Here is a 57,671-nt window from a genome sequence, read left to right as displayed (position 1 = left end):
AAATAAGTCAAAGCTTTATTGAGTATGATTTTTTCAATTTTTGAATTATTATCTAAAAACTCAATTATTCGCTTTTCTTCTTTGATATGTTTTATTTCATCAAAACCTTCAATCTCACATATAATTGGTTTGAAGAAAAATTTACCAATATCATAACCGCAATTCTCAAAAAATTTCGCATAAGTACTATATTTATTCTTTGTAGTTTTTAGGTCTTTATTTAGTTTTCTTAATTTTGTTTCTGGCAAACTAATTCTAATTCCACCAGGCGTCATTCGGAATTTAATTGTGTCTTCAAATATTTTGATAAAATCATTAGCAAGTCCAATTCCATTTGGTTTTTTAGTTTTATCATTTGTATTTATAGATATACCAGCGCCAAATAAAAAAGAAAGTCTCTCTCCATTATTGATATTGTTTACTAATACTGACTTAAGACTATCGGTACTGTTTATTTCCATATTTTTTTCTTGCATTAGAGACAACGGTTTTGTATATGGCTCGTAGCGTGTAAATTAGCGATAACTATTCGGTTAAGCACGAGCCGAATTTTTTAATTTTCTTATTACCTTTTTTTTTCAATAAGCCAAATTAAAAAATTTGGCGGACTTCGCAAATATGTCTTAACTTCCGATTAAGCAACTAACTAGCTATGAGATATATACGTTGTTGGCAATAGTTATTTTCTCGGAATTTGATAATTTTGTAAATCATAATAATATGCTCTCATTTCTCCAGAACATTGAATTAATGAATATCTAGCGATGTTTGAATTAAATTTATCAATATTCTCTGCAACAACTAAATCATTTGATAAATGAGATGTGAATGCTAAAATATAAGAGATTCTTTTATTAAATAAATTCTTAAATTCTTCTAGAGATAAATTATCTACATTATGTTTTTTTTCAATAAGTTGCTCGTAAATCTTTTCTAAAATCAATTTATCCTTTGTTCCTAAACTTTCTCTTAATCGACGAGCAGAAATAGTAATTTGATTTGTCAGTTCTCTAATTTTTGATTGAAAGCCATATTTTACGTGAATTAAATACAATTCCTTATTGTCGTAATACATTATATCGCATAATTCTAAACCATCAGCTATAATTGTATCTATTACAATATAGTTTGGTTTTGAGTTGTATAGGAAATTATATTCGCTTTCTCGACTTATTAAATTCTTATCCCAAGGCTCGTGTAAAATATTAGATTCTGCATTATAAGTTTTAAGAATATGTTCCGAACTAGTTTTTAAATCTTCGACAAATGAATCTTGTAATTGATACCACTTTGTATCCACTAAAAATGTTGGTGTTCCATTAACAGAAAATTCCGTTGAGATATGGAAAAGAAAACCGGAACCAATTGAAAGTTTTCCATCTTGATAGCTTGCTATTCTCGCACTTCTAACGAAATTCATAAATTTGAATCTGTCATTTACTCCAAATAATTCCACCGCTCTCGACAAAACAGCATCATAGATTTCACTTCTATCATAAACTATCTTAAATACAGCATAACCGCCTTTGTCAGTTTTTTCTTTTAGTCTAAATTCGTCAGCCTCGTAGAATTTTTCAATATTATTTGGGTCGCAAAAATCGTGTTGGAAGCTTTTATGTGCATTTGATTTACGTCTTCCCAGATTTTCAGTGTCGTCAAAAAGTTTTGTTATCAATTTTTGATGTAGGACATTGTCAATAAAAGCTTTGTCCGTTATTTCTTTGTATGAATCTAAATAATCAGTTGGTGCTATTTCTGAAATTACGACTAATTCTTTTATAATGGAATGTAATTTTTCAAAATCAACATTTTTTTTGACCTTAAATGCTTTACTTACATAAATCTGTATTCTATCAGTAGTTTTCTTTTTTAGAAACTTGAAATGCAAATCTGAAATCTCTTTGCTTAATTTCAAATGAATTTCTTGAGTTACTTTTCCAAACTTGATGTAATCAATTATTCTGTAATTGTCTCTGAATTGCTCACTCAAACCAGCTCTTGAGCCTGTTATTCCTCTAGATTTTATTGAAGCGATTTCATCTTCTCTCGGTTTGATTATTCTAGAGTATATATTAAGACCAAAAGATTGGTCAATGAAAGGTAAAATTATTTGGTATGCATTTCCTCCAATAACACAAAAAAGGTCAAATTCCGATTCTATAAAGAGTATAAGCGATAGTTTTTGCTCTTTAAAAATTTCATCGCCTGATAAGTCTTTAGGAAGAAATTCTTTCCAATTTGATACAATTTCATCTGAATTATATAAATAAAGGTAGTAGGTCAAATTATCCTTTTCGATTGTATTCAGATTTTTTAAATCAAAAGTTGATTTGATACCTAATTTTGAGAATGAAGTATTTAATATTTTCTGGATGACTAATTCAGAAGTCGGTGATTTCTTTAAAAGTCGGTGTTCTAAATCTATCCTATATATTTTCGGATTTTGTGTCATCTAGATTTTTCTCATAATTATTGCCAACGTGTTTGTGTATGGTTAGTTGCGTGGTTAAGCAACTAATTTAGCAAAAATGAACCGAACCAGAGGAAATTCCGCAGGAATTTCCACGTAGGTAAGTCAAAAGCAATTAATTATACACGGTGTTGTAAGCTGGCTTTTTCCGTTCTGCTGATAGCGTTGGCGTTTAAGCTCTTTTATTTTTTCAGTATTGGCAAAAGCAAGGAAAAAAATAAATGTGCTTGAACTTGCGTTGGCTTATTTAATAAATCTAATTTGTAAATTCAGTTTAAAAAATAATTCTCCGTTTTCTTCGTATATCGTTCCAAAATCGTGTCTGCTTGAACTTGCTGTATCTAATTTCGTGTTATTGAATAAGTAATCTTCAAATTCATTTCTGTTGTAAATGTGGTAACACAAAACATCTCCATTTTCTTTTATAATCAAATAACCACCAGTTGCATCATATTGTCCAGTCCAAACTTTAGATGGCATCATTCCTAAAGCAACATCTGTTAAAAATCGCTTAATTTTATATTCGTAAAACTTATGTTCGTTAGAAATATCAAAATCTAAAGGATTTGTTGAAGTTGTTTTATCAACTAAATCTACAATGCTTGAATTTTTGCTAGAATAAAATTCGTAAACTACTTGTGATAAAATCTCTGGTAGTTTACTATCAATAAGAATTAAATTGTTCGAAAATATCTGTCTTTCGGTTTTTGTAAAATTAAATTGTCCTTTTGATTGTAAAACTGAATTAATTCTATCCATTATTTTACTTTTTGAATCAATTGAATTTATTTTTTCAATATCTGATTCGCTTAATTTCGTGTTAGAAATTTTGAAAATAAAGTTAGTCGTTTTTCCTGCGTTAAGTAGAGTAGAAGGACTTCCTAATTGTGATTTGATACTAAATCCTAAAGTTGGTTGTTGATTGGTTCTTTGGTCGTGAACAACAATTGTAATATCTGTTTTTGCTGTTGAACTAGCTTTTAAAGAAAGACAATTTATGGATTTCATAAACGCTTCAATTTCGGGAACTGAAAAAGTTCGTTCTTTATTCGCTTTAATTTTTTCAAGTAAGAATTTTGCTTTTTCTTTAAACTCTGAAATTGCAATTTTTAAAACTTCTTCTCCGCCAGAAATAAGTATAATTTCATCTTGAATAGAATATTCAAAATCGCCATTATTTTCTGTTCTTAAAACACGTAAAATTGGATAAACTATCCCTTCTAGTTTTTCAATGTCTTTATTTCCAAGAAATAATTGTTTGTCTCCAAGTAATTTGAATAGCGTGTAAATTTCACTCCATTCGCCTTTATTTCCTGTAATCATAAAGTTTTAAGTTTTTCTATAATTTTTTTTGCGGTTGCTTGAATTGCTGGAACTGCAACTGAATTTCCAAATTGTTTATATGCTTGAGCATCAGAAACTACGATTTTATAATTGTCGGGAAAACCTTGTAATCTTGCCCATTCTCTAGGTGTCATTTTACGAATTCCTTCTCGGTTTACTTCTCCTCTAATATTTGTAACTGGTGTGAAATCCTTTAATCTAAAATCATAAACTAAATTTCTTTCTCTTCCCATTCCGCCACAAACAACAGCGTTTGCAGTTCCGTTGTTTGGAATAATTTCATAACCAAATCCATTTCCTTTACTTTCGTGTCTAGCTTTATGATTTCGTAAAGTATTTACATAAGTTTCAGATAAATAATATTTTACAGAAACCGTTTCGGTTTCTAAAATATTATCTAATGTTACTTTTTTCTTGACTGGTTTTGGGTATTCAAATTCTGTAATTCCTAAATCTTTTCTAAAACCAACTATGAAAATTCGTTCTCTGTTTTGTGGAACTCCAAATTCTTTTGCATTTAAGATTTGTGGTTCTGGAATGTAATAGCCTAAATCTTCTCGTAAAACATTTAGAATTGTTGCTAAAGTTTTTCCTTTGTCGTGACTTCTTAAACCTTTTACATTTTCTAGGAAAATTGCTTTTGGTTTCTTCTTTTTTATGATTTCTGCCACATCAAAAAATAATGTTCCTCTTGTGTCTTCAAACCCGCCTCGTTTTCCTGCAATTGAAAATGCTTGACAAGGAAATCCAGCACACAAAACATCAAATCCGTCTGGAATGTAATCTTTGGTTGCTTTTTTTGTAATATCTCCAAAAGGAACTTCTCCAAAGTTAGCTTGATATGTTTGTTTTGAATATTTATCCCATTCGCTTGTAAAAACACATTTACCTTTTAAGTTTTGAAATGCTAATCTAAATCCTCCAATTCCAGCGAATAAGTCAATAAACTTAAATTCAGGTTTTTTAGGTGCAGGAAAAGGAATGTCTTCCCGTTGGAAAATTAAATATTGTAAAGCTACTTCGGCTGCTATATTTGAAATGGTTTCTTCTGGAAATTTGTATTCAAACAAGTTTTTAACGTGTTCTATTGCATCGGGTTTATAGAATTGAGAAACTCCATTTCTGTGATTATGTAAATAATGCGTAAAAGCAGCTTCAGTATCTTTTTTAGATTCTACAAGTCTGATTTTGAATTTTTTATCTTCAAAATTTTCAATTGATATTTTTTCCTTTAGAAGCACTTAATTTTGTTTGATTTTTATAATTGCAAGTTATGAAAAAATTCTCATTCAGCGTTGGGAAAAAAGCAATGTGTGCGATAGCACTCTTTGCTTTTGTGCGGCTGGATTCCGCTTGCTTACAACGGTCTTGTATATGGCTCGTAGCGTGAAAATTAGCGATTATTTTCGGATTAAGCACAAGCCAGATTTTTAAATTTTACTATTTATCTTTTTTATTAGAAATCGTCAAATTTAAAAATTTGGAGGACTTGCAAATATGCCTTAACTTTGAATTAAGCAACTGCCCAGCTATGAGCTATATACGATGTTGCCCACCGTTTTTCTCGCGCTAATCCATCCTCCAATTCTTTCTTTTTTAATCCATTTTCCATTGAGAAGTTCATAAATTCTTTCTTCTCCACTTCCACATTTTCCTCCGCAGATTGTTCCGATTTGGACATAAGCTAAATCAAAATTTTCATTAAATATTGGCTTACTAATAGAACAATATCCAAATGTGCAATTTTCGTTTATTAAATCCCAAAATATAAATCCTTCATTTTCCGTTTTATTTCTAAATTCTATGAATTGGGTTTCGGTTAATATGTTTTTATTTGGAACTAACTCCGCTGTGATTTTGAATTTTTTGTATAATTTTGATTGCATTTTATAATGGACAGTATCCGTTATTTTCAAATTCATTTTCACATATTCATCAAAATTTGGAACCGTTGGATGCGAAATCGCTCTTGGCTTTTCTGATATACAACTTGATGATAATTCGCCATCTTTTTCATCTTTTAAAATCTGGGTAATTAATTCCGTCGTTTTTTGAGCGTCTAATTCTTCCAATTTTTTCAAATCAGTTTTATTGTCTGACTTACAACTGAAAGTCAAAACCAGAATTATGAATGATATGTAAAAAGGCGTTTTTTTCTTCACAATCCATTTTGCTGTTTCCATTCCGACAATGTTTTTGGATGCTCATTATCATTTGGGTAATTTTCTTTAATTATCTCAAATTGTTTGTCCGTTAGCAGAACCATTTCGCCACCGTTGTCACACCTTATTGGATAAAATCTGTTTTTACTATTCTGTAATTCAAGTTCGTCATTTAAAATCGAAATGAAATTTGCATAAACAGTTCCCCAATCTTTATCAGTAAACGCTCCATCAAAAGCTACGTATTCTTTCCCGTTCAGTTCGATAGTGTGTTTCCAATAATTTTCAGACTGTTCGTTTTTCTCATTTGCATAATTAAGATTTAAACCCAATTTTTCAAAAGTAGGTTTTACTTTGTCGAGATATTCTGTCAAACCTCCAATTTCAAATAATTCTTCGCAATCAATCCAATAAAATCGTTTGTCGGTAAAATCCATCGTTTCGCCACGCAATGTTCCAGAAAAGAAATTCAGTTCGTCTTTAGATTTGACCATTTCATCTTTTGTTTGCTCCAATTCGGATTGGTCAGTAAGATTGAAAAAATCAAGACTATCAAGTTTACCGACAATTTCATTTCCAGTCAATTCTTGTTTGGTTTTAGTTTTTGGTTTTTCGGATTGTTCATTTTCAATCGATTGTTTTTTATTTGAGTTACAACCAACTAAAATTCCAATTAAAAGCAAAAATTTTAATCTGTGCATAATTTTTTTCAAATGGTGGGCAACGTTTATGTATAAGAATAGTTGCAGGTTTGTATGCGAGGATTTTCCGAAGGAAAATCAGACGTTACAAACACGCAACGACCTTTTGATTAAGCACTAAACCGCAATTATTTTTATACGGTGTTAGCTTTTAGTGCTTTTTATTCAGCTATTTATTTTTTCAGATTTTGAGTAAATTCAGACATTTTTTAATTCCTCAAACTTGCTCAAATTTCTCTATATTCTAAATTCAGATTTTGAGTGAATAATTCCGCAACTTGCTAAATTCGGCACGCAATTCTGTTTTTTATTCAGCTTTCAATTCCACAAACAAGCAAAAAAGTCAACCGTAATTTTCATTCCGTATTTTAATGGGGATTTAGAGTTTTATTTTTCCAATAATTAAAGTATAATTTTCCTACGCCTAAAGTTGAGCCAATCATTAAAAAGTAAATCATTACATAATTTTTTTGAAAAAAACTTTCGGTAAATAAATCGGTAATACTCAAAGTTAATAAAGCAATACTAACAAGCCATAATAATCCGAATATAATTAAATGTTTCTTTGTCGGGTTTGTTAAAAAACTTTCTTTTCTATCTTTCATTTTTCTTTATTTTTAGTTCTGACATTTCTCCAGCATTAAAGCTAACGGTTAGTATATGAAAAGTAGGCGATTTCGAAGCACGAAACTTTCGGTTAAGCACAAAGTGTGATGCGAGCTAAAACCCTTGGTTTTATTACTGTTTCGCCTATTTTTTATATACATTGTTAGCTGCTTTTTTCAATTTGGACTGTTCTTCTTATTGGGAATGGAATAATAATGTTTCTCTCGCAAAGTTTTTCTGTAACGTTTTGACAAATTCGTGTTTAATTAAGAATTGACTTTCATAAGTATCTGATGCAAGCCACACTTTAAAATTGATTGAGGAATCTGCAAATTCATAAAACCTTACTTTTGGTTCAAATCCTTTCGGAATAGAATCATAATGTTTTAAAACTTCAGCCGCTGTTTCAAGTGTAATCCTTTCTACCTTTTCTAGGTCACTATCATAATGTACTCCTACAGGAATATGGAAATACAAATTTTTTTGAAGAGTAAAATAATTAGTGACATTAGCACTTGAAATTTTTGAGTTAGGAATTACAAGAACATTTTCAAGTAAAGTCTTGATTTCTGTGTTTCTCCAATTGATGTCCAGAACATAACCTTCTTCTCCTGAATCCAATTTTATGTAGTCCCCTGGTTTCAATTGTTTAGAAGCGAGCATATGCATTCCCGCGAATAAATTCCCAAGGGTATCTTGAAGAGCAAGCGCAATTGCAAGTCCACCAACACCTAAAGCAGTTAATATAGCTTTTATGTCGTAATCAAGTAAATTCGAAATAACTACACTTGCAAATGCAAAAACTGATATTCTTATTAAAATATGGATTAAAGAAGATGATTTGTTATATTCTTCGTTATTCTTTTTAACGTAAACAAATATCAGAATCTCAGAAATTAGAAATGAAAATGCAATGGTTAGAATGATATCAATAATTACATCCACTCGAGAATTAATGTTAATTTCAAAAGGATAGTAAGTGTAATTTTTAAGAGAAATAGCAGCAAAAATTAAGGGGAACACAAATTTGATAGATTTTCCAAATTGTTCAATTTTGATTTTATAAGTTGGTTCATATTTCGACAATATAAATTTGACTAGGATTTGGACTAAATATCCAAGAATCAAACCTATTAAAACTAAAGTGATATATGCTATAATTTGATTTTCAAATAAGTTTTCCATTAATTAAATATTTTATCAATAATTGAATTGGTGTTGTATTGTCCTGAAACAGGTTGACCATTTTTTGATTTTATAAGGTTTTCAAATTGCAGCTAACGTGTTCGTGTTATGATTAGTTGCGGAAAAGGACGCGAGTCGTTTTCCGATAAGCACTAAAGTTAATTAATTTCGAGGATTTTCCGATAGGGAAATCAGTAGTAATTAATTATACACGTTGTTGTAAGCAGTTTTTTTTATTCGTAATATTCGTATTCATATTTGAAAGTCAATTTATTTTCTCCATTAACTTTCTCTATTTTTTTTGGTAATGAATTTTCATAAAAGAAATAAAGTTTTGTAATTCCATTTCTGTCTTCTGTAGTTTTAGTTTTTATAAACCCATTTTTATCGTATTCAAAATTTTCTGTTTTTGTGTAATATTTTGTCTCGATAACTTGATTTTGATTATTGTATTTACGAGTAGAAATTGTTTCTAAATTATTTGGATTAAAATTCTCAATCCTATTTCCATTATCATCTGTTTTATAAGCAGAATAATCTTCTTCGCTTAATTTAATTCCTTTGAAATATCCGATTTTTTTAGTTCCGCCAACTTTTAATTTAGGGTTAAAGAAGTACTTAAATTCTGAATACAGTCCATCATTATTATATCTTAATTCTCTATCATAAGATTTATCATCGTTTTGAAAAATTACGCTGCTTAATTCCCATTCTTTATTTTCGTTGAAGTCTGAATAGATAGTTATATTCTCATCTTCTAATTCAATAGTTCTTTTCGTGGGAATTGAATCGCCAATTTTATATTCAGTTTTGTAAGGTTTATTATATTTATAATTATAGCCATATTTAAATTCTCCATTTGGTGTGAAAAAAGACAATTTTGTCAGTCTATTTTGTTCATCAAACTCGAATTTTGATTTACTTATAACTTTGTTTGAATTGTCGGTATCTTCAATAACATTTCCAGATTTGTCAAAAAGTAAGTCCGTAACAATTTCGTTTTCTTCATAAAATTTAATTCGTTTAATATTGTTTTCGGTCGCTATTTTTTTAAACGATTCATTACTATTTCTTTCATAATCAGGAACGTTTAAAACTATCACAAAATTTTGTCTCGATTCAGATTGTCCGAAACAGAAATTAGTAATCAGAATTATTAATATTAGATAGTTTTTCATTGGTTTAGTCAAATTGCTTACAACGTTGTTGTATATGGTTTGTTGCGTGTTTTAAGCACTAAAGTTAGCAAATAAAAACCGAATAGAAAATCCGCGAGGATTTTCGTAAGTAGGCTAGAACTAGCAATAAAATATATACGGTGTTAGCATAAGTACTTTTTAGCTCTTTCTCTACATTTCATAATAGCTTCTTCACTTAAAGGTAAAAATACTTTTTCGTATTTCGCTTCTTTTGGTTTTATAAAATTCCAATTATTATTTTTATCTTTTTTAAAATACTTTCCATTTGCTGTTCCCATTTTTCCGCTCAAACTTCTTTTAGCTAAAGTTGTTAATTCTCCAATACTATTTTCAAGTTTATTTGCAGGAATTTTTCTCCAAATTTCCATACTTCTATAAATAGCTAAATCCCAAGTTTTTTGTCTCCAAAATATATTTGGTTCATTATGGACAACTTTTAATTTATACTTTGAAAGAAATTCTGGTTTAATTTCATAAATATATTCTTCTAAATTAAAATCATATATTCTTTCCTTTTTGTAAATCTTTATATTTGGAATCAAGTAGTTCATAGTTAATAGATAATGATTGTCCATATTTTTCAATCGCCCATTCTCGGTTTGCTTTTTTGTCAGCACTTTTACCAAACCACCAGAAGACGTCAATTCCGAGCTTTCTATAATCATTTGTTCTATTTTCTAAATATTCAGTTGTAATTGATGATAATTGTATTTCGTGAGCTACAATCCACCCATTTGGAAAAAGCATTGCAACATCAATAATTCTTTTAATTTCATTTATTGGATACTCAAATCTGATTTCTGCGTTTGAATATTCACTCCAATATTCTTTTATATGTTGAGCAATAAGTTCTTTTCCTAAATTATGTTGTGGACTTTCAGCGTGTCTTTCAAAGTCACTTGTACAATTATTAATATGAAAAAAATGTTTAGCTCTTAATTTTCCGTCTTTAATTGAAATTTTTCCTTCACAAAATTTACAGACTAATCTTTCTTTGTCAATTTCATTTCTCGGATTTTCAAATTTTGTTATATCCAGTTCTTCACCTGTATCTTTGTATTTTGCTGTTAACATTTTTATTGATTAATTTTCGTTTTTCTGACCGGTTTCACGTATTTATGCTAACGTTTATGTATAAGAATAGTTGCGGGTTTGTATGCGAGGATTTTCCGAAGGAAAATCAGACGTTACAAACACGCAACGACCTTTGATTAAGCACTAAACCGCAATTATTTTTATACGGTGTTGTGTGCAGTTTTTTTTATTTCCGATTTCAAATTGTTCCATTCATTCCAAAATTGTCGAAAACCATTTTGGTCAAAATCATCTTTAGGAACTTCTTTTTCATTTATGTCTCCATAAAATTTTTCAACTTGCTCAGTAAATTCAATAACTTGGTTTATATAAATATCAATTGGAATTTTCGTTGTCGCTCCTTTTTCGGTAGTGAATTCAACAATTCCATTTTCGTGTTTAATATTCCAGTCAATTCCGTTATTACATCCACAAATCAGAACATAATCTTTCTCGTCATTCGGAATCATAAAATGTCCACAACAAGGAACTAAATAATTTTCAAAATCGCCTATTTTATAATCTTGTTTTAAAGTCCGAAGCAGATAAAGTCCAGTTGCACTTAAACACCACGAATCAGATTCCGAATCAGATAAAATTTCGTCTCCGATTTTCAGATACAATTCTCCGTGAGAACATAAATCAGCTTTATCGTCCAAACCATCATCTTTAATCCAATGTTGTCTTAAAATCTTTATTTCAAATTCTGTTTTCGTCATTTCTCAAATTGCACACAACGGTTTCGTGTTATGATGTGTTGCGTTGGTAAGGAACTAAGTTAGTAAAAAGTCACGAACCAGAGGAAAATCCGTAGGATTTTCCGAGTAGGCTAGAAGTAGCAATGCGTTATACACGTTGTTGCATGTTGTAGCTTTTTAATTTTCAGACTAAATTTAATTGTAAAAGACGAAGCAAATTAGTTAGATATTCAGTTTTTCCGTAACGAGTCTGATTCCACGTTTGAGTAAATAATTCCGCAATGAGCATAATTCCGTCAGAGTAATTTTCTGCGTTCTATTCCGCTTTTCATAACGCTTATAAATTCCGTTTGAGTGGCAATTCCGTAAACTAGCTCAAACTCCGATCTGTTTTTTTAAAGTATTTATTGAGTGTAAAATTCCGAACGTATCAAAATTCAGATTTCGAGTAAGAAATTCCGCGATTTGTTTGGTGAAATTTAGATGTTTCTATATTCCGAATTGTTTCCGATTGAGTAAGATTCCGCTATTACATGCAACGGTCTTGTGTATGAAACGTAGCGTTTAAAATGACACTAACTTTTCGGATTTAGCACGAGCCGAATTTTTAATTTTTATGTTTAATTTTCTTTTCTAAATATAACCAAATTAAAAATTTGGCGTACTTTGTAAATATACAAAAAACCTCTCGGAAAGCCTATAATAGCTATGTTTTATACACGTTGTTGTGCATAGTGCTTTTCACATTCAGTTTGGTTTTCAGATGTTTCTTGTTTAGTTCAAATGTGAGCGTTGGCAAGACATACTCTTTTGCAATTTTTGACGTAGCGTTGGCTTGAGCGAATTGCAAATGTGTATGGCTTTTAGCGTTGGACTCTTTTTTCTATTAACTTTATTATTTCCTTAAACTCCTTTTTATCCGTTTCGTTTAGAGATTCCATAAACTTTTCAATCCGTTCTTTTGAGTTGTAATCCAAATTAAGTCCATTCCATAAGTTAACTTCCTTTTCCAAACTCTCGGTAAATAATTCAGATTTATTTTCTTTTTCGATACTCAACAATTTCGCGAATCGACAAAACTGTCCATTGTCGAATTGAACATCTAAAATCAGATTGTATTTTCCTTTCGTTAAAGTCTTTTGTCTCTCAATTGCTTCAATTCTTCCATCTCCTAAAGTTTCAAGAAAGACTCTTTCGTTAATTTCAAAACTGTCATTTTCAATCTCTGAAATAGATTTAGTGTTTTTTGTGTTTATAATCTTGTTAAATTCTGCTCGACTTTCGGAAATTTCAAGTAAGCGAATTGAAATTGCATCAATATAATCAAGGTCTTGAACGTTTTTCCATTTTGAAGGAATAATAGATTGTCCGTGTAAAGCACCAATTAAACCACCTGCAAAAGCTGCAATACTGTCTGTGTCAGTTCCGATAGAATTTACAGCTTGCTCAATTCCTTTTAATGGTTCTTTAGAATATTTACAAGCTAAATAAATACCTGCAATTACAGTAGAAGTACCTGAACCTTTCGTCTCGTTATTATAACAGCCCAGTTTGGATAACGCATCAAAATCAGATGAATTATTTGTAAGTAATTTATAGGTTGTTCTTAAATATTCTTGTGTTTCATCAATTATAGATTTAAATAAAATCCTAAAAGGTTCTTTAGCATTTTTATTCCATTCAGTTTCCCAACTTTTTAGTTTTGGATTATCTAAAAAGTCAATCGAAAATTTTTGATGAATGTCTTTTCCTAATTCGGTAAGAAAGTTTTTGAAATCAAAATTTTCGGGATTAAACCTTAATATTGTGTCAATGGAATATCCATAGAGCATAGCTCCTAAAATTGCTCTTGGATGTCCGTGAGTGATTATACTATTACAAAAGATTTCTTCTTTGATTTTATCTTCCTCTCCGAAATTTGCTAATGCAATTGGCAGTATTCTCATTGCCGCACCATTTGCACCACTTTCTCTATAGTCGATTGTAGTTTTACCAGCTTTAAACGTGAAAAAGTTATTATTCCATTTAGCAGATTTTCTTTCTATTTTTCGAGCTGCATTTTTTATTGTTCTTCCTGCACCTCTTGAATAAAGTAACCAATCTGGTAGTTCTTTTTTTGCAAAATATTGTTGGTCGACAAAACCATCTTCGTTAATTGAACGAGCAACTGAAAGTAAAAGTTGAGTATCATCAGAATATGAACCTGAATTAAGCTTATCGACATAACCGTAAAATCTACCTCCAACATTTTTTTTCCAATCGTGAAAAGAATTGATGTAATCAGTTCCAAACTTTTTCTTTAAAGAACTTTTACTTTTTTCAAATTCAGTCATCCAACCTAAAGCGTCTCCAATTGCTGCAAGTTTTAAACTGCCTTTATATTTTGTTTCTGCTTTCATATTGTACGATTTGGTGAAAATATTTCTTTGTCAACTACAAATTTACTTGTATCAAAAGAATACATTGCTCCTTTAGCTGCTGCCAAGTTTTCTTCATTTTCAAAACAAACTGATATAATACTTTCTGATGAAATAATATCTCGGACTAATATTTCTGCTTGAACATTTGTTGGATATTTGTTAGCAATATTGGCTCTTGTTCCATAAGGAATAGGTATGTTTTGAGCAAACAACATTTTAAACTTTTCTATATCTCCTGTGATTCCAATACTTTTTGCTGCTCGAGAAGCTGCATTAGTTACTGAAAACAATGTTTTATCATCATAGATATGTTTTGGATTTATTTTTAAAACACACCAATTTATTGTAAAATCGTCTTTAGTTTTTTGCCTAAACTTTGAAAACAAAAAGGTGTTTGGACCAGAAATAGAAAGGTTTATATAATTTTTGTCATCATAACGGACATCATCAGTAAATTGCACATAATCTAATATGTCGAATTGTTCAATATCCAAATTTTCTAATTTGGCTCTACTCATCAACTTGTTATTTTCTAATATGCTGAATAAATTTCGAGTTGGTGTAAAATGAATTAAACAGTCAATCTGTCTTTTGTCAATTTCTTCTTGAAACTCGGTATAATTAGGTTTTAAATTCATTGAAATTTTTTAAAAAGGTAAGTCATCATCATACGTGCTTCTTGAAGAATTTTTAGGACTTATATCTTCTAATAAACTTGCCTTGATTTCTTTTAAATATCGCGATGGATTTTCTTTATCACTTGAAAAAAGATAAAGGTTGTTTCTCGCTCTTGTCATACAAGTGTATAGTAATCTTCGCTCTGTGGAAATATGGAATTCATCATCTGCATCAATAAATCCTGCTGGAAAAGGGATAATATCGTCATTAAGGTCAAGTATAATTACATTGTTAAATTCAAGTCCTTTTACTGATGACATTGTGCAAATTTTAATGCTATCACTTCCATAATTTACGGGAAGATTAGATTTTACTAATTCCGTTGAAAACCCATTAGCATCTAAAAATTCTTTAATTTGTTTTACACCATTTGTTGACCTATGAAGAACTACCGTACTTTTAAGATTTTTGTTGTTTTTTAAAAGTGTAAGTTGGTCATCAAGATGATTTAATTGTTCATCAAAATCTGAATAGTAAGCTACTTTTGGCTTATCCGTTCCTTTTCTTGCTGCTTTTACTGTCGTAAATTCAGACTTGTCATTCTCCTTATCTAAAAGCGACAGAGCTGCATTGGCAATCGGTATTGTATTACGATAGTTGTTTTTAAATTCTATGGTTCTACCACCTCTTACGTTAATACCAACTTCACTCCAAACAAAACCACTTTTGAAAATGCGTTGTGCTGCATCAGCAATTATTGATAAACTATTTGTTTCATCACTTACTAATTTTGAAATGGTTAGAATCTGTGCTTTATTTAAATCTTGTGCTTCATCAATTATTATGTGTGTATATGGTGGAACAAAGTTTGGGTCATTTTGAATTTTTTTTAGTGCAAGGATTGCATAATCATCAAAATCGACTTTACCTCTGGTTTTTAATTCTTGATTGTATTTTTCATAAACAACCCAAATAACTTCTTTATCAGTTTTTGTAACACGGTCGGAAGTTCCTCTACCTGTTCTCGCAGCTTCAAGATACTCTGTTTTATTTTTAAAAATTTTACCTTTCATCCAAGATATTTCTTCTTGAAAAAACTCCGGACTTTTATCTAAAATGTTTGAAGTACTTGAAGATAATCCGTTTATTATGTCCTCAATGATTTCAATTTGAGTCCATTGCATTATAGTTTGGTTATATTCAATTCCTGCGAAACGGTAAGCCCAACTGTGAAAATTTATTATTTGGACATTAAGTCCATCTGCTGTTTTAGGCTTGATTTCGTCACTATCTTTTTGATAACCTCCATTGATAAAAGGTTTGATAGCTTTTATGTAAGCTGCAAGAGTTTTATTATATGTAAATATTACAATTTTTGTTTCCCTGAAAAGATTGGCTTGTGTCTCAAGCAAATGTTTCGCTCTATAAAGTGCAACTGTGGTTTTTCCACTTCCTGCAACACCTTTTATCTGAATTGGGTTTGTTGGTGGTAAGAATAGTACTTTTTTTTGTTCTCCTTTCAGAGTAATTTTTTTCAGCATTTTAATTCAGTTTGGTGTTGAGCGTTGGCAAAAAACAGCTCTTTTATTTTTTATAGCGTTGGCTTTTCGTGCTGGCAAAAAAATAAATGTGCTGTTTGTGCGGCAGGCTTTTTTAGTTCATATGTTCTTTTTTTAACACGATTTTCGCATTATGCACAACGGTTTTGTATATGATACGTTGCGTGTGTAAGCAACTAATTTAGCAAATAAAAACCGAATAGAAAATCCGCGAGGATTTTCGTAAGTAAGCCTTCAATAGCAATGGATTATATACGTTGTTGTAAGCTGGCTTTTATAATTCATTTAGTAAAAATTTCGATTTATTAGTTGCAATTATTTTTAAATCAGCGTGAACTTTTTTCTCGATTTTTTTATTCCCTCGGATTTGATTTAGTTTAGTTAAAAATGTGTTTCGAGCACTATAAATAAAGTCATCAACATAATTTTCAAACTCGCACTTACTTAATTCAACCAAACCAGAAGTTGTTTTTTCAATATTTTGGTTTTTAATTCCTTCTATGAATTTTAATTTATTAAGGTCTAAAAATTGTCTAATTTCTTTATTGTATTTACTTTTTGTCTTTATTTCAATTTTTCTTAAAAACTGAAAAAGCGATGATATAGTAAAGTTTTTGTTATCTCTTGATTTAAGTTTTTTTAGAAAATCATTCTCGAAATGTTTTAATGCTATTTCTGTATTTATTTTTAGACAAAATTCAAAAGCTTTTAAGAAATCGCCAAAATTTAATTTATGATATTTGAGTTGATTGCCTTTCTGAATTATTAAATATTCATCTAATAAGTTGTACCAAAATAAATCTGAATTTAAATTTTCGTCAATGTAAGTCTTCGATTTAGCTCTAAATAAAACCTCTAATGATTGACTCATATTAAGCTCTTTATTACACATTGATTGAACGAAAATATTCAAATCGGCTTTGTTCAAGGCATTTATAGTCTTTTCTTTATTTATAGCTTTTAATACTCTAAATAAAGAGTCCAATATTGTGAATTTTGAACGATTAAGAATTTTATTTAATAAATCTGTTGTAATTTCATTATCAATCTTTGACTTTAATTCTGGTATATGCAGGACTTTTGGATTAGAATATAAAGTATAGTCATAATCACATTCTAATATTAGTTTATTAATAAAGACTAAAAGTTTATTTTGAGTATTTTCATTAATTGCAACTTCATTTTTTTTAATAAGTTCAAACAGAATAAGTAGAGTGATAATATTGGATTCAATTTTTAATAAGTCATAAAACACTTTAGAGTCAAAAAACTTATTTACTAATTCATAAAATAAATCTTCATTTGAACTAATGATTTTTTTAAGTTCTAAAATACTTGCTGAAATATTATTTATACTTTTTTCCCTTTCCAAAATACTGTAAAAAGTACCATTCTGAAAACTTTCTGTTAATTCTGTTTCTACAAAATCAGGACTTATTGATGATAAATCAGATAGAATTTTTGAAAAGTCTGATAAGTTTGTGGATGCTATTTTATTCTTTAGTGAGAAATGCTTTATTAGTTTATTTGTTACGTCAGTACCAATAGCAATGTCGATTTTTTTTAATTCTCTTAAGGATTTTGTGATTTGTACGGTTTTTAATTTTTGACCTTTTAATGCCAATTCTTGAATATTAATTTTATTAATTATTCCAGTTAATAATTTTTTCGCTAGAGGCGAAGTGTTGAGTTCTGACAACGTGTTAGTAGTGCTAGAAAGAGTTGGTAGTTTTTCAATCATTAATAACCATTCAGGAAAGTGGAACGAATTAAGTATTCTACTAACTGTTTCGGGAAAAGGTTTACTTGAACTAATTTTCATAGTTAAGTCCGAGATAGAATTAATTTTCTCTTTTTGTTTTGGATTTAAATCAACAAATATGTTTCCTAGTTCAATATCCAAAATTTTTGCTAATTGAATTAAATTGCTATATATGGAATAGTCTTTTGAAATAAATAATTCAAGCTTGTGTTTTGTGAAATAATTAGTGAAAAGAGTATAATACTTTACTTGTAAATCATTATCAAGATTGTCAAAAGATAAGAAATAGGCTTTTTGTAATTCAAAAACCTCATAATCTCTAATGTTTTTAGAGAATTTATTTGATAAAAGCTTTAGTACACTATCTTGATTTAATAAAGCACTAACTACTTTTAATTCTTTACCATAAGACAGTTTTATTATTATTTCTGTAATGTTTAGTTCAGATTCTGTTTTAAAGTTTTTAATATATTTCTTTAAATATTTTAAAAGGTCTTTTATTTCTAAATCTCTTTCTTTTTTTAAGGATTGATAAATTAAGTTCGCATAATCTTTATGAGGAAAGTAATAATAGTCACTCGTATTATAATTTAGAATAATGCCTTTCTCTTTTAGTAAATCAAATTCATCTTTTTTTCTTTTTATTTTTAAAAAAGAAATGTCATAACTGTATAAGTATGAATACAAGAACAAAAGTTTTTTGTCTAATTCTTTTAGTTTATGAGTTGTGTAAAAATGTGAATATATTTTTTCATTATTTATTTTTTCAAATTTAAGATTACTTCCTTTTTTAGTAGATGAAATCCAAGTTTCTAATGCGATATTCAATTTTAATAAATTTCTATCTGTATTCTTTAAAACTGTTTGAAAATCTCCAAAATCCCAATTAAATTCGGGAAATTCATCTTTGAGAGATTTAATTCTATTATCAATAATTCCAAAAACTTTTTCTTCAAATTCTATATTTGAATTGTACCTAAATTTTTCAACATCTTTAAAGATGCTTATAATTGAACTCTCATCTTCTTCTCTGTAGGAATTATGATACCTTGAAATATATAGTCCTTTTAACCAAGGAAACCGTTTAATTTTTTGTTGTATTTTTTTAAATAGTTTTATGTTATCGTGAACATTTTCAAGAAGAATTACTGTATGGTAAAAAGATAATTGATTAACCTCTTTTAGTATGTTGATATTATTTAAATCTGGGTCTGAAAGGTCGATATAAAATACTTTGTAGTAAGGTTTTAAGTTTCTAATTATCGCATCAGCAAATGTCGATTTTCCACTACAAGGATTACCTAATATGCAATACTCTTTAATTTTATCTTCGTTAAATAATTTTTGTATTTCTCTTATTTTCTTTTTCTCGAAAGCAGAAAAATAAATTAAATTTTTTGGTGTTGAATATGCTGACTGTTTTTTGTTAAAATAAGGCTCAAATGCAGTTAAATTATTTAAACCGTGAAAGTCAGAGGAAGTTTCTTGTTTTAAAATAACCTCAATTCTTTTTTTTACATTAGGTGATGGAAAACGTTGAAAATCTCCAATTATATCATTTGTAGTTCTTATTTTAATTTGTTTTCCAAAATCTTCTGATAAATCTTTTTCCTTTATCTTTTTTATTGCCTTTTTGTCTTTGACAAAAAAGCAAATAATTCCTTTAATGTTTTTTGTTTGGTGATGTTCTAAAATCTTTCTTATTGTTTCTTTAACTTTTTTTATTTCACCACTTTGTATTGTTGTTATCTGTATCGCAATTCCTTTTTTTTCTGAATATAAATCTATACCTGAAGCATTTGGTTCAGAATAATTAAGATTCTTTAAATCACTCCAACCATATATTTCTTTGAATAATCGACAAAAAATATCTTCAGCATTAATTCTTTCATTGTTCTTATTGAAATTACCTTCATAATATATTTTATCAATATATGTAAATAAGTCATTTTCAATTGAGCTTTGAATCATTCTTTTAAGTTAATCGGTTTCTTGAGCTTGCTTACAACGTTTTGGTATATGGTTTGTTGCGTGGTTTAAACACTAAAGTTAGCAAATAAAAACCGAATAGAAAATCCGCGAGGATTTTCGTAAATAGGCGAGAACCCAGCAATAAATTATATACGGTGTTGCCCACTGGCTTTATTTCAGTTCTATTATTAATTCCTCAACTATTTCTTTATATCCTTCTCTCAAACTAAAATTATCTTTCGTCCAATGATTTTCGGGATATTCATAATTTATTAATTGTCTTAAATAATCTTTTTTTGCGTGTCCTAATTGACTTGATATTAATGCAATAAAATATCCAGCTTGACTTTCATCATCTGCCTCATTCGTTTTGACGAATTCTTTTTTGAATTGTTCTCTTGTAAGGATTTTCTTTTTCAATAACGCTGGAAGTAAAACATTCTTTATTCTATTTGAAGAATAATTTGCTTTTGTAAAATAAGATTTTAGAAGTTCTTTTAATTTTGGTAATTCATATTCTCCAGGTTCGTCAGACATTGCAATTTTAAATTTCTTCTTATTAGATTTTTCTTTCGCAATTTCTTCTGGAATAGTTACTGTTCTTGATAAAATCTCTGCTCCATTAGAAGTTCTAACATAATTTAAAATAATTGCATTAATTGCCATATCAAAGTTAGTAGATAAATATTCAATCATTCTACTTAAAGGTTCTTCTATTGCAAAACCGACAAGTAATAATCTTTGTGATTGATTAATCGTTATTTCGTCAATTTTTATTTCGTCAAAATGCGCTGATAGCTGGTCTTCTAAATTATTTCCTGTAAAAGCGATACAAATTTCACTTAATTTTTCAATGTCCCAAGTTGCCAAGTCAGATGCATAGTCAATTGCTTGAGCTAAAACAAGTCTTGCAAGTTTTTCTCTTTTTAATTCAACTATTACAAGATTTCCGTTATTGTCAATTCCTAAAAAGTCGAGTGGACCAGATTTTGTATAAACTTGTTCTCCAATAATGAGAATATCTTTTCCTAAAATATCAGGTTTGGTTTTTATCCATTGTTCTAAATGTTCAGATTCTTTTCTACCATTTTCGGTAAGTGTTGAACTTATTGGATTCAATTTTCCTTCTATTATTTCCCAAGTTTGTATTTCAGTAGACATTCGTTCTTGTTTAGTTCGGTTTTAGCTTGTGGGCAACGTGTTTGTGTATGATTTCGTTGCGTGTTTCAGCAACTAATTTAGCAAATACAAACCGAATAGAAAATCCGCGAGGATTTTCGTAAGTAGGCTTGAACTAGCAATGAATTATACACGGTGTTAGCTTGCGTTTTTTTTTAGTTCTTCTTTATCTATTAAAATCAAAATTCCTCCAATCAAAAACCCACTTATTAGTCCGCCAAAATGAGCAGCATTATCAATTCCTCCTAGAAATCCAAATAGTAGGCTTACTCCTGCATAAAGTCCCAACAACATCCAAGTCATTCCTCTCATATAATTTGGATAAATTTTAAAAACTGTAAAGGCTAAAATCAGCCCATAAAGTCCAAAAATTGCTCCGGATGCTCCGACACTAACAGTGTTTTCGTACCAATAAATACTCGCTAAACTTGCAAGTATTCCACAAACAACATATATAATTATTAATTTTACTGAACCAAGAATGTTTTCCAATAAACTACTTCCCAGTCCAAGACCTATTAAGTTCATAAACAAGTGTAAAAGCCCACCATGAATAAATATAGAAGAAAGTAATCTCCAATATTCTCCATCCATAACTTCAGATCTTCTATTTCCACCAATTTCAAGTAATTCTTTTGGCGTAGGTGAAACAATATTCAGTCCATCAAAAATCATAACAAGGAAAACAATAATGTTTAGAAGTAATAAAATTGCAGTTGCTTTATTTTCTCCCATTGGATTTAAAAAGCCAATCATATCTTTTAAACCATCTTCTTTTAGTGGTTTATTCTTTTTAAAATCGTTTAATTCCTTTTCGTTAATTTTTGGAATTACTACCATTAACAAAAGAGCTAATGCTCCAATACCAAAAGACCCAAAAATCCAAGGAAATGAATTGCCGAGTCTTTCTTCAAAAACATCATTTTTAGGTACAAGTATTATTTGTTCCTTTTCGTTTAGATTAGCGTTTTTTTCTTTTATTGCTTCTATAAATCCATCTCTGTCGTCTGAATATCCTAGTCGTTCAAAATATTCTACATCTTGAAAATTATAGGTTTTAAATTCTTGTTCTGATTTGTTTAAAAAAGTTCTGTACTCTGAATTTTTCCTTTGTTCATTTATACGATTGCTTAAATTCTTTTTATACTCAACTCCGTACCAAACAGAGCTTGTTTCTTCAAACGGACAAGCGAGATATAAGTAAAAGTTCAGATTCTCATTATTTCGACCAGAAGTTCTAGCAGTTACATATGGAAGACTTGAGTTATGGTCTATATTAAATGAGGTTATTTTAAAATATTTTTCGTTTTTTAATTCTTTAATTTTTGAGATTGAAAATATTTCGTTTAAGTCAAAAGAACTTTTCTCAATGTAGTTTTGACTTATTATTATTGGTACAGCTATTGCTGCTGCCATAGCAAATTGATATCCAAAATATCCATTATCTCTTTTGCCTCTAACATTTAAAATTCGAATTCTTCTTCGTAACCAAATAAGTATTGGAATCCAAGGAAGAGCGAAAGGAATCCAAAAATTCAATAAGTTTTCTTTTAAGGGTAAAATTCCGAGTTTGATATCTAAAGTCCAACGAAATATGTTATAAAAAAGAATAGTTCCTATCGAAACTATTAAAAATGGAATATATACTTCTTTAAGTTTTGTTTTAATATTGTTCAATTCTCGATGTTGGTTTTAAATGCAAGCTAACGGTCCGTATAACCGTCAGTTACGGGATTAAAGTTAATAATTTTCGGTTAAGCACTGACGTTAGCAATTCCGAGTGGATTCGGACGTAGTCGAATCCGCCGTAATTGCGGTTATACATTGTTGGCAATAGTTATTTTTTATTCCGTTTATTCAATCTTTTCAATCGATTTATTTCCGATTTCTTTGTTCGGTTCAGATTTTTAGTCCGAGTACAAAGGTCAGTCGAAAAATATGGTTTAACTTTATTATTCTCGTTATACGTGTTTACTTGTAAATCCGTAATGTATGAGTAAACTAAATGTTCCGAATTCAGGTCAAAATAATTTCCACAATCCGCTCCGCCACCAGAAGTTACAATAGTTATGAAATCCGATTTTTCTTTTCCCTTAATCAGTTCCTTAACTTTGAAAACAAATTCAATTCTGTTAATTTCCCGAACTAAATATTTTCCTTTTTCAGTTGAGCTTGGGATTGAGTCATAAACTTTTCCTTCGTTAATTTCCACAACTTTTCCAGTAAAAATCAAGTCCGAATGTTCAAAACCGTATTTGACACTTGACTTTTCGCAAGAACAAGAATAAACCTTGTTTGCTGAAAAAATCAGAATGAATATTGTAATGATTATCGGGTTTTTCATAATTATTGCCAACGTGTTTGTGTTATGATTAGTTGCGGTTAAAAGTGCGATACACTTTCCGCCGTTGCGGAAAGATAATTAATTCTCGTGAATTTCCGCCGAGGAAATTCCGCAGCAATTAATTATACACGTTGTTGGGCATAGTTATTTATTCCACTTAGAATAGTTCCATAATAATAATAATAATAATTACACCTCCATAAATTACAAAACAAATAAAGTCAAATAGAGTTACTTTTCTATTGTCCCAAATATCCAAAGCACCTCTATTGGGTGCAACTAATTCAATTTTTTGGAACTTAAGTGAGGTTATTCTTAAAAATTGAAATAAAAATAAAAAAATCCAAGTGTATTTTAAAAATTCCGCAGCTGGTCCCCTGGGATATTGAAATTTATCAATATTTACAATTTCAAAATATAAAAAAATATGTAGCAATGAAATTCCTAACCAAATTAACCAAACATTAAATTTTCTCAATGACTTATAATTATACGCATATAGAAAAAGAGGAGTGAAAAATGCATAGCCTAAAATAATTTCTCTTTTAAGGAAATCATATGGGTCAAAATATATTATCAGACTTAGTATAAAATAAATAGTGATAGAGTAGAAATCCCACTTGTCTATACTATCAAAGTAAAATGTGTTTTTGTTCGTCATTCTAATTATGCCCAACGGTCTAGTATAAGAATAGTAGCGGATTTTTACACACTAACTTTTCGGTTGAACACAGACCTTTGTTATTTTTACTTTATTTCGTTTTAGCGAATAAACCGCTATTATTTTTATACATTGTTAGCCACTGGCTTTTTTCGTTCAGCTTGGTTTTCAGCGTTGGCTAAGACATACTCTTTTGCAATTTTCGGCTTGTGTGTTGGCTGGTGCGAATTGCAAATGTGTATGGCTTTTAGCGTTGGCTTTTCGTTCTTTTCATTATCAAACTTCCAATTAATCCAATTCCGACAACTACATCGACAATATTCCAAATTTCTCTTCCAAGTGCTATTTTAAAAAATGGTTGAAAGAGTAGGGCAAGTCCACCGTAAATTATCATTTCAGTTTGTCTTTGTTGTTCATTTGCTTTGTATGCTAAAATTCCGAAACCAATTAAGGCAACAAATCTTACAAATTGGTAAAAACCATATGGCATATCCAATAAACACAAAAACATCAGAATTGCCAATACAACCTTAATCAATACCTCACTATTTTTCATTATCTTCTTTCAGATTGTCTAAAATATCATCATCAATTTCACTTATCAACTCAAATTCATTAGAAATATGAGTGTCAAAGAAATCATCTTGAAGTCTTGATAAATAAGAGTCAGTTATAATATCTTGTTCCAAATAGTCTTCAAAATCAGGATGCTTTTTAAGAATTGGGTCGTTATCAATTTTTAGTTTTGAACGAATTACTTTAAAAAACTTGATTTCGCTATATTCAACTTTTTCGTCTGCTTTTATTGTGTCAATTGCAACTTCAATCAAGTTTAATTCATTTACTTCTGACAATTCAGAAGATGTTAGTTCATCAAAATAATCTCTCATAAATTGATGTCCATCTTTATTGATAGTAATTAAAAGATTGTCCATTTCTGCATTGACATCTAAATCTCCAAAAGTCTTTTTCTCTTTATGCAATCGTTTAATCAGTTTAATTTCTCGCTTGTCAATATCGCCATCACAAGCCATACACGAAAAAGCTGTTTTAAGCAATAGTTTATTGAATTGTAATGCTTCCATATTTAATTGTTTTTAAAACCGATTCTTGGTCGGTCGTTAGTATTTTCTGCTAACCCTTCCATTTTTGCTCTGATAGCGATGTAACTATTTAATTCTTTTAGAGAAATGGAAGGTTTGTTTATCTTGATTGTTTCAAGTAAAATCTCTTTCGAAATTCTTGATTTTAGTTTTAATGCTTTTCTTGATGCTTCATCACAAAGGAATTTAATATCGCTGGAAACATAGTATTCTGTTACTTTTGCAAATTCAGAATAATCCAAACCTATTTCTCTTGGTCTTTTCTCCAAGTATAATTTAAACATCAACTCACGAGCTTCGAGGTCTGGTGGTGGCAAATAAATCACCTTGTCTAATCTTCCTGCTCTTAAAATAGCTGGGTCAATCGAATTTGGTCTATTAGTTGCACCAATAATGAAAATTCCATCTTCACCGCAATTATTCATTTGTGCTAAAAACTCATTAACAGCACTTGTGTTCATATGATTAACACTCGAATTATCACGATTTGGGACAACTGCATCTAATTCATCAATGAAAATTATGCTCGGTGCATTTTCACGAGCTTCATCAAAAATGTTTTTGATTTGTTCCTGTGTTTGATTTACAAACTTACTTTGAATATCAGATGGCTTTAATTGATAGAAATTAAACCCTATTTCTTCAGCCATTCGTTCTGCAAAAAATGTCTTTCCACAGCCTGGTGGTCCATAAAGCAACATTCCGTTAGGAATTGTTAAACCGTATTCTGCATAACGTTCTTTTTCATTTAAAGCATCAATAACATCAAGTTTGATAGTATCTTTCAATTCTTGCATTCCTGCAATAGCTGAAAAACCTTTTCCTTTCTTGATTTCTTTTAGTTTAGGTTTTGAGGTCTGTTGTGGCGAAGACAATTGTTGTACTTCCAATTCACCGTTAATAGCTTTGACAAAATCACTAACATTTTTAAAACGATTATCTGCATTTGGTTGTAAAGCATTGCTGATGATATTTTGGGTTTGTTCATCAGTAATATTCGAGAATCTTAAAGGTTTTTTCCGTTCGCCAATAACAGCATCTTCTAATTTTACGTTATCTGCCTTGTATTTAGAAATTTCTACGAACCAAGGTGGTAGACCTTCTAACAAATGATAATACAAAGCACCAACAGAAAACACATCACTTTGAACAGAGAAGATTTTATTAAATGCTTCATTCGCTTGGTAAAATGGATTTAATCCTTCTTTCAAAAAGTTTTTGTTGGATTGACTTAAAAAACGAGCATAGCCAAAATCAATAATTTTGGGAATGGAAATTTTACCTGATAAATCCAACATTACATTTAAGTTGGTAATATCGTTGTGGATGATTGGATTGTTTAAAGAATGTAAATACTTCAATCCATTTAATACACCTAAAATAATGTCTTTAGCTTCATAAATATTTAGCGACTGCTCACGTTTTAATTTATCTGCCAATGTTTCACCACTAATAAAATCAAGAATAGCATAAGCGTATTTTTGACCATTCAGAAGTAATTCACCACTATCACAGTATTTAACCAAATTAGGATGTTTGATTTCCTTTAAAATCTCTACCTCCAAAACATCACTATTTTCAGTAAACTGTGTTCTATTCAATTTTGAATAACTAAACAGTTTCAAAAGTTTTGTTTTTCCTTCTTGGTCTTTTATACGATAGGTTTCTGCATAACTTCCTTTTTTGAGAAAGAATGTAACCTTATATTTCTCATTAATGGATTGACCTTTGGATAATATGTTGTTTGATTGCTTCATATTTTTATCCAACTAAAACAGAATCGTCTCCGCTTGGTCTTTCCTCCATTGGTAATAAATCATAAAGCGAAACAACAATTGGTCTTAAATCATTGACATTCGGGTTTTCGCTAATCATTTGTAATCCTTTATTTATTAATGTTCTTGCTCTGTTTGAGTCAGCCCAATGTAGTGAGTGAAACTCGCTATCAAATCCTCGAAGAATACCGACTAATTGATAAATCATTGTTAATTGGAAAAAGAAACCTCCAATTTCTTCTAAAAGTACATTTCCAAGTTTAACGTCTTTTGCTCGAATAACTTCCTCCAATTGCGAACGGAATTGATTGACTACTTGATTAGTTTGTTCATTACCCAATTCATTGTTGGCTTTTTCTAATCTATAAAATTCCTCTTTTAATTCTTCCTCTAATTTAGGCCATTCGGTTGTCTCGTTAAGTTCATCAATGGTTTTTAATGATTTTCTTAAGTTGGTCAAAACTTCCTGTTTACCATCAACATCATTTTTGTTGTTCTCAAAAGATTTTTCAATCTGTTGCAATTCTGCTTCGACTTTCTCTAATTGACCATTTTGAGAATTGCCGTCTTGCTTTAATTCAGCAATGCTTCCTTTGGCTTTTCTAATTTCATTGGCTAACCAAGTTGTTTCAATAGATGTTTTCGTACTATCAACTTCTATTTCAGTTGTATAGTCTAAATATGGAAAATATGCTATAACAGTTATTTTCTCTGACCTATCAATGTTTACAGTTAAGTCAACATCACTATTTTCAGGAAGAAGAGAAGGTAAGTCAGCACCACTTATTTTAATATCTGTAACGTGTTCATTATAAATTGCTCTTGTTCCTTCTGAATTATGCTCGCCTTCATACACAGGGATTTTTATAAAGTCAGAATCCATTCCTGGGCGGATTTGCTTTTGAGTTTTTAAACTGTTTCGTGTACCAACTGCTGGGATTGATGAATTTTTCTCAAGCCCTTTTATTGTAGTAAAGCGAACTTTTCCTGTTGTTCTGTCTTTTAATTCAATACCAACATTGTAAGGTAGCGTAGCACTACCAATTTTTGAACCTTGAATTACACTAAAAGATGATGGTTCACATTCCAAAAGGTTTCCTTTGTCATCATAAAGAACAACTTCAAAAACATTGGTTTTACCTTCGTTAAGTTGGATTTCTAATACTTCACCAATCGTGTTAATTTCTACTTTTCCACTTGACCAAGCTTTGTCTCCTCTTGTAACTTCAGCAAATACGACCTCTGGAATATTACCTTCTGTTTTGTCTTCTAAAATTTTAATTGGAACAAATTCTTCTATTTCAACAGTCGAAGCTTCGTGTGCTATTTCAAGTTGGATTTTTGTTTTATCTCTTGTTTGCTCTCTTACTTCTTCTGAAACGTCAACCGTTGAAGCGTATAATGCTGCTCCTTTTGAAACAACTGTCATTGGGTCTGCACTTGTATCAGGCTTACAAATTTGCTCTTCCAACATTTTTCTTAAAACTGGCGAGAATGTTGGACCACCAACAAGAATAAGTGAATCTAAAGATGAACCTTTTAAATTGTTTCTTTCCAAAAGGCTTAAACTTACATCAATTGCTTTTTGAAAAACAGGTGAAACAGCTTTTGTAATATCTGCTTGTGTAACTGTAATGTCCAATTCAAATTCTTCGCCTTCGTCATCTTCTCCGGGAATATCTCCTAAATCCGATAAAATGTTATGCGTATCATTAAAAGAAAGTTTGATTTTAGTTTCTTCTGCATAGAATTTCATTGCGTTACGCAAAATTTGTTTTTTCGTGTCATCTGCTAAAATAGAATCAATCACAAAATTTTCTTGGATGTATGGTAAAATGATTTCATCAACAATAGCAAAATCTAAATTTTTACCACCTAAATAATTATCACCTTCGGTATCAATTACTTTCATAATACCTTCTTCAACTTTTAAAAGTGCAGCATCAAACGTTCCTCCACCAAAGTCAAAGACTAACCAAAATCCATCTTTTTTATCAGAATCTAAACCATAAGCCATTGATGCTGCCACTGGTTCTTGCAGTAATTCAATGTGGTTAAAACCTGCTAATGTTGCGGCTTCTCTTGTTGCTTCTTTTTGGTTGTTTTTAAAAGCCGCAGGAACTGTAATTACAATAGAATTTACATTTTCGTCCTTGACAAAAGATTTGAGTGTTTTTAATACTTCTGCTGACAACTCTTCACTTGATAATTCTTTGTCAAGGTTGGAACTTTGATACTTTTTGTCAGTTCCCATTGTTCGTTTGAACTCAATGAATGCGTTTGATTGAAAATTATCAGCACCTTTCATTGATTTCAATCTGTCTCGCTTTAAAGCGTTATAAGCACTATCGCCAACTTGTATAGCTTTCTTTTTATTGATATAGACACAAGAAGGCATTGTGTCTTTTAAAGTGTCCGTTTTTTTAATGGTTGGTTCTCCATTTTCCATTCTTGAAATAGCGGAATTTGTTGTACCTAAATCTATTCCGTAGTCAATTTTTGTTCTTGCCATTTTGATAATATTTTTTATGCTTCTGTAACTTCTATTTGTGCTGTTTGAATCATTGTTCCCTTGTAATTTACTTGAGGTTTAATGATTCTTGTTATAGTTCTTTTTCCCTCTTCAAAATCTTCATCTTGAACAAAGTTTACTGTTGCTTTCATTCCCTCATTGTATTCTTTCCCAAGCATATCTACTAATTCATAACCGTTAGAAGCAAAGTTGTCTTGAATACGTTTTACAGAAGAATTTAACTGTTTTAAACCTTTTGTTTTTTCATCCATTCTGCTCAAATTCTTTTGAATACGAATGATTTCATCTGCGACTTTAAGAGCTAAAGAATGGTCTGCTTTATCGTTTGAAGCAACTGGTTGAGATTTGCTTGCTTCTTGTTGCAGTTTTAATTGTGTTTCTAAAACTTCTACCAATTTGTTATCCAATTTCACGCTTTCTTCTTCAAGTGAAGCTTTGGTATTTCTAATTTGAGTTTCTACATCTGTTTTGCTTGAAGAGATACGTTTGCCCAACAACCAATAAACTAATCCACCTAAAAGAAGTGTCCCTAAAGTCGCAATAATCCAATACAAACGGTTTTTTTCTACGTTACTATCTAATTCTGCAATTTGAAAATTTGCTTTTTTTTCTGTGTCTTGGATTTTAGTTCCAAGTTCTTCGGAATTAGTTATAATGTTTTGTTTATTGGTTTGAATGAGTTGGGTCAAACTATCAATAGAAGCGTTTAGGCTTTTATTCTCATTTTGCAATATGGAAATGGTTTTGCTTTGCTGACCTACTGTGTAGTTTTGATTGTTCCATTTTTTGGTTAAGGCATCAACCTCTTGTTGCTGCTTTAATAAATCACTTTTTATGCTTGGTATTTCTTTAACCAAAAGTGAATCTTGTTGCTGTTGAGCAAAAAGATTGGTTGCTCCAAGTAAAAGTGTTATAAGTATATGTTTCTTCATTATTGTCTTATTGCTTTTATAAATTGGTCTAATCCTTTTCGGATTATTGAGTTTACAACTTGTTTGTTTTTTAGTTTATCTACTAACCTTGGTGAATATTTATAATAGAATTTGATAAAACTTCTACCAACAATAGTTTTTCTCAAAAAGTCATCTCTAAATTTTCTTAATTCTAAAACTTGTGGATGGTCGTAATCACCATAAGCCATTGTTGCAATATAACAACCTCCTTTATCTGCTGCACTACTAATTGTCGAACCTACTTTTTTAGCTGTTGCAGTTGCTTGTGCTGCTCTTACGTCTTTCCAATAACATATGTGTTTAACTTGATTTATTTGAATTGGACCAAGTTTTTTAAATAGAAAATCAACAAGACGTTTGTATTCAGAAATTTTGTTTTGATTTGAACAGCGTTGAATTATTTCTACGTCATTAACACTGATTCCGTCTCTTATAACATTTGCTACTTTAGACCAATCAAGACAGTTCGCTTTCATTTTGTCAACTTTAGAATAGTTGATACTTTGATTATATGACATTGTCATACTCATTTGGGCAACTTGAGCATCAATTTCACTAATTGCTTTTTCATAAGCCATTTTGATAGAACTTAAAATTGCAATTGCTTGATTCAACTCTCTGTCTTTCATTTCCTCAAGAGTAGCAAGACTATCTTTTGCTCTATCTTTTGTGAGCTTACCAATTGCAATTCTTTCAGCAATCTTTGTGAGTTTTTGAGCTTGTTCCAAATAGTTTTCGGTCGAATTGTTTTCTTGACTTTCGTTGAAATAATCAATACCACATTGCATTATTTCATTGGCTAATTGGTCTGCAATTGTTTTGTATTTCAAGTCAGAAGTACCAAGTAGTGAATTTAAAAGGGATAAATCGTCTTTTGAATCTGTAACTAATCTTAATCCAAATTCATAAGCATTACTGCTATTTGCTTTACGATTCTTTTTGCAGGATTCAATTCGACCTTCTATATTATGTAATGGTTGTTCTGTGAATTTTTTAGAGAGATAATTTTGCGTTGTGCCATTGCAACCACTAAATAATTGTAAAGTTTCTGAACTTGAATATAGCTTATTGAGTTGCGTTAGCAACTCATCAATCAGTTTTTCAGATTGTTTAAACTTGTCAATTGTATAAGTCTGGTCAGCAACTGAATGAACAAAATTTTCAAAGTAGTCCGATTCAATCAGTTTGATTTTGGCTTCAATTCCTTTTTTTATCTCTGTCTTACTTTGGCTTAATAGTTTGTAGGTTCCTAAATTATTAAAGGCAGAAAAGTTCTTTGAATTAACCTCTTTGTCGGTCGTTACCTTTTCCCATATTTCAATAGCTTTTTCTTCGTCTCCATTCTTCAAGTACTCCAATGCTGTATTGTCAAATGGATTTGTATTTAAAAACCAAAATAGCGAGTAATTCACTTTATCTTGGTTTTGTTCAACATTTGAGAATGCTTTATTTACAGATTCTTCTGTTCTGGAAATGCTGTCAAGAATATGAAAGTCGAAGTCAGATTTGATTTCTTTTCCAACCTTTGTGTAGGCTTTTATTTTAGTCTTTTGCTTTTGCAATTCTCTTTCTGTTGCATTTGAGAGAATTCCTGCAATTCGATATGGGTTGTTTTTTATTATCTCCATTTATTTTCGGTTGGATTTCTTTGTTATAAAATTACTTTTCATTCAATTTCTTTCTTTACGGTTTCTCTCATTTCATTCGTTTTTCTTTCAGCGTTGGCAAAAAACAGCTCTTTTGGTTTTTTGAGCGTTGGCTTTTGTGTCGGCAAAAACCAAATGTGCTGTTTGTGCGGTTGGCTTCATAGCTTGTGGCTAACGGTCTTGTGTATGATTAGTGGCGTGTTTAAGCACCTAATTTAGCAAATAAAAACCGAATAGAAAATCCGCTAGGATTTTCGTAAGTAGGCGATAACTAGCCATTAATTATACACGTTGTTGCCAGTAGTTATTTTCGCAGTTTTGCTTTGTAACTCGTGGCTTTTAATTCAAAATTATTTTTTAAATCTTCAAAACTATAAATCAATATTTTATTCTCAGATTTTTGGTTATCAAAATTCCGAATAAAGTACAAATAATAATTCTCAGATAAATTTTCGGCTTGCTTTAATTCGTTCGCAGAAATGTCAAATTCAAATTTTGAGGTTACTGTCGTTTTTACCTCAATAAATTTTTCTTCTCCATTCGGCTGGTAAGAAATTATATCATAACCATTTGCAACATTAGTGTCACTTACCCTTTTTACTTTATCAGCTAATTTTTTCAAATTCAAATCGATTAGCTTTCTTTTTTCAATATTCACAACATATTCCTCTCCTTGTAATCCAATAATTCTGTTTTTCTCTAATTGTTCCCAAAGTTCCTTTTCAGATAGGCCTTTGTTTTTGGAAAGAACTTTCTTTTGTTCAACAATTTCATTTTCAGGGAATAAATATTTTTCATTTCCATTCCAAACGATTAAATGTTTCAATTTATATTGGCGAAGAGCAACTCGGATATTTCTTTTCCATTGTTCTTGACTATTATAATCTGCTAAAGGTAAATTATCGTCAGGTCTAAAATCCGTGTGATTCTTTTCGAATATGGAATAAACTTCTGTAATGTGAAGCCATTTATCTTTTGGGATAAATTCGGACAAAACCTCTCTTATTTTACTCTGACTTGTAATGTCTCTCATTTTTTGTCCTAATTACTGGCAACGTGTTTGTATATGGTTTGTTGCGTGGTTAAGCAACTAAGTTAACAAATAAAAACCGAATAGAAAATCCGCGAGGATTTTCGTAAGTAGGCTAGAACTAGCAATAAATTATATACGTTGTTGTAAAACGTTTTATACACCAACCATATTTCGATAATCAATCGAATCTCCAATCTCACAATGTTCACTATTTTTATAAACAAAGATTGTAGTCCGTTTTTTTATACTCGTAACTTCGTTAGATTTTAATTCAGTTACTATAATTTCAATTTTAGGGAAATTAGAAGCAAATACAATATCTAAATCAATTTCTTCTTTTGGTGCTAAATAATTGTATTTTTCTTGTCTTATAGAGGTTTTATATGGTATTGCTTTGTAGTCCTTAACATCAGCCTCATCTATTCCGAATGTTATGTCATTTTTGAAAGTATGTATTTCGTATTTTAGAATAATGTCATAAGCTGGACTAACTCCATTATTGACAATTTTAAACTTTATTTTCTTATCGATATTTATTTTGGAAAGTCCTCGAATCTGTTCTTGAACTGGGTCTAAATCTCTCATTAAATGTTTGTCCCATTCATATTCAGAATCGATTAATAAAGTCCGTAGAAATAAAATCGGATTCTTGTAAGAAAGTAATGTTTTGTACGTAATGTAAGTGTAAATGGAAGTAACAACAACCAAAATTACAGTAAGAATGATATTTACTACTTCCATTATTAAATGATTTTATTAGATTTATTTTTCCAGTACAAATGTGATTGAATACATATAGCTCGATTCCGAATTAGTAACAACTGGAACTACTTGTTTAACTTTATATCCATCTTCTAAATACTCATTTAGTTTGGTATATTCTTTCTCCGTGAATTTGTCATCTTTATCGATGATGTTTGTGTGGTTACTGTAATTACTTTTTGCATTTGTTTTTGATGTTTGATTAATGTTTCTCTAAATGTTTTACAACGTGTTTGTGTATGATTAGTTGCGTGGTTTAAGAACTAAAGATAGCAAATAAAACACAGATAGAAAGTCCGCGAGGACTTTCGTAAATAGGCTAAAACCAGCAATTAATTATACACGGTGTTACCCACAGTTATTATTCCGATGTTTCTTTAAATTCCATTTTCCGCAATTCTATTTATTTGCCAATTCAATCGTCTTTTGTCAAATTTCGCCATATAAGTTAGCGTACTCGTAAATAGAATTGGTGTTCCAAATAGAAACTCATTTTCCTTTGGTAAGATACTATTCTTATTTTTGGACTTAATAATATCTACACCTAAATTTTTGTCAAATTCAAAATCATAACCAAACCAAACATTTTGCCAACCTTTCGTATTTTCCCATTTGTTAATTCCAAAAAAGTCAGAAGCTCCACTATTGCAAACAATAATAAGCTCTGGATTAATTTCACAAATTATTTTATGTGTCAACCTTAATTGACTAACTAAAAACTGTGGGTCATTTTTTATAAAATCGGCTACTTTTTTTTGATTTGTTTCTCTAAATTGAAATAAGTCAATGTAAGTCCAACTGTTTTGAAAAGCTGTGTTCTCAATTAAATTCGGAAACTTTGAGTAATGTCGTGCATATTCTGTTACTGCTTTTTCTATGTCATATTGATAACTCTCGACTTTAGCGTCTGATGTATAAGATGGATTTATTCCAACAAATAGAACTTTTCCTTTTTTTATTTGAGAACAAACAAAACCTCTATTAATTATTTCTGTATTATTATGTATTTCCGATTTGTAAGAGAAAATTTTACTTAATTCGGCGAAGACAATTTCATCGTTTATTCTGTTATCCATAACAACAAGATTAAAATTAAAAACACAAGCACAAATCCAATAACTAAATAGAACTTATTAAAAATCTTTTTGAATTTTAATTTTTTGTATTTTTTATTGTATTCTTTTTTTATTTTTTCGTCCTCTGTGGATTTTTCCAAAAGTTTGAGTCCGTGTTCAAATTTATTCAAACACTTGGTTAAACTTCTGTTGTTTTCTGTAACTGTTACTTTATTCACACCATCACTCGCATATTTCCATTTATAAGACTTAATTCCAAAATAAATTTCATCGAGATTATTTGTTATTTCTTGAACATTGTTAGAAAATGAAATATTATGAAATGGTGTAAGTTCGTGAGCAAATGATGAAATAATTTCTTCATCATCTTCATTTACTTTCTCATTCCTTTTTTTCTTGCTTTTAGAAGTTCTATTGGCAATTGCTCCTCCAATTGCACCAGCAATAGCAGATTTTCCAATTTCTTTAACCGTTTCGTTTTTAAGAATTGAATTACGAATCTCCTCTCTATTAATATTTAATTTATTTACATCAACTTCGACACTTGGGATTCTGGTTAGCAAAAGTCCTTTTATAACTTGTTCTTTTGTATTTGAATTACTTAAATCTCTAACTGTATTTTCGTCTAATTCAAACACCTCATTTATCATTTTGGGACTGTTTCCTAATATTCCAGTTCCAATGATTGTGACTTTCCATTTTATCATTTATTCCTTTAGTTTATTGGTTTGCAGAATGTTTTTTTTAATTGTGGGTAACGGTGAAGTATAAGCGTAGTGCGGGATTAGAAGCACTTGACCTTCGGTTTGGTGATATGTTTGTTAATATTCAATTCGTTTAAATTTATCGCTTTAGCCCGCATTACGCTTATACAGTGTTGGCAACTGGCTTTTTTTTATCCTTCATACTTATGATATTCGGTTATTGTTAAATAATACCCGTCTGGGTCTCGCAATGAAAATTCTTTTTTTGTTGAATTTGGGTTTATGTGAATTTCTTTCTCTATCGGATAATCCATTTTTTTAATATTTGACCTAATAATATCCAATTTGTCCGTTTTGTAATAGATTATCAGTCCATTTCCTGGTTTGATGTTCGGAATTGTCATAGTTGGATGCTCGTGTTCTCCCCATTTATGAAGACAAATTAAAATTTCTCCGTTTTCGTCTTCGAGTACAGCAAATTCATTTCCTCCGTGCGTTCTTTTGCAATCAAATACTTTTTGATACCATTCTGCACTTTCATTAACGTCCTTTACTGCTATTATTGGGTCAATTTTAGTCATTATTCATTCTAAATTTCAATCACGTATGATGTTATCGATTTTATTTTTGCGACTTTAGCTCCTTTAAATTTATAAAAGTCCGAGAATGCATATTTTTTTCCGTTTTGTATTTTCATAATTCCGTTTGTTGCTCCTTCTTTTCCGTGCGATAAGATTTGGTCAATTATCAATTCGGTCGTTTTTTTGGATTTCATTTTTTCCAATTCTTCTCTAAACTTTTCTTTCCCCTCAATTCTTCTGTCGCCAATTATATCCCAAACAATTTCATCAGTCACACTTTCAGTAATAAATTCCACGTTCCCCTTTGCAAAGGCAATATTGAATTCTTTTAGAAATTCCATTTTTGGTGAGTTTCCACAATTTTGACTTGAAACAATCTTTGTCATATTACAGAATTTTTAATTTCAGCACAATGCTTTTTCAGCTTGTTGCCAACGTTTATGTATAAGAATAGTTGCGGGTTTGTATGCGAGGATTTTCCGAAGGAAAATCAGACGTTACAAACACGCAACGACCTTTGATTAAGCACTAAACCGCAATTATTTTTATACGGTGTTGTGTGCAGTTTTTTTTATTTCCGATTTCAAATTGTTCCATTCATTCCAAAATTGTCGAAAACCATTTTGGTCAAAATCATCTTTAGGAACTTCTTTTTCATTTATGTCTCCATAAAATTTTTCAACTTGCTCAGTAAATTCAATAACTTGGTTTATATAAATATCAATTGGAATTTTCGTTGTCGCTCCTTTTTCGGTAGTGAATTCAACAATTCCATTTTCGTGTTTAATATTCCAGTCAATTCCGTTATTACATCCACAAATCAGAACATAATCTTTCTCGTCATTCGGAATCATAAAATGTCCACAACAAGGAACTAAATAATTTTCAAAATCGCCTATTTTATAATCTTGTTTTAAAGTCCGAAGCAGATAAAGTCCAGTTGCACTTAAACACCACGAATCAGATTCCGAATCAGATAAAATTTCGTCTCCGATTTTCAGATACAATTCTCCGTGAGAACATAAATCAGCTTTATCGTCCAAACCATCATCTTTAATCCAATGTTGTCTTAAAATCTTTATTTCAAATTCTGTTTTCGTCATTTCTCAAATTGCACACAACGTGTTTGTGTATGGCTCGTTGCGGGAAATCCGCGAGGATTTTCCGCCGAAAACCAAAGATAGCAAAATTGCAATGAATTCCGATTAGGAATTCAGCCGCAATGAGCTATACACGGTGTTACCACACGTTTTTATATTCTGCCGAATTCAAAATCGACTATGTTTGGTTTGTCTGCTGTTATTTTAATATGTCTATTTAAAATTCGTCCGTATCTGTTTTTTGAAATTGCAATAATCTCATAATAACCAATTGGTACATCGACACTATAATTTCCAATTCCGTCGACAGTCAAAATGATTTTATCAGGATTGTTTTTTAAATCGTCAACATAATTTTTATAAATGTCTTTTGATATTTCCAACGAGTCTTTTAATTGATTGTATTCTTTTTGTTCTGATTCGGAAGGTTTAACATATTTGCGAATTTGATTTTTTGCGTTTATTGAAATCTCAAAGTAGCGATATTTTGAAATCGGACTTTTTAATGAATCTGATTCTGGAATTTTATTTAGAATAATTGTCGTTCCTGTATCGGCTTTGTATCCTAAATTATCATTAAAAAAGTAAGTGACAACTCCTTTTACGTTTACATTTTTTTGAGAAAAAGAAATAGAAGTGGTAAAGATTAATAAGAGTAAAATTTTTATTTTCATTTGTCAGAATGTTTTAATGAATCTGTTTCTATAATTTTTTTATTTCCGTTTATTGGGTTTTCAAGTTTTTCAATTCTGTTTTCCAAACTTTTAATTTCTGCGTTATTTTCTTTTTTGTTTTTTGCAATGTTCATTGATAATGCTACATAAGCAATAATTAATGAAGCTACAGGAATGAATAGTTGGACAAAATTCCGCAACCAATTTAAGTATATGTCTTGATTTCTATTTATATACTTTTTTTCGGCGAGAGCTGATAATCCGTTTTTATCAATGAAGCAACCCCTTTCTTTAAATTCGTAAAAGTCAATTTCATTGTTTTTATCTAATTCCGATATTATTAATTCTCTTTGTTCTGTGTTTACCTTTAGGAAAGAATCTATCTCTTTAAATGAAAATCCGATTAGGTCTGCTGTCAAATTTGGACTTTTATTGTCGGCTTGTTCTAAAAACTTTTCGGATAGTTTTTTTAGCAGGAAATGTCGTTTTCGATTTAACTTTATTCTATTGAACTGCATTCTTCTCAAATGTGTGGTAACGGTTTTGTATATGAAAAGTAGCGGGTTTTGCTCACGGACTTTTCGGTTTTGTACTGACCATAAATTTACGGAAATCACTTTGATTTAAGCACTTAATCCGCTATTTTTTATATACGTTGTTAGCCACAGTACTTTTTATTTTCCTTTCGAGGTCAGTTGTTCGTTAAAGTCCAATGCAAGTTCAATCCAATGTTCAAAGTCATTTTCTTGTTTCAAGTTTTCTTCTTGGACGTGTATGTAACCTTTGTAATTCCGTCCTCTCATCACAACAGTTGAACATCCTATTTTTTTGACTTCTTGTTCGTGCAATTTAGGGTCAATTCGGCACATCATTCTTTTTGGTCCAGCAGTCAAACACATTTTCCCGTTGACCATAAAAGCCAAACTGCCGAACATTTTTTTTTCCTCAACATTAGCCAAATGTTCGAGTGAATTTCTAATTCTTTGAGCAATGTTTTCGCTGTATGCCATTATTTTTTCGGTGTGTTTTTGTCAAACGTAAGCGTATCGAAATAGATATGCAGTGAAGTCAGTTTACCGTGCTTTGCAGTCCAAAATTCAGCAACATCTCCAGAAATATGCTTTCCATTTGGGAAAATGTAGTCGTAATTGGCAATAACACTTGCATTGTTGCCATCAATTATCATTCTTTTTATTCGTACGTTTTGGTAAAGCCTCGAAAAGCGAGCGATAATGTTAACATAGGTTTCTTTTCCTTTGTTTATATCGTCCTTTTCCATATTGTCGGCTCTGAATTCAAAATCGTCCGAGATTACGGATTCCCAACCTTGCTTTTTTGCAAAGCCTTTGTAATAGGTTTCCAATAGCTCTTTTGTAGTCGTAGAATTTGTCATTTTTCAAATCTTTAATTTAAGTTATTGCATTTTGCAAGTTCTGCAAATGTACAAAAGGTATTGTAAATTGCAAGTGCTTTATTATTTTTGTGGAATGAAAAAAAATAGGTCGGACTGTCCAATCAGTTGTTCATTGGACGTTTTTGGTGATAAATGGTCTTTGTTGATAATCAGAGATATAATGCTCCGTGGAAAGTTGTCTTACAGCGAATTTTTAAAATCGGAAGAAAAAATTGCGACAAATATTCTGGTCAATCGATTGAATATTCTTGAGTCCGAGAATATTCTTTCCAAAAGCGTATCGCCTGATAACAAGTCAAAATTTGTTTATAGTCTAACTAAAAAAGGTATTGACTTACTTCCGATTGTCATTGAAATTATGGATTGGGGTGCAAAGTACAATGAAAACTGTCCGAGAAGGGAAATTGGCAAAAAAATCCAAGTAGATAAGTCAAAAGTCATTTCCGATTATCTTGATAAACTAACTGAAGAATTTGGTTAGTCCGTTCATTTTTTGCGTATTGTGGCTAACGTGTTTGTATATGGTTTGTTGCGTGGTTTAAGCACTAAAGTTAGCAAATAAAAACCAAATAGAAAATCCGCGAGGATTTTCGTAAGTAGGCTAGAACTAGCAATAAATTATATACGTTGTTGGCAAACGTTTTTTCTTTTATTTGACATATTTAATGTTATATTTGTAATATACTAAAGTCGCTATTATTAACTTATAAGTTAAGTTTTTGATAAAATCCTTTATTTTTCTAAAAAATAGTTTAATTTTGACCTTAACTTATAAGTGAATTCAAAGAAGAAAGTTACAATAGAAGTTTTTGAAGAACACGATGAAGTGACCTTTTATTCAATCCGAATTAATTCGAATGAAGATTTAGAAGCGGATGATTTTTTTGGTAAGACTTTTGATTATAAAAAATTTGAAGAAGACATTGGTATAATGTCAAAAGTAATTGATAGAATAGGAGAAAAAGGAGCAGACCCTCGAAATTTTAGGAGAGCTGGGAAATCAGTTGACGATGTTGGTGCGTTACCTGATTATTTATATAGTTCTAAATTAAGACTTTATGCAATTAGATTAAGTGATAATATCGTAATTTTAGGAAATGGAGGTTTGAAAACTACAAAAACCTACAACGAAGACCCATATTTAAACGAATGTGTAGAAACTTTAATGAAAATTGATAGATTTCTTAAATCAAGATTAAAAAACGGATCAGTAACATTATATAAAAGCCAATTATTTGGTAATTTGAATTTTACTTTATAATGAAAAAAAGAAGCGCAGTACTAGATAGAATAAGAAAATTAAGAGCTAAATATATAGATATATTTATCGATAATTCTTTCGATATGTCTCATAGAATTCAACATTTGCTTGAGGTTAATGATATGGATCAGAAAGATTTAGCTAAAAAACTTAATAAGAAAGAATCAGAAATAAGTAAATGGATGTCTGGTTCTCATAACTTCACATTAAAAACATTGGCAAAAATTGAAGATGTTTTGGGAGATAAATTGTTTTGTGTGATTGAGGATGAAATTGTGAAGACAGATAATGATAAAATTGAGATTGTGTTTGTGAATCAACATTATATTTACGATCCAGATTATTCAAAATCAAGTCCGACTCCTCTTAAATCATATTCTTCAAATTATAAAAGAGCAGTTTTTTCTGCAGAGTGCTAGAATTTATGGAAAAGAAGGATTCAAGTGTTGGAATGAAAGTATTAGAAATTAGAGAAATCTCATTTTCTAATAAATTAACAGATTACGTTATCGAAAATTTCCGAGAAGATAAGCTTATTTTTAAGTTAGGGATTTCTGTTAATGGAGTTGAATCAGAAAACATTATTAATTTACTAATCAATGTGAATTATTTAATGCAAGATGAGAATAATCCAAAAAAGCAAATCGAGTTTCTTAAAATGGAAACAGAAACCTCATTTAAATTAGATAATCCAAATGAAAATCATGTGAAGTATAATGATGACGGTAAACGAATCTTTATTCATGATGATTTAATGGCTTTATTTTTGAATGTGGCAATAGGTGCTACAAGAGGAATGTTAGCTTACAAAGTTGCAAGCTTGCCAATTAATTTAGTTCTTCCAATGGTTGATCTTTCAAATTTCATAGACGAAAAGAAAAAAAAGAAAGTGAAAAAGTAATATTTTGATTGAGTGGTCAAATGTTTGCCAACGTTTAGTATAAGAATAGCAGCGGATTTTTACGCACTAACTTTTCGATTAAACACAGACCTTTTTTATATTTACTTACTTTGAATTTAACACTAAAATCGCTATTATTTTTATACATTGTTGGCAATAGTTATTTTGTATTCACTATTATTATTTCTATTCAGGGTGATAAAAATATTCGGTTATATTTTCATTCCCACCAGAATCTTTATAAGAAATTTCATTGTTATTGCTGTCGTATTCGTGCCAACTTTCCATAATACTATCTTTGTAATGTATTAAATTCCCTTTTTCATCATAAGTATGCCAGTATTCAAGATTGCTAGAGTCTTTGTAATGTATTAGATTTCCTTTGTCGTTATATTTTTTTGTGCTGAAATTTCCGTTTGAGTCTTTAAAACTGGTTTCATTTCCGTTTTTATCATATTCATACCAAGTTTCGTTACCTTCAGAATCTTTTATGTGTACTAATTGCCCTTCTTCATTATAAGTTTTCCAGGTTTCTAGCCCAAGATGTTTGGTGTAAATACGGTTTCCCTTTATATCAAACCTATCTATAGATTCATCTCCAATTTTGTAAGTTATTCTTATTTCACTAATTTTCATAATAAATATATGTTTCGCTATTCGTTTTAAGTGATTATTTAATATTAGATTTTAACTAGTTTAGCAAACTCTTTACTCATATCTCTACTTATCCAGTTACAATACAATTGGTATTGTGTATTTTTATCTTTAAAAACACCTTTTTTATTATTTAAGCACTCAAAAGAATTTATATCAATATTATTAACTATTCTTCCTGCCACATATATTGAATTCTCGGTTTTTAAGAGTAAACCATAGGTTTTTATTTTACCACTTGGTTTTAACGCAATTATTTTATCTGTAAATAAAAGGTGTTTAGAGTCGTAAGCGTATCCTTGTGATCCAATTCTGCAAAATGATTGAGAGTCAATTTCTTTAAGTAAATTTTGATTATAGTAAACTCTTTCACAATCTATTGCAAAAGAATGTAAAGTTTCTTTAGCTTCAGTCTCAACAATTTGATTTATATCATAATTTATATTTCTTTGTGTTATTTTAATTTTTACCTTTGGGAATAAATGAAAACTATAAGGGTCTGCATTTTCTATAATATCTATACCTCTTTCAATACAAATTACGTTTTTCCCATCTGTAAAATAATAGTCATAGCCAAGCCATTGATGTTCTTGAGGTGAACCTGAATCTACAATTTCTTTCCTTTTTTTAATATCTATTAGGTCTGAATATAGTTTTATTTTTGACATTTTATAATGTATCTTGGTTTTAATTATTGCCAACGGTTCAGTATATGAAAAGTTGCGTGTAAATATGCGTAATTTTTTCGTTTTAGTACTGACCTTAAAAATACAAAAAGACCTTTGAATTAAGCACTTACCAGCAATTTTTTATATACATTGTTGGCAACTGGCTTTTCCATTCATCCTTCGTATTTATGATATTCAGTTATCGTTATATAATATCCGTCTGGGTCTCGCAGGGAAAATTCGTTCTTCCTTGAGTTAGAATTTAAGTAAATATCTTTTTCGATTGGATAATTCATTTTTTCAACGTTGTCCCTTATAGTTTCCAAATTGTCAGTTTTATAGTAAAGGATGAGTCCATTTCCCGGTTTGATTTTAGGATTGGTCATTGTGGGATGTTCGTGTTCGCCCCATTTGTGAAGACAAATCAAAACTTCATTGTTTTCATCTACCAATACAGCAAAATCATTTCCTCCGTGGGTTCTTTTACAATCAAAAACGTTTATATACCATTTTGAACTTTCTTTTACATCTTTAACTGCTATTATCGGGTCAATTTTTGTCATTTATTTTAATCAATTTCAATTAGATAGGAAGTTATCGATTTCAATTTTTTACCTTTTGTATTATTAAAAGTGTAGAAGTCCGAAAATGCATATTTTTTTCCATTTTGAATTTTGATTATTCCGTTTGCAGCTCCTTCTTTTCCGTGCGATAAGATTTGGTCAAGAATTAATTCGGTTGTCTTTTGTTCTTTCATTTTTTCCAATTCCTTCGCAAAATTTTCACTTCCTTCAATTTTTCTGTCGCCAATAATATTCCAAATGATTTCGTCTGTTACGCTTTCGGTAAGAAATTTTACGTTTCCTTCTGCAAACGCAATGTTGAATTCTTTTAGAAATTCCATTTTTGGTGAATTCCCACAATTAGGACTTGAAATAATTTTTGTCATTTTGCTCAATTCTTAATTTCAGTTCGTTTTTTCAGCTTGTTGCCAACGTGTTTGTATATGGTTTGTTGCGTGGTTTAGCACGTAATTTAGCAAATAAAAACCGAATAGAAAATCCGCGAGGATTTTCGTAAGTAGGCTAGAACTAGCAATAAATTATATACGTTGTTGGCTGCTGTGCTTTGTTTGAATTTAAAATCTTCGTTTTCTTCTTTTGTATTTATATTGCTTTGACAGTAATCGTCGATTAAATTCATGTCGATTAATAGCATTACGTCTTTCTTGTTCAAGTTTCTCTCTTTGAATTTGTAGTTTTCTCTGTTCAATTAAATAAGTTGAAAACTTTTGAAGTCTTAAAGTCCATTCTCCAGCAGTAGTAGACTTAATGAAAGCTTTACGTGAAATCTCTGCAACACAGACATGTTTACCAACTTTAGGGAATAAGCAGTACAGTTTTTTCCTTAATCCATAAGGGTCTTCTAAAAATCCGTTTCCATAATAATCAAATACCACTGGTACAGTACTATCTAGCCAAGATTCAGGAAAACAAAATTCTGGAAACCAAATCTCAAATATTCCAGGTTTGTTTGTTTTATGTACATCGCTAATCCCATCACGTTTCCATTCTTTACTGAAACGAGGAAAATCTCTCTTCAGACGAGTTCCATCAACAATCCAAACCATATTTTTATAAAAACCCTCACGCTTCCTTCGCTCCTCAGGGTCAATTCGAGAGTGTTGAAACTCAATTACTAATCCGTTATCTGTATAAATATCAGCAATGTGTTTTTCATTGGTTTTTTTGTCAAATTGAATGACTTCCTGCCAAGCGATTGGATAGTTTTCTTTCCAATTCCGGTGCCATTCAGTTTCGTTTTCCCACCAAGAATCACATTGTCGTTTTCTTTTATGTGCCCAATGGTTTACTTTTAACTCTCCACATTTTGCAATCATTTCTGCTCCGCAATTTTGACAGAAACCTTTGGCTCCTTTAAAAGCTTCAACTTTTTTGTCATTAATTAATGCGAATTTCATTTAATGGATTCTTTTGTTTTTGTAGTTCGTTTGCATTGCAGCCAACGTTTAGTATATGAAAAGTAGGCGATTTCGAAGCCCTAAACTTTCGGTTAAGCACAAAGTTTGATACGAGCCCAAACCCTTGATTTTATTACTATCTCGCCTATTTTTTATATACATTGTTAGCCACCGTTTTTATTTTCGATTGAAGTAGAAATCAGCAGTCAATGAAGTTGATTCCCAAGGTACTTGTTCGTCTTTTGACTTGTCCATTACGGATTTCCTTACTTTTTGGAATAATTGAGTAATTGAAACATTTACAGAAGCTATTTCGCTTACTAAAACTCCCGTATAAAGACCGTTTTTACCTTCTCCATCTGAAGCAGTTTTTCCTGGCGAGGTTGAATATGCAATCAATGAGCCTTTCGGTGCTTCCATAACCGCAAGACCCCTTTGAGATAAATCTCTTCCCCAACTGCGTTCAAAAGGATTATTACGACAAGCATCTAAAACAACTAAATTCACTTTGTTTTTTGACGCTTCCATATGGCTTAAAACTCGGTCGACTCTAACACAATCATATTCAACGGTTCTTTCATTTTTTAAATTCGCATCTATTGGTATTAAATAATTCAATCCATTCACTTGTACTCCGTGACCTGCAAAATAAAAGAGTCCAATGTCATATTTTTCAAGTTCAGTTCCAAAGTTGTCAATTTCGATTTTCATTTGTTTTAAAGTCCCATTCTCAACTTGCATAACATCAAAGCCCAATTGAGTTAATTTGTCTTTTATGTCCTTTGCATCATTTAATGGGTTCGCAAGATGCCCTGCGTGTTCGTATTCATTGCAACCAATTACCAAAGCTAATTTTCTCTCTGTTTTTTCTACAGCTTTACTTTCTGTTGCAATTGCTTCAATGTTCCGATAACCGTATATTGCTTTTCCTGCAATTTTTGACTTCTCATAAATTTCAATTCCACTTGGGATTAAATATTTATTATAAATTTCTAAAAGCTGGTTAATTCCTTCTTCGTCAGTTCTTGAAACTGGATTTACAGTTAATAACAAAAATTTTAAAAGAGTTTCTTCATCGCAATGAAGTAAATTAAATCTACGGTCAGTAAAAACCCAATCATCTTCCCAATCATAGTTCATAATCCTATGTTTATGAATATCATCATAAGCATTATCATATCTGGAATCTGTTGATGGTAGTTTTGATAAATCAAATAATCTATTTAAAAAATCAGGTTCTTCAAGTCTACCTGACCAAGAAATATTGTTCAAAGTAATCTCGTCAAAAATTGCTTGTCTTGCGACTATTGATATTTTCACTTTCATTTCTGTTTCTTCATCAATTTTTGGAACCCAATTAACTTGTCTAATATGCATTCCAATAGCATTTGCTACTTCTGTAAATTGGTTTTCTATTGTTTTTACTTCTTCTAAAAAATCTGATTGAAGTTTTATAAAATATCTACCCGGTACTCCTATTTGAGCATCCATCAACTCCCATTCTTTGTCGCCACTCATTTCGAAAAGAGTATCAACATACACTAAATCTACTCGGCAATTATTTAAGAAATCTGCTGATTTTGCTTCTCCAATATCTTTTAACCAAGTAACTAATTCTGTTTTCATTCAATGGTGGCTAACGAGTTTGTGTAAGGAAAGTTGCGATTTTTATAAACGAGGATTTTCCGAAGGAAAATCAGAAGTTTGTAAAAAAGCAACAACCTTTGATCTAGCCAAATTTAGCAATTTTTTTTACACGGTGTTGGCTTTTGTACTTTTTATAAATTATTCCGCCATTTCTATTTTTCGTTTATTGGATCATTTTCAAAATTCAGGCAATTCCGCCATAATTTTCAATTCGCGTTTTTCTGAGAAATTCCGTCTTTTGCGTTTTCAGAGAAAATTCCGCCAAAACTTATAAATTCCAATTTTTCGTATTTCTCAATTTTACGTTTTTCTGAGAAAATTCACACAGATTTTTTAAGAGTTTTCAGCTTTTTCGCCAAGCAATTAATTCGCAAATTTTAATTTTAAAAAAACTAAATTTTTCGGCTTATAATTCTCGCTTTTTTGTGAGAATATTCCGCATATTTTATTGTTTAAAAAGAACAAAAAAGTTGAATTTTAGCACAATTTTTGTATAAAAGCCAACGTGTTTGTATATGGTTTGTTGCGTGGTTTAGCACCTAATTTAGCAAGTACAAACCGAATAGAAAATCCGCGAGGATTTTCGTAAGTAGGCTAGAACTAGCAATAAATTATATACGGTGTTGGCAATAGTTTTTTATATTTAATAATTATTATATTTTTCGGAACCTTCTCTAAAATTATCAATCCTTTTTTGTATTTCTGGGTTTGTATGAATTCCTAATTTATATCCATAACTACTAATTGGGTTCATTCCGTTTATAGTCATTCCAATTGAAAGTAAACTTGACTTTGGGTTATAGTTTGCATCGTAAATTCCTCTGCAAATTCCATAAGAAAATAAAACACCAATAATAATTAAAATTGTGGTTATAAATTTTTTAGTTCTTTTCATTTTTTTAATATTTCACATATTCAATATCACTACTGTATAATGTTTCAGATGTGCCATCTACATAGTCAATATCAACTCCAGTAATTTTTATTTTCTTTATTGTATTATTATACCAAGCATTTGACCAAGTTGTTCCATAACCATTCCATTTATTCTTTTTAATAGGACCTGTAACTTGCCCTCTAAATGTTGAGCTATTCCTTATAGTACATTCTACAATATCACCAACAGCATTATATGGAACTACTTCAAAAGTTGCATATTTTACTGTTTTATCAGACTTATTTTGCCAAATTATATTAAAATCTACACCACCAGCAGAATTTGGTTTAGATGAATAAAATTGTTTTATTCTTATTATTTGTCTAAGTTTTTCCTTTTTTGTTTTTTCTCTATTTTTCTCTTTAAGTAATCTTTCTGTTTCCTCTTTCTTTTTCCTTTCAAGAATTATTTTTTGAGATTTTTCATTTATTAAAATAGCTTTTTTACTTTCTTCCGAGTTAGGGTGAATTTGTTTCAGAGAGTCTACAAGAATTTCAATTTGAGAATAATTCTTATTTTCAAAATTAGCTACAATTTGATTTAATCTAAATTCTGCTCCGTTTTTAATTTCGTTTAATTCAGCTTTCAGTTTATCGTTTTCTAATTTTACTTTGTCGTATTCAGATTGATTAACACAAGAAAATAGAAATATGGATATTAGAGTTAAGTATATTATTTTTTTCATTATTTAATTTTAGCAAATTTCAGATTATTTATTTTATTTTAATTACGGAAATCCATAATAAGTTCGTTTCAATGCAGTTCGTTTTCGGTTTCGTTCTAATTATTGCCAACGGTTTTGTGCATGATTTCGTTAAGGAAAAGTGCGCGAGCAATTTTCCGCCGTTGAACCAAAGTTAGTAAAAAATCTTGGAATTTCTGCGAGGAAATTCCGCCTTAATGAATTATGCACGTTGTTGGCAAATAGTTGTTTTTTAAATTACTTCAATTCTCATTTTTTTTAAACGTTGTTTCTTTTCAATTCATTTGAGTGACTTTGTATTCAAACGTTGTGACTTTTCAGTTCATTTGAGTGACTTTGTATTCAAACGTTGTGACTTTTCAGTTCATTTGAGTGACTTTGTATTCAGGCGTTGTGACTTTTCAGTTCATTTGAGTGACTTTGTATTCAGGCGTTGTGACTTTTCAGTTCAGTTGAGTGACTTTGTATTCAAACGTTGTGACTTTTCAACTTATTTGAGTGACTTTGTATTCAAGCGTTGTTGTATTTTAATTAATTCCTTTTGTATTCCGTTTAATTGCAGTTTTTTTTCAAACTTTTAAAAACTCCACGAATAATTTTAGACTTTTTTAATTCTATTTAATTTTGAAAATTGAATGAAATTTCATTGAATCTGAATCTTTTCCGCAATTTTTGCCAACGTGTTTGTGTATGATTTGTTGCGAGAATTTAGCTAATAATAACTTAAAAAACCAAGCTTTTACGCTTGCGTGGTTTTTCGAAAGAAAAACTACAAAAGCAATAAAATATACACGGTGTTAGCAAAATGTAGCTTTTTGTTTTCAATTAACTTTCACGCTTTTCAAATATAAAGTTTTTCATTTTAATTCGGCTTAAAATTCCGATTTATTTTCCGCTTTTTCTAATCTTGTTAAACTCTATCTTTTTAGTCACACAAAATTCACGCATTTTGTTCCGTGCAATTTTTCATTCAGCGTAATTCAGATTTCAAGAGTTTGCAAAAATTCGCACGCATATTTTCCGTTCAGATATTCATTCCCATTTTATGAAGCAAATTTTTTCCCGCGAAACAAGATTCCGCAAAGTTATTCTCCGTTTTTTTTCACTAAATTATCTTAGATTTCGTTTAATTTTTACTTTTTTAAAAGTCAGAATAATTCGTTGTTGAGATTTTTCCCACGTGTTGATTGGGCTATTTTTGCTAACTCGTTATATAGTAACTTTTATTACTGATATCCCGTGAATAAATCAGGATATCGTAATTTTTTTATTCTTATTATTACCTAAAGATAATTTATTTATTGCAGTATCCAAAGGACTTTTTATTTGTTCTAAATCTTTTCTTGTAACATGTGTATAAATCATAGTAGTCTCTGGTCTGCTATGGCCTAATAATTCTTGTATGTGTCTTATGCCAATACCCTGTTCTAGCATGTGCGTTGCATAACTATGTCTTAAGGTATGTGGTGTTACTGTTTTAGTGATGCCTGCAAGTTTTAAACTCTTTTTTAAAAATGCACGTATAGATTCTGGACTGTATTTACCACCTTTTGGGTTTTCTATAAAGTAAACTTTTGGTTTATAGGTTTTGTAATAGTTTTTAATTAAAGGAAAAATACTTTCTGCTATCGTTGCATATCTATCTTTACGACCTTTACTGTTTTGAATATGAAGTTGGTTGCGTTTAAAATCAAAATCACTTAATTTTAAATCTATAACTTCGCTAATTCTTAACCCAGAAGAATATAAAATAGCTAATACAACACGATGCTTTAAATTTTTTGTAGCCTGTAAAAGTAATATTATCTCTTCTATGCTTAAAACGATAGGCAATTTTCTATCTTTTTTAGGCATGTATATTTTGTCTATATCTATAGAACATGCAGGATAAAAATATGTAAAGTGTTTAAAACCACTTACCATTTGCCTATGAGTACTAACAGCATAATTTAATGTGTTAACCGCCCATTCAATATAGCTTCTAACGTCATTTTCGTTAAGTTCATCTACTGGTTTTTGATCTGTAAAACGTAAAAACTCTAATATAAAACCACTATAACTTGCAATGGTGCTTTTGCTAAATCGTTTGCCTTTTAAAAAAGCTAAATAATGACGATATACTTCAGTTTTTTCTTTATTTAAAGTTTTTAGCTCAACTTTTATACCTTTAGTTATTCTTTGTGCAAATTGGTCTTTGTTTTTTGTAATAATATTTATATTTCCTTTAGTTAAATAAATTTTTAAATCTTCTAATCTAACTTCAGTATAATAAATATAAAATGTACTGTGAGTTTTTGACCATCTAACACCATTAAATTTTTTTATATACTCTTTTGCTTTAAAGTTATAAGAAAACTTTATTGCAATACAATGTTGAGAGTTATGTGTAAATGATTCTAGTGAGACATTTGTCATAGCAAATTAACTTTTTCAAAAATAAATATACAAAAAAAACCTGTCAAATTTTAAAATTTGACAGGTTTGATACTTTATTCTTAAAAAGAATTACTCTTCTTTTCTTGGTTCTCTTGGTTTTCTATCATCACGTCTGTTATCACGTCCGCGATTATCTCTACCTCTGTTATCACGTCCGCCAGAACGTTTGTCATCTCTTGGCGGTCTTGCTACATAACCTTCTGGTTTTTTTAACAATGCTTTTCTAGAAACTTTTTCTTTACGAGTTCTTGGGTCTATTCCAAAGTATTTCACATCAAATACATCTCCCATTTTTACTACGTCAGAAACATTTTCTGTACGTTCCCATGCCAATTCACTTACGTGTAATAAAACTTCGTTTCCAGGAGCTTCTGTATATTCTACAACTGCACCAAAATCTAACATTTTAATTACTTTAACTTCGTAAGCACTTCCAACTTCTGGTTTAAACAACATTGATTCAATACGTGCAATAACTTGCTCAATTCCTGCTGGATCTGTTCCTAAGATTTCAATAATTCCTTCTTCAGTAATTGCGTCTTCTGTAATTACAATTGTAGTTCCAGTTTCTTTTTGCAATTCTTGAATATGTTTTCCACCTGGTCCAATAAATGCACCAATCATATCATTAGGAATTCTTCTATTTATCATTTTAGGAGCATGTGCTTTTACATCAGCATTTGGAGCAGCTATTGTATCAGTAATTTTCTCTAAAATATGTAAACGACCATCACGAGCTTGCTTTAAAGCATTTACTAAAATCTCATAAGACAATCCTTTTACTTTAATATCCATTTGACAAGCGGTAATTCCGTCTGCAGTACCTGTTACTTTAAAATCCATATCTCCTAAGTGATCTTCATCACCTAAAATATCAGATAAGACAGCGTAACGTTCTCCGTCAGAAATCAATCCCATTGCAATACCAGAAACTGGTTTTTTCAATTGAACTCCGGCATCCATTAATGCCATTGTTCCAGAACAAACAGTTGCCATCGAAGAAGAACCGTTAGATTCTAAAACTTCAGATACAACTCTTACTGTGTATGGGCAATCTGCAGGAATCATTCCTTTTAATGCACGTTGTGCTAAGTTACCGTGTCCAACTTCTCTACGAGATGTTCCTCTTAATGGTCTTGCTTCTCCTGTACAAAAAGGAGGGAAGTTGTAGTGTAAATAAAACGTTTCTTCTCCTGAGTACGTTGGCATATCAATTTGATTTGCTTCTCTAGAAGTTCCTAAAGTTACAGTTGCTAATGCTTGTGTTTCTCCACGAGTAAAGATTGATGAACCGTGTGTTGATGGCAAGTAGTCTACCTCACACCAAATTGGTCTAATATCTGTAGTTTTACGTCCGTCTAAACGCAAACCTTCAGACAATGTTAAGTCTCTAATAGCAGCTTTTTCTGCTTTACTATAATATTTAGACACTAATCCGCCAAAATCGTTTAATTCTTCTTCTGTAAAAGTTGCTTTTACTTCTTCTTTGATTTCAGAAAATGCAGCGCTTCTTTCTTGTTTTGATGAACCAGCTTTTGCAACAGCATATACTTTATCATAAACTAAGTCATGAATTTTCTTTGCTAAATCTTCATCTTCTCTTTCTGTTTCATACTCACGAGTTTCTTTTTTTCCAAATGCTTCTGCTAATCTAACTTGTGCAGCACATTGTACTTTAATAGCTTCATGTGCAAATTTAATTGCATCTGCCATTTCTTCTTCAGAACATTCATCCATTTCACCTTCAACCATCATTACAGAATCTGCAGAAGCTCCTATCATCATGTCAATATCAGCATCTGCTAATTGTGTTCTACTTGGGTTGATTACAAATTCTCCATTGATTCTTGCAACTCTAACTTCTGAAATTGGAGTTTCGAATGGAATATCTGATAATTGTATTACAGCCGAAGCAGCTAATCCAGCTAAAGCATCTGGCATTACATTTTCATCATGAGACATTAATTGAATCATCACTTGTGTTTCTGCGTGATAATCTTTTGGGAATAACGGGCGTAAAACACGGTCTACTAAACGCATGGTTAAAACTTCACCGTCACTAGGTCTTGCTTCTCTTTTAAAGAATCCTCCAGGATATTTTCCTGCAGCAGCAAATTTTTCTCTATAATCTACAGTTAATGGTAAAAAATCAACATCAGATTGTTTGTAGTTAGAAACTACTGTACACAATAACATTGCATCTCCCATTTGAACAACAACCGAACCGTGTGCTTGTTTAGCTAACTTACCGGTTTCTAATGAGATGGTTCTTCCATCTCCAAGGTCTATAACCTCTCTAAATACTTTTGGAATCATACTTTTTAATTCTAAATTTTTAATAATTAATGTGTTGTGTTGTTGTTCTGTTGTTGTTTTACTTCCAATGGAATTCAAAATAGCTGTTACTTATTTTGAGATTTTTATATAAAAATTCTATTTGTTAAGTAGAATTGAATATTTTTAGATTCCTGCTTTCTCAGGAAAGATAAATTATTGTTTTGTAGCCAAACTACAAGAAATTTATCATACATAAAAAAAAGAGGCACGTTTATAGAGCCTCTTTTTATTGTTAGGTTTTATTTTCTAATTCCTAATTCTTTGATAATCGCACGATATCTGTTAATTTCAGTTTTCTTTAGATAATCTAATAAACTTCTACGTTTACCTACCAATTTTACTAATGAACGCTCTGTGTTATAATCTTTACGATTATTTTTTAAGTGCTCAGTTAAGTGGTTAATTCTAAATGTGAACAATGCAATTTGTCCTTCTGAGTTACCAGTGTCTGTTGCTGACTTACCGTGTTTTGAAAAGATTTGCTCTTTTACTTCTTTTGTTAAATACATGCCAATATTATTTTAAATGATTTTTATGTACATCAATGATTTTTTCATTGAAGCTGCAAATATACAACTATTTTTATTTTTTAAGCTAAATAAATAGCGATTTTAAAAAAGACTTAGCAAGAGTAATTTGCTGATTAAAAGATTGTTATTTAAAAAGGAGAGTTAAACTCTTTTTTTAACTTCTAATAGGATTGTTCTCGATTAAATCAATATATAAATTGATTTGCTTTTTTAGTTTTTTACGTTCGTAAATTCCATCTAAAAATCCATGTTCTAATAAAAACTCAGAGCGCTGAAATCCTTCTGGTAAATCTTTTCCTGTAGTGTCTTTTACAACTCTTGGTCCTGCAAATCCAATTAATGCATTTGGTTCTGCAATATTAATATCGCCCAACATAGCGTAAGAAGCAGTTGTGCCACCAGTTGTTGGATCTGTACAAAGAGAAATATATGGTATTTTCTTTTCAGCTAATTGTGCCAATTTTGCTGATGTTTTTACCAATTGCATTAAAGATAATGATGCTTCTTGCATACGTGCTCCACCAGATTTTGAAATCATTAAAAAAGGAATATTATGCTCGATTGAATGATTAATTGCTCGTGCAATTTTTTCTCCAACTACAGAGCCCATAGAACCTCCAATAAAAGTAAAATCCATTGCAGCAATAACTAAATCTTTTCCTAAAGACTTACCTACGGCAGTTCTAACAGCATCTTTTAATTTGGTTTTTTCTTGTGCAGCTTTTATTCTGTCTGGATATTTTTTTGTGTCTACAAATTTTAAAGAATCAACAGAAGTTAGTTTTGCGTCTAATTCTTTAAATTTATTATCATCAAAAAATAATTCAAAATATTCTTTACTTCCAATTCTTACGTGATAGCCATCTTCTGGGCTTACATACAAGTTTCTTTTTAACTCTTCCTTATCTATAATTTTACCACTCGGAGTTTTGTACCACAATCCAACAGGAATGTCTTTTTTATCTTCTGTAGCAGTATGTATTCCTTTTTCTATTCTTTTAAACCAAGACATTGTATAGTTGTTTTAAGTTTTAATGTGTATAATTATCGGCTAAAATAAGCTAAGTATTTGATACTATGCAAGTGTATTTACATTGTTTAAATCTTCAAAAGCTGTTTTTAATCGATTTTTAAAAGTAATTTCTCCTTCACGAAGCCATTTTCTTGGGTCGTAATATTTTTTATTTGGCAATTCTTCTCCATCAGGATTACCAATTTGTGTTTGTAAATAATCTTGTTTTGCAAGAACGTAATCTCTTACGCCTTCTGTAAATGCAAATTGTAAATCGGTGTCAATATTCATTTTAATTACTCCGTAGCCAATTGCTTCTCTAATTTCCTCTACAGAAGAGCCAGATCCACCATGAAAAACAAAATCGATTGAATTATGTTCTACATTGTATTTTTTTGAAATATATTCTTGAGAATTTTTTAAGATTTTTGGAGTTAGTTTTACATTTCCTGGTTTGTAAACTCCATGTACATTTCCAAATGCTGCTGCAATTGTAAATTGTGGGCTTACTTTCATTAACTCTTCATAAGCATAAGCAACTTCTTCTGGTTGCGTATATAATTTAGAAACATCTACATCAGAATTATCTACACCATCTTCTTCGCCACCAGTAATTCCTAGTTCAATTTCTAAAGTCATTCCTATTTTGCTCATACGAGCTAAATATTTTTTACAAATTTCAATATTTTCTTCAATTGGTTCTTCAGATAAATCAATCATATGAGAACTATACAATGGTTTGCCTGTTTCTGCAAAATGCTTTTCGCTTGCATCTAGCAAACCATCAATCCAAGGTAATAATTTTTTTGCTGCATGATCTGTATGCAAAATTACAGGAATTCCATACAGTTCTGCCATTAAATGAATGTGTTTTGCTCCAGCTATAGCTCCAGCAATTGCTGCTTTTTCATTTTCGTTTGATAAACCTTTTCCTGCATTAAATAGTGCACCACCATTAGAAAACTGAATAATTACAGGCGAATTTAATTCTTTTGCGGTTTCTAAAACAGCATTTACGCTACTAGAGCCAACAACATTTACTGCTGGTAATGCAAAACTTTTAGCTTTTGCTAGTTTAAAAATTTCTTGAACAGTAGTACCTGTTGCAACTCCTGGCTTTATTGACTGACTCATGTTGTATTGTTTAAAAATCTAAAAAATAATTAGGTCAAAAATAGTTAATTTTTGAAGAATTTTATGGTGTTTTTTATCATTTATTATATTTCAATATAGAATCTATTTATACCAGCTAAAGCACTTAAAAAGGGTAGTTGATTCCTATATTATAAACTGCGTTGTTAAAGTTAAAGTTTTTAAACCATTTGTTTCCAATTAAATAGGGTTCGTGTGTTTTAAATCCAACATCTAAACGTAGCACTAAAAAATTAAAATCATATCTAGCTCCAAACCCAGAACCAACAGCCATTTGTTTTAATGCTTCAAAGCTATTTAGTTTTGCTTTAGAATCTACAAATCTAGAATCTGTTAATTCCCAAATATTACCAACATCAATAAATAAAGCACCTTTTAAACTACTTATTAAATCGAATCTGTACTCTAAACTAGTTAAAAATTTAAAATTACCAACATTATATTCTAAACCTGGCGCAGTAGATCCAGGTCCAAGTTCATAGGTTTTCCAAGCTCTAATATCGTTTGATCCACCAGCAAAATAACTTTTTGTAAACGGAATGTCAGAATTTCCGTAAGCTAAAACAACGCCTAAAGAAGAACGAAAACCTAAAACAGAATTTCTAGAAACATCCCAAAATTGTTTGTATTCAATATCTGTTTTAAAATATTGAGCAATTGGTGTATTTGAAATGGTTTTTACACCAGTACTGTTTTTTTGATTGCTTAATAATGAAACAAAATTTCCAGAATTTGCAACTCTTATTCTAAAAAAAGAAAAATTATTGTCTTTGTAATTTGTTTGATTGTTATATGTATAAGAATATGCAATGGTTGGAATAATAAAGTTAGACGTAATAATATTGTAACGGTTATTAACGTTGCCGTTTTCATTATATTCTGTTGGGTTATTTGTCTGAAAATTACTGTCAGCTTTTACTAAGCTCATAAACGTAGGAGCATTTGTTTTAGTTAAGTTATAGTTGTTAAATTTTTGAGCAATTGGAACAAGTTTTTCAAACTCAGAATCATAAATATTAAAATATTCGCTAGTGTTTAAGTTTCTGATATATTGTATGTTAAATAATTCTAAATTGATAGATTTACGTTTGTTAAAATCCCATTTGTAATCAATAACTGCTGTAACGGCTTGCTTGTCTAATCCAATATTTTTTTGAATTCCTGATCCTAAAGATAATATTGTTCTTGGAGACATTTCTTTTGGAACCAGTCGATTTAATCCAAAAGGAGCAAAAAATCTCGGAATTTCTAATGAAGCATCTACACCGAGTTCCCAAGCGTTAAAAAAACCACTGGAATTGCTAAATTGAGTAGAAGTATTAAAGAAGGAACCAATAAAAGAAAACTTAAATAATTCTGCGCCTTTAAAAGTATTTCTATTGGTAATTGAAAATTTTTCGGAAACTCCTAATTTCCTAATATTAGAATGAGTTAGTTCAGTATCGGTTCCAATAGAATATTTTTCATTTGGAGTTAATCTAATATCGGCAATCAATAAATCAGAATCTGCAACTTCTGTATATTTTATGTTTATCGATTTAAAATTTTTTAGTGATTTTAAATGACTTCTTGTTAGATTTCTTAATGTGTCGCTATAGATTTGATTAGGTTTTATAAAAATAGATTGCGATAAATACTTTGGATTGTATTTTATTTTTTGATGTGCAAAATATTTAATTCCGTTGTAAGAAACAGAATCTAAATAAGGTTCGCTTTCGGTATTATAAGAATAATCTGTGTACACATTTATTTTTCCAATTGTTTTTTTCTCAAAAGGTTTGTATACGTTTTTTCCATTTTCTTCAGTCAAATATTTATCAGCAATACTTACCAAAACATTTGTTTTGTAATCTGTTCTTGTGCTGTCTGGGTAAAATCGGATGGCATTATCTATAAAATTATAAACTCCAGAATTTCTAAAAAGCTTTGTAATTCTTGCAGCTTCTTTGATAAAATTTTGATCGTTGTATTGATCTCCGGTTTTTAAAAAAGTGTTAATGGTGTCTCTTTGATAAATTGCTTTTAAAACAGAAGAAGGAATTTGCCTGGTAATTGTATCTAAAAAATAAGGATTTCCTCTACTAACAGAATAGGTAATTTTTGCTTTTTTATTTTTTAACGTGTCTTTTTTTGCAGTTACTTTAT

At 30.3% G+C, this 57,671-nt stretch carries 55 protein-coding genes (2 of these 55 cut by a window edge); 4 read left to right on the top strand and 51 right to left on the bottom strand.

The window, feature by feature from the left end; genetic code table 11:
• The 37 genes from ABDX67_RS07255 to ABDX67_RS07075 all read right to left on the bottom strand — a co-directional run.
• Window positions 1–476: the 5' portion of a class I SAM-dependent methyltransferase gene (locus ABDX67_RS07255; RefSeq protein ID WP_347174284.1), read on the bottom strand. 3,544 nt of this gene lie to the left of the window's left edge; only the first 476 of its 4,020 coding nucleotides appear in the window; its start codon is at window positions 474–476; its stop codon lies beyond the left edge, outside the window.
• A gap of 203 nt (window positions 477–679) precedes the next feature.
• Window positions 680–2,452 (bottom strand): DUF6119 family protein, encoded by a 1,773-nt coding sequence (locus ABDX67_RS07250; protein WP_347174283.1) that lies wholly within the window; start codon window positions 2,450–2,452, stop codon window positions 680–682.
• 261 nt (window positions 2,453–2,713) lie between these two features.
• A complete protein-coding gene (locus tag ABDX67_RS07245; protein ID WP_347174282.1) occupies window positions 2,714–3,793 on the bottom strand; it encodes an HpaII family restriction endonuclease in 1,080 nt (359 codons plus the stop codon).
• On the bottom strand, window positions 3,790–5,055 hold the full coding sequence (locus tag ABDX67_RS07240; RefSeq protein WP_347174281.1) for a DNA cytosine methyltransferase: 1,266 nt from the start codon (window positions 5,053–5,055) through the stop codon (window positions 3,790–3,792). Before ABDX67_RS07240 ends, ABDX67_RS07245 begins: the two co-directional genes overlap by 4 nt.
• A gap of 288 nt (window positions 5,056–5,343) precedes the next feature.
• Window positions 5,344–5,997, bottom strand: a complete 654-nt coding sequence (locus tag ABDX67_RS07235; protein ID WP_347174280.1) for a hypothetical protein — start codon at window positions 5,995–5,997, stop codon at window positions 5,344–5,346.
• Window positions 5,973–6,677 carry a hypothetical protein gene (locus tag ABDX67_RS07230; RefSeq protein WP_073221766.1) on the bottom strand — a complete coding sequence of 235 codons (705 nt, stop codon included), beginning with the start codon at window positions 6,675–6,677 and terminating at the stop codon, window positions 5,973–5,975. Before ABDX67_RS07230 ends, ABDX67_RS07235 begins: the two co-directional genes overlap by 25 nt.
• Before the next feature lie 368 nt (window positions 6,678–7,045).
• The gene (locus ABDX67_RS07225) at window positions 7,046–7,282 is read right to left on the bottom strand and encodes a hypothetical protein (protein ID WP_347174279.1); all 237 of its coding nucleotides are present in this window, start codon (window positions 7,280–7,282) and stop codon (window positions 7,046–7,048) included.
• 196 nt (window positions 7,283–7,478) lie between these two features.
• The gene (locus tag ABDX67_RS07220; RefSeq protein ID WP_347174278.1) at window positions 7,479–8,468 is read right to left on the bottom strand and encodes a mechanosensitive ion channel family protein; all 990 of its coding nucleotides are present in this window, start codon (window positions 8,466–8,468) and stop codon (window positions 7,479–7,481) included.
• 233 nt (window positions 8,469–8,701) lie between these two features.
• Complete coding sequence (locus ABDX67_RS07215; RefSeq protein ID WP_347174277.1) at window positions 8,702–9,646, bottom strand: hypothetical protein; 945 nt, start codon at window positions 9,644–9,646, stop codon at window positions 8,702–8,704.
• A gap of 143 nt (window positions 9,647–9,789) precedes the next feature.
• A complete protein-coding gene (locus ABDX67_RS07210) occupies window positions 9,790–10,209 on the bottom strand; it encodes a hypothetical protein (RefSeq protein WP_347174276.1) in 420 nt (139 codons plus the stop codon).
• On the bottom strand, window positions 10,166–10,741 hold the full coding sequence (locus ABDX67_RS07205; protein WP_347174275.1) for a competence protein CoiA: 576 nt from the start codon (window positions 10,739–10,741) through the stop codon (window positions 10,166–10,168). Before ABDX67_RS07205 ends, ABDX67_RS07210 begins: the two co-directional genes overlap by 44 nt.
• Window positions 10,742–10,902: 161 nt before the next feature.
• Window positions 10,903–11,460 carry a hypothetical protein gene (locus tag ABDX67_RS07200; protein ID WP_347174255.1) on the bottom strand — a complete coding sequence of 186 codons (558 nt, stop codon included), beginning with the start codon at window positions 11,458–11,460 and terminating at the stop codon, window positions 10,903–10,905.
• Window positions 11,461–12,302: 842 nt separating this feature from the next.
• Window positions 12,303–13,838, bottom strand: a complete 1,536-nt coding sequence (locus tag ABDX67_RS07195; protein ID WP_347174274.1) for an ADP-ribosylglycohydrolase family protein — start codon at window positions 13,836–13,838, stop codon at window positions 12,303–12,305.
• The gene (locus ABDX67_RS07190; protein WP_347174273.1) at window positions 13,835–14,497 is read right to left on the bottom strand and encodes a DarT ssDNA thymidine ADP-ribosyltransferase family protein; all 663 of its coding nucleotides are present in this window, start codon (window positions 14,495–14,497) and stop codon (window positions 13,835–13,837) included. The genes ABDX67_RS07195 and ABDX67_RS07190 overlap by 4 nt, the downstream gene beginning before the upstream one ends.
• Window positions 14,498–14,506: 9 nt before the next feature.
• Window positions 14,507–16,018: a UvrD-helicase domain-containing protein gene (locus tag ABDX67_RS07185; RefSeq protein WP_347174272.1), complete on the bottom strand. Its 1,512-nt coding sequence runs from the start codon at window positions 16,016–16,018 to the stop codon at window positions 14,507–14,509.
• Window positions 16,019–16,310: 292 nt separating this feature from the next.
• Window positions 16,311–19,769 carry an SMEK domain-containing protein gene (locus ABDX67_RS07180; protein WP_347174271.1) on the bottom strand — a complete coding sequence of 1,153 codons (3,459 nt, stop codon included), beginning with the start codon at window positions 19,767–19,769 and terminating at the stop codon, window positions 16,311–16,313.
• A 171-nt stretch (window positions 19,770–19,940) separates the two neighbouring features.
• Window positions 19,941–20,930, bottom strand: a complete 990-nt coding sequence (locus ABDX67_RS07175; RefSeq protein ID WP_281980690.1) for an endonuclease NucS domain-containing protein — start codon at window positions 20,928–20,930, stop codon at window positions 19,941–19,943.
• 156 nt (window positions 20,931–21,086) lie between these two features.
• Window positions 21,087–22,625 carry a rhomboid family intramembrane serine protease gene (locus ABDX67_RS07170; RefSeq protein WP_347174270.1) on the bottom strand — a complete coding sequence of 513 codons (1,539 nt, stop codon included), beginning with the start codon at window positions 22,623–22,625 and terminating at the stop codon, window positions 21,087–21,089.
• A gap of 160 nt (window positions 22,626–22,785) precedes the next feature.
• Window positions 22,786–23,292 (bottom strand): hypothetical protein, encoded by a 507-nt coding sequence (locus ABDX67_RS07165; protein ID WP_347174269.1) that lies wholly within the window; start codon window positions 23,290–23,292, stop codon window positions 22,786–22,788.
• 157 nt (window positions 23,293–23,449) lie between these two features.
• Window positions 23,450–23,770, bottom strand: a complete 321-nt coding sequence (locus tag ABDX67_RS07160) for a hypothetical protein (RefSeq protein WP_347174268.1) — start codon at window positions 23,768–23,770, stop codon at window positions 23,450–23,452.
• 430 nt (window positions 23,771–24,200) lie between these two features.
• Window positions 24,201–24,509, bottom strand: a complete 309-nt coding sequence (locus ABDX67_RS07155; protein ID WP_347174267.1) for a DUF6804 family protein — start codon at window positions 24,507–24,509, stop codon at window positions 24,201–24,203.
• On the bottom strand, window positions 24,499–25,038 hold the full coding sequence (locus ABDX67_RS07150) for a hypothetical protein (RefSeq protein ID WP_347174266.1): 540 nt from the start codon (window positions 25,036–25,038) through the stop codon (window positions 24,499–24,501). The genes ABDX67_RS07155 and ABDX67_RS07150 overlap by 11 nt, the downstream gene beginning before the upstream one ends.
• Window positions 25,039–25,040: 2 nt before the next feature.
• Window positions 25,041–26,813 (bottom strand): AAA family ATPase, encoded by a 1,773-nt coding sequence (locus tag ABDX67_RS07145; RefSeq protein WP_347174265.1) that lies wholly within the window; start codon window positions 26,811–26,813, stop codon window positions 25,041–25,043.
• Between the two features lie 4 nt (window positions 26,814–26,817).
• Window positions 26,818–29,343: an Hsp70 family protein gene (locus tag ABDX67_RS07140; RefSeq protein ID WP_347174264.1), complete on the bottom strand. Its 2,526-nt coding sequence runs from the start codon at window positions 29,341–29,343 to the stop codon at window positions 26,818–26,820.
• A 14-nt stretch (window positions 29,344–29,357) separates the two neighbouring features.
• Window positions 29,358–30,296, bottom strand: a complete 939-nt coding sequence (locus ABDX67_RS07135; protein WP_347174263.1) for a hypothetical protein — start codon at window positions 30,294–30,296, stop codon at window positions 29,358–29,360.
• Complete coding sequence (locus ABDX67_RS07130; RefSeq protein ID WP_347174262.1) at window positions 30,296–31,945, bottom strand: CFI-box-CTERM domain-containing protein; 1,650 nt, start codon at window positions 31,943–31,945, stop codon at window positions 30,296–30,298. The genes ABDX67_RS07135 and ABDX67_RS07130 overlap by 1 nt, the downstream gene beginning before the upstream one ends.
• A gap of 322 nt (window positions 31,946–32,267) precedes the next feature.
• On the bottom strand, window positions 32,268–32,996 hold the full coding sequence (locus tag ABDX67_RS07125) for a protein NO VEIN domain-containing protein (RefSeq protein ID WP_347174261.1): 729 nt from the start codon (window positions 32,994–32,996) through the stop codon (window positions 32,268–32,270).
• 153 nt (window positions 32,997–33,149) lie between these two features.
• Window positions 33,150–33,737, bottom strand: coding sequence for a hypothetical protein (locus tag ABDX67_RS07120; RefSeq protein ID WP_347174260.1), 588 nt, complete (start codon window positions 33,735–33,737; stop codon window positions 33,150–33,152).
• A gap of 398 nt (window positions 33,738–34,135) precedes the next feature.
• Window positions 34,136–34,834, bottom strand: a complete 699-nt coding sequence (locus ABDX67_RS07115) for a hypothetical protein (RefSeq protein ID WP_347174259.1) — start codon at window positions 34,832–34,834, stop codon at window positions 34,136–34,138.
• Entirely contained in the window at window positions 34,819–35,541 is a 723-nt protein-coding gene (locus tag ABDX67_RS07110) for a hypothetical protein (protein ID WP_347174258.1), read from the bottom strand. Before ABDX67_RS07110 ends, ABDX67_RS07115 begins: the two co-directional genes overlap by 16 nt.
• Before the next feature lie 188 nt (window positions 35,542–35,729).
• Window positions 35,730–36,119: a VOC family protein gene (locus tag ABDX67_RS07105; protein WP_347174257.1), complete on the bottom strand. Its 390-nt coding sequence runs from the start codon at window positions 36,117–36,119 to the stop codon at window positions 35,730–35,732.
• Window positions 36,120–36,127: 8 nt separating this feature from the next.
• Window positions 36,128–36,505, bottom strand: coding sequence for a nuclear transport factor 2 family protein (locus ABDX67_RS07100; protein WP_347174256.1), 378 nt, complete (start codon window positions 36,503–36,505; stop codon window positions 36,128–36,130).
• Window positions 36,506–36,664: 159 nt separating this feature from the next.
• The gene (locus ABDX67_RS07095; protein WP_347174255.1) at window positions 36,665–37,222 is read right to left on the bottom strand and encodes a hypothetical protein; all 558 of its coding nucleotides are present in this window, start codon (window positions 37,220–37,222) and stop codon (window positions 36,665–36,667) included.
• Between the two features lie 149 nt (window positions 37,223–37,371).
• A complete protein-coding gene (locus tag ABDX67_RS07090; RefSeq protein WP_347174254.1) occupies window positions 37,372–37,893 on the bottom strand; it encodes a hypothetical protein in 522 nt (173 codons plus the stop codon).
• Entirely contained in the window at window positions 37,890–38,312 is a 423-nt protein-coding gene (locus ABDX67_RS07085; protein WP_347174253.1) for a hypothetical protein, read from the bottom strand. Before ABDX67_RS07085 ends, ABDX67_RS07090 begins: the two co-directional genes overlap by 4 nt.
• A gap of 255 nt (window positions 38,313–38,567) precedes the next feature.
• Window positions 38,568–38,903, bottom strand: a complete 336-nt coding sequence (locus ABDX67_RS07080) for a TfoX/Sxy family protein (RefSeq protein WP_040491863.1) — start codon at window positions 38,901–38,903, stop codon at window positions 38,568–38,570.
• Entirely contained in the window at window positions 38,903–39,286 is a 384-nt protein-coding gene (locus ABDX67_RS07075; RefSeq protein ID WP_065230328.1) for a nuclear transport factor 2 family protein, read from the bottom strand. Before ABDX67_RS07075 ends, ABDX67_RS07080 begins: the two co-directional genes overlap by 1 nt.
• Window positions 39,287–39,380: 94 nt before the next feature.
• On the opposite strand from ABDX67_RS07075, the gene ABDX67_RS07070 reads away from it, so the two are divergent.
• The 4 genes from ABDX67_RS07070 (at window position 39,381) to ABDX67_RS07055 (ending at window position 41,469) form a co-directional block, all read left to right on the top strand.
• Window positions 39,381–39,788 (top strand): winged helix-turn-helix transcriptional regulator, encoded by a 408-nt coding sequence (locus ABDX67_RS07070; protein ID WP_260575007.1) that lies wholly within the window; start codon window positions 39,381–39,383, stop codon window positions 39,786–39,788.
• Window positions 39,789–40,082: 294 nt separating this feature from the next.
• On the top strand, window positions 40,083–40,568 hold the full coding sequence (locus ABDX67_RS07065; RefSeq protein WP_347174252.1) for a hypothetical protein: 486 nt from the start codon (window positions 40,083–40,085) through the stop codon (window positions 40,566–40,568).
• Between the two features lie 83 nt (window positions 40,569–40,651).
• Complete coding sequence (locus ABDX67_RS07060) at window positions 40,652–40,987, top strand: helix-turn-helix domain-containing protein (RefSeq protein WP_347174251.1); 336 nt, start codon at window positions 40,652–40,654, stop codon at window positions 40,985–40,987.
• Between the two features lie 5 nt (window positions 40,988–40,992).
• A complete protein-coding gene (locus ABDX67_RS07055; protein WP_347174250.1) occupies window positions 40,993–41,469 on the top strand; it encodes a hypothetical protein in 477 nt (158 codons plus the stop codon).
• A 186-nt stretch (window positions 41,470–41,655) separates the two neighbouring features.
• Here ABDX67_RS07055 and ABDX67_RS07050 read toward each other — a convergent pair whose 3' ends face one another.
• From ABDX67_RS07050 to tamL, 14 genes are all read right to left on the bottom strand, one after another.
• Complete coding sequence (locus ABDX67_RS07050; protein WP_347174249.1) at window positions 41,656–42,105, bottom strand: RHS repeat domain-containing protein; 450 nt, start codon at window positions 42,103–42,105, stop codon at window positions 41,656–41,658.
• A gap of 44 nt (window positions 42,106–42,149) precedes the next feature.
• Window positions 42,150–42,791, bottom strand: a complete 642-nt coding sequence (locus ABDX67_RS07045) for a DKNYY domain-containing protein (protein WP_347174248.1) — start codon at window positions 42,789–42,791, stop codon at window positions 42,150–42,152.
• Window positions 42,792–42,964: 173 nt separating this feature from the next.
• The gene (locus ABDX67_RS07040) at window positions 42,965–43,354 is read right to left on the bottom strand and encodes a VOC family protein (protein ID WP_347174247.1); all 390 of its coding nucleotides are present in this window, start codon (window positions 43,352–43,354) and stop codon (window positions 42,965–42,967) included.
• A gap of 5 nt (window positions 43,355–43,359) precedes the next feature.
• Window positions 43,360–43,740, bottom strand: a complete 381-nt coding sequence (locus tag ABDX67_RS07035) for a nuclear transport factor 2-like protein (RefSeq protein ID WP_347174246.1) — start codon at window positions 43,738–43,740, stop codon at window positions 43,360–43,362.
• Window positions 43,741–43,929: 189 nt separating this feature from the next.
• Window positions 43,930–44,772 carry a competence protein CoiA gene (locus ABDX67_RS07030; protein ID WP_347174245.1) on the bottom strand — a complete coding sequence of 281 codons (843 nt, stop codon included), beginning with the start codon at window positions 44,770–44,772 and terminating at the stop codon, window positions 43,930–43,932.
• A gap of 177 nt (window positions 44,773–44,949) precedes the next feature.
• Window positions 44,950–46,398: a caspase family protein gene (locus tag ABDX67_RS07025; protein WP_347174244.1), complete on the bottom strand. Its 1,449-nt coding sequence runs from the start codon at window positions 46,396–46,398 to the stop codon at window positions 44,950–44,952.
• 664 nt (window positions 46,399–47,062) lie between these two features.
• Entirely contained in the window at window positions 47,063–47,314 is a 252-nt protein-coding gene (locus tag ABDX67_RS07020) for a hypothetical protein (RefSeq protein WP_347174243.1), read from the bottom strand.
• 4 nt (window positions 47,315–47,318) lie between these two features.
• The gene (locus tag ABDX67_RS07015) at window positions 47,319–48,041 is read right to left on the bottom strand and encodes a hypothetical protein (protein ID WP_298550772.1); all 723 of its coding nucleotides are present in this window, start codon (window positions 48,039–48,041) and stop codon (window positions 47,319–47,321) included.
• Between the two features lie 1,266 nt (window positions 48,042–49,307).
• Complete coding sequence (locus tag ABDX67_RS07010) at window positions 49,308–50,474, bottom strand: tyrosine-type recombinase/integrase (RefSeq protein ID WP_347174242.1); 1,167 nt, start codon at window positions 50,472–50,474, stop codon at window positions 49,308–49,310.
• A gap of 90 nt (window positions 50,475–50,564) precedes the next feature.
• Window positions 50,565–52,811 (bottom strand): polyribonucleotide nucleotidyltransferase, encoded by a 2,247-nt coding sequence (locus tag ABDX67_RS07005; protein ID WP_347174292.1) that lies wholly within the window; start codon window positions 52,809–52,811, stop codon window positions 50,565–50,567.
• Window positions 52,812–53,071: 260 nt separating this feature from the next.
• Window positions 53,072–53,341 carry a 30S ribosomal protein S15 gene (gene rpsO / locus ABDX67_RS07000; protein ID WP_347174241.1) on the bottom strand — a complete coding sequence of 90 codons (270 nt, stop codon included), beginning with the start codon at window positions 53,339–53,341 and terminating at the stop codon, window positions 53,072–53,074.
• 175 nt (window positions 53,342–53,516) lie between these two features.
• The gene (accD, locus tag ABDX67_RS06995; protein WP_347174240.1) at window positions 53,517–54,374 is read right to left on the bottom strand and encodes an acetyl-CoA carboxylase, carboxyltransferase subunit beta; all 858 of its coding nucleotides are present in this window, start codon (window positions 54,372–54,374) and stop codon (window positions 53,517–53,519) included.
• Window positions 54,375–54,437: 63 nt separating this feature from the next.
• Window positions 54,438–55,508: a class II fructose-bisphosphate aldolase gene (fbaA, locus tag ABDX67_RS06990; RefSeq protein WP_347174239.1), complete on the bottom strand. Its 1,071-nt coding sequence runs from the start codon at window positions 55,506–55,508 to the stop codon at window positions 54,438–54,440.
• Between the two features lie 124 nt (window positions 55,509–55,632).
• On the bottom strand, window positions 55,633–57,671 hold the 3' portion of the coding sequence (tamL, locus tag ABDX67_RS06985) for a translocation and assembly module lipoprotein TamL (RefSeq protein ID WP_347174238.1). Its footprint extends 451 nt past the window's final position; the window shows 2,039 of its 2,490 coding nt (coding positions 452–2,490); its start codon lies beyond the right edge, outside the window; its stop codon occupies window positions 55,633–55,635.

Origin of the sequence: Polaribacter uvawellassae, assembly GCF_039748955.1 — a bacterium.
Taxonomy (GTDB): domain Bacteria; phylum Bacteroidota; class Bacteroidia; order Flavobacteriales; family Flavobacteriaceae; genus Polaribacter; species Polaribacter uvawellassae.
This window is presented reverse-complemented; position numbering and strand designations above follow the sequence as displayed.

Bases quoted from the DNA above. Each gene is read 5' to 3' on its own strand.
- ABDX67_RS07250 (WP_347174283.1), bottom strand. From the start codon at position 2,452: ATGACACAAAATCCGAAAATATATAGGATAGATTTAGAACACCGACTT.
- ABDX67_RS07245 (WP_347174282.1), bottom strand. From the start codon at position 3,793: ATGATTACAGGAAATAAAGGCGAATGGAGTGAAATTTACACGCTATTC.
- ABDX67_RS07235 (WP_347174280.1), bottom strand. From the start codon at position 5,997: ATGGAAACAGCAAAATGGATTGTGAAGAAAAAAACGCCTTTTTACATA.
- ABDX67_RS07230 (WP_073221766.1), bottom strand. From the start codon at position 6,677: ATGCACAGATTAAAATTTTTGCTTTTAATTGGAATTTTAGTTGGTTGT.
- ABDX67_RS07225 (WP_347174279.1), bottom strand. From the start codon at position 7,282: ATGAAAGATAGAAAAGAAAGTTTTTTAACAAACCCGACAAAGAAACAT.
- ABDX67_RS07220 (WP_347174278.1), bottom strand. From the start codon at position 8,468: ATGGAAAACTTATTTGAAAATCAAATTATAGCATATATCACTTTAGTT.
- ABDX67_RS07215 (WP_347174277.1), bottom strand. From the start codon at position 9,646: ATGAAAAACTATCTAATATTAATAATTCTGATTACTAATTTCTGTTTC.
- ABDX67_RS07205 (WP_347174275.1), bottom strand. From the start codon at position 10,741: ATGTTAACAGCAAAATACAAAGATACAGGTGAAGAACTGGATATAACA.
- ABDX67_RS07200 (WP_347174255.1), bottom strand. From the start codon at position 11,460: ATGACGAAAACAGAATTTGAAATAAAGATTTTAAGACAACATTGGATT.
- ABDX67_RS07195 (WP_347174274.1), bottom strand. From the start codon at position 13,838: ATGAAAGCAGAAACAAAATATAAAGGCAGTTTAAAACTTGCAGCAATT.
- ABDX67_RS07190 (WP_347174273.1), bottom strand. From the start codon at position 14,497: ATGAATTTAAAACCTAATTATACCGAGTTTCAAGAAGAAATTGACAAA.
- ABDX67_RS07185 (WP_347174272.1), bottom strand. From the start codon at position 16,018: ATGCTGAAAAAAATTACTCTGAAAGGAGAACAAAAAAAAGTACTATTC.
- ABDX67_RS07180 (WP_347174271.1), bottom strand. From the start codon at position 19,769: ATGATTCAAAGCTCAATTGAAAATGACTTATTTACATATATTGATAAA.
- ABDX67_RS07175 (WP_281980690.1), bottom strand. From the start codon at position 20,930: ATGTCTACTGAAATACAAACTTGGGAAATAATAGAAGGAAAATTGAAT.
- ABDX67_RS07165 (WP_347174269.1), bottom strand. From the start codon at position 23,292: ATGAAAAACCCGATAATCATTACAATATTCATTCTGATTTTTTCAGCA.
- ABDX67_RS07155 (WP_347174267.1), bottom strand. From the start codon at position 24,509: ATGAAAAATAGTGAGGTATTGATTAAGGTTGTATTGGCAATTCTGATG.
- ABDX67_RS07150 (WP_347174266.1), bottom strand. From the start codon at position 25,038: ATGGAAGCATTACAATTCAATAAACTATTGCTTAAAACAGCTTTTTCG.
- ABDX67_RS07145 (WP_347174265.1), bottom strand. From the start codon at position 26,813: ATGAAGCAATCAAACAACATATTATCCAAAGGTCAATCCATTAATGAG.
- ABDX67_RS07140 (WP_347174264.1), bottom strand. From the start codon at position 29,343: ATGGCAAGAACAAAAATTGACTACGGAATAGATTTAGGTACAACAAAT.
- ABDX67_RS07135 (WP_347174263.1), bottom strand. From the start codon at position 30,296: ATGAAGAAACATATACTTATAACACTTTTACTTGGAGCAACCAATCTT.
- ABDX67_RS07130 (WP_347174262.1), bottom strand. From the start codon at position 31,945: ATGGAGATAATAAAAAACAACCCATATCGAATTGCAGGAATTCTCTCA.
- ABDX67_RS07125 (WP_347174261.1), bottom strand. From the start codon at position 32,996: ATGAGAGACATTACAAGTCAGAGTAAAATAAGAGAGGTTTTGTCCGAA.
- ABDX67_RS07120 (WP_347174260.1), bottom strand. From the start codon at position 33,737: ATGGAAGTAGTAAATATCATTCTTACTGTAATTTTGGTTGTTGTTACT.
- ABDX67_RS07115 (WP_347174259.1), bottom strand. From the start codon at position 34,834: ATGGATAACAGAATAAACGATGAAATTGTCTTCGCCGAATTAAGTAAA.
- ABDX67_RS07110 (WP_347174258.1), bottom strand. From the start codon at position 35,541: ATGATAAAATGGAAAGTCACAATCATTGGAACTGGAATATTAGGAAAC.
- ABDX67_RS07105 (WP_347174257.1), bottom strand. From the start codon at position 36,119: ATGACTAAAATTGACCCAATAATAGCAGTAAAGGACGTTAATGAAAGT.
- ABDX67_RS07100 (WP_347174256.1), bottom strand. From the start codon at position 36,505: ATGACAAAGATTGTTTCAAGTCAAAATTGTGGAAACTCACCAAAAATG.
- ABDX67_RS07095 (WP_347174255.1), bottom strand. From the start codon at position 37,222: ATGACGAAAACAGAATTTGAAATAAAGATTTTAAGACAACATTGGATT.
- ABDX67_RS07090 (WP_347174254.1), bottom strand. From the start codon at position 37,893: ATGAAAATAAAAATTTTACTCTTATTAATCTTTACCACTTCTATTTCT.
- ABDX67_RS07080 (WP_040491863.1), bottom strand. From the start codon at position 38,903: ATGGCATACAGCGAAAACATTGCTCAAAGAATTAGAAATTCACTCGAA.
- ABDX67_RS07075 (WP_065230328.1), bottom strand. From the start codon at position 39,286: ATGACAAATTCTACGACTACAAAAGAGCTATTGGAAACCTATTACAAA.
- ABDX67_RS07070 (WP_260575007.1), top strand. From the start codon at position 39,381: ATGAAAAAAAATAGGTCGGACTGTCCAATCAGTTGTTCATTGGACGTT.
- ABDX67_RS07060 (WP_347174251.1), top strand. From the start codon at position 40,652: ATGTCTCATAGAATTCAACATTTGCTTGAGGTTAATGATATGGATCAG.
- ABDX67_RS07055 (WP_347174250.1), top strand. From the start codon at position 40,993: ATGGAAAAGAAGGATTCAAGTGTTGGAATGAAAGTATTAGAAATTAGA.
- ABDX67_RS07050 (WP_347174249.1), bottom strand. From the start codon at position 42,105: ATGAAAATTAGTGAAATAAGAATAACTTACAAAATTGGAGATGAATCT.
- ABDX67_RS07045 (WP_347174248.1), bottom strand. From the start codon at position 42,791: ATGTCAAAAATAAAACTATATTCAGACCTAATAGATATTAAAAAAAGG.
- ABDX67_RS07040 (WP_347174247.1), bottom strand. From the start codon at position 43,354: ATGACAAAAATTGACCCGATAATAGCAGTTAAAGATGTAAAAGAAAGT.
- ABDX67_RS07035 (WP_347174246.1), bottom strand. From the start codon at position 43,740: ATGACAAAAATTATTTCAAGTCCTAATTGTGGGAATTCACCAAAAATG.
- ABDX67_RS07030 (WP_347174245.1), bottom strand. From the start codon at position 44,772: ATGAAATTCGCATTAATTAATGACAAAAAAGTTGAAGCTTTTAAAGGA.
- ABDX67_RS07025 (WP_347174244.1), bottom strand. From the start codon at position 46,398: ATGAAAACAGAATTAGTTACTTGGTTAAAAGATATTGGAGAAGCAAAA.
- ABDX67_RS07020 (WP_347174243.1), bottom strand. From the start codon at position 47,314: ATGAAAAGAACTAAAAAATTTATAACCACAATTTTAATTATTATTGGT.
- ABDX67_RS07015 (WP_298550772.1), bottom strand. From the start codon at position 48,041: ATGAAAAAAATAATATACTTAACTCTAATATCCATATTTCTATTTTCT.
- ABDX67_RS07010 (WP_347174242.1), bottom strand. From the start codon at position 50,474: ATGACAAATGTCTCACTAGAATCATTTACACATAACTCTCAACATTGT.
- ABDX67_RS07005 (WP_347174292.1), bottom strand. From the start codon at position 52,811: ATGATTCCAAAAGTATTTAGAGAGGTTATAGACCTTGGAGATGGAAGA.
- rpsO (WP_347174241.1), bottom strand. From the start codon at position 53,341: ATGTATTTAACAAAAGAAGTAAAAGAGCAAATCTTTTCAAAACACGGT.
- accD (WP_347174240.1), bottom strand. From the start codon at position 54,374: ATGTCTTGGTTTAAAAGAATAGAAAAAGGAATACATACTGCTACAGAA.
- fbaA (WP_347174239.1), bottom strand. From the start codon at position 55,508: ATGAGTCAGTCAATAAAGCCAGGAGTTGCAACAGGTACTACTGTTCAA.